Genomic DNA, 42,840 nt, shown 5'->3' with positions numbered 1-42,840 from the left:
AGCAGATCGCCATCGGCGAGAAGGTCCTCGCCGCCCAGGGCCCCGGCGCCTGGCCCGTCTGCTCCGTCAAGGCCGGCCTCACCAAGTAACACCCCAGCACCACCCGCCACACCCGCCCACCCGGGCACGACAACGCCGCTGCACCCGACCACCCGGTCCGGTCCAGCGGCGTCGTGGCACACCCGGACACCGAAGCGAACGGGCCGCTACCGTGCGAGCCGCCCCAGCAGCCCGGAGGCCACCGCGATGCCGAGCCCCGAGGCCAGCGTCAGCACCGCGAAGTCCAGCGGAAGGTGCGCGGGGGTGCCGATGAGGAGCCCCCGCAGCGCGTCGACCTGGTAGCTGAGCGGGTTGGCGCGGCTGACCGCCCGCAGCCAGCCGGGCATCAGGTCCACCGGGTAGAGCGCGTTCGAGGCGAAGAACAGCGGCATGGTGATCGCCTGGCCGATGCCCATCAGCCGGTCCCGGGTGAGCACGAGGCCGGCGATGGCCATCGACAGGCACGAGAAGAACGCCGACCCGAGTACCACCGCGACCACGACGCCGAGCAGCCGCAGCGGGTTCCAGGTCATCGCGACACCGAGCACCGCCGCGAGCAGCACCACCACGGCGGCCTGCAGCACCGCCTTGACCCCGGCGGCGAAGGCCTTCCCGGTGACCAACGCGGCCCGCGGGGTCGGGGTGACCAGCAGCTTGGTGAGCACGCCGGAGTCCCGCTCCCAGATGATCATGATGCCGTAGAAGATCGCGATGAACATCGCCGACTGGGCGATGATCCCGGGCGCCAGGAAGTCCAGGTACGGGATCCCGCCGGTCGGGATCGCCTTCAGCCGGGTGAAGGTCTCGCCGAAGATCAGCAGCCAGAGCGCCGGCTGGACCGCCCGGGTGTACAGCTCGGTGCGGTCGTGGCGCAGCTTCTGCAGTTCGACCACGCACATCGCGGCCACCCGGGCCGGCACCACCCGCCAGCCGGTGCGGGCCCGCGGCGGGACCAGCAGCAGAGCGAGGTCGGGCAGGTCGGCGGCCGGGGCGGGGCCGGCGGGTTCAGCCGACACGGCCGGCCGTGCGGCGGGTTCGGCGGACATCGCTGAAGTCTCCTTCCGTGGCCTCGCCACGGCCCAGGCCGCGGCCCGAGAAGTGGCGGAACACGTCGTCCAGACTGGGGTCGGACTGCCGCGGGTCCTGTTCCCGGACCCGGTCCTTGAGCTCTCCCGGGGTGCCGAGCGCGCGGATCCGGCCGCGGTCCATCAGCGCGATCCGGTCGCAGTGCCGGTCGGCCTCGTCCATGTAGTGGGTGGTCACCAGGACGGTCATCCCGGTGGCCCGGCGGATCGCGTCGACGCGCTCCCAGACGCCGGCCCGGGCGATCGGGTCCAGGCCGATCGTCGGCTCGTCCAGGACGAGCAGGCGCGGGGCGCTGACCAGGGCCTGGGCGAGTTCGAGCCGGCGCACCATGCCACCGGAGAAGGTGCCGGCCATCCGGTCGGCGGCCTCGGTGAGGTCGACGGCGGCCAGCGCCTGGGCGACCCGCTCGGACCGCTCGGACCTCGGCACGTCGAAGACCCGGGCGAACAGGGCGACGTTCTCACGACCGGTGAGCCCCGCGTCGGCGGAGAGCTGCTGCGGGACGTAGCCCAGCAGCCGGCGCACCTGCGTGCGCTGCCGGGCCGCGTCGTGGCCGAAGACCCGGACCATGCCGGCGGCTGTCGGGAGCAGGGTGGTGATCGCCCGGATCGTGGTGGTCTTGCCGGCGCCGTTGGGGCCGAGCAGGCCGAACACCTCGCCGGTGCGGACCGTCAGGTCGACCCCGTCGACCGCCTTGGTGGCACCGTCCTTCCCCCGGCCGCGGTGGAAGGAGTACTCCAGGCCGCGGCAGACCACCGCCTCGTCCTCGCCCGACGTCATCGCCGCACCACCTTCCCCTTCGTCCCCGGTTTCTCCGGCCTCGTCTCCGGCCTCGTCGGCTCCGGTCGGGCGCGCAGGCCCGCCGCGACGCCGCGCAGCGCGGGCAGCGCGGCGCCCAGCGCCGTCCGCTCCTCGGCGGACAGCCCCGCCACCACCTCGCCGACCAGCGCCGACCGGCGGGCCCGCCAGGCCGCGAGCCGTTCGACCGCCTCGTCGGTGACGTGGAGCAGGGCGGCCCGGCGGTCGGCCGGATCCACCGCGCGGCGCAGCAGGCCCAGCGCGACCAGTTGGTTGACCAGGGTGGAGACCGAGTTGCCGGCCAGGCAGAGCTCCGCGGCCGCGTCCGAGACCCGCAGGCCCGGCGAGTCGGCCACCAGGCGCAGCAGTTCGACCTGCGCGCCGCGCAGCCGGGGCTCGGTCAGGCCCTCCCGCAGCCGCCGTCGGACCAGGCGCTGGATCCCGACGAGGAGGGTCGAGAACTCCTCGCCCAGGGCGGTGTCGGAGGGGTCCGTGGCATCCGCGGTCATGCCTCCATTTTAGCTCTCAGTGAGAGCTATCCGTCCAGAGCGCGGGCGGTCGAACGCCACTCGGCCCGGACGTCCACGTCGGATTCACGCCAGCCCAACACCCCGCCGCACTGGTGGACTTCGACCTGAACCCACCCCGCACGGACAGGACCGCCGGCATGCCCGACACCGCTCTTCCAGACACCGCTCTCCCTGCCCCGCCCGCATCCGCCGGCGCCCCGCCCGGCCCCCGCGCCAGGACCGGCGGCTGGCCCGCCGTACTGGCCGTGACGGCCGGCGTCTTCTCCCTCGTCACCACCGAGATCCTGCCGATCGGCCTGCTCACCCCGATCGGCGCGTCCTTCCGGATCTCCGACGGCACGGCCGGGCTGATGATGACGCTGCCCGGCCTGGTCGCCGCGGTGGCCGCGCCGGTGGTCACCGTCACCACCCGGCGCGCCGACCGCCGCACCATGCTCTGCGGCCTGCTGGCGCTGCTGGCGCTCACCGACCTGCTCAACGCGCTCGCCCCCGCCTACTGGGCGGTGCTGGCGGCCCGGGTCGCGCTCGGCCTGGTGATCGGCGCGTTCTGGTCGATCGGGTCGGGGCTCGCCCCGCGCCTCGTCGCACCGGGGCGGCAGGCCCGGGCGAACACCGTGATCTTCACCGCCGTGCCGCTCGGCTCGGTCATCGGCGTGCCGGCCGGGGTCCTGCTCGGCTCACTGGCCGGCTGGCGCACCGCCTTCGCCGCGATGGCCGCGCTGACCGTGCTGGTGCTCCTCGCACTCCTGGTCTCGCTGCCGCCGCTCCCGCCGGGGGCCGGCACCGGTCTCGGCGTGCTGCGCGGGCTGCTCGCCGGGCGGGGCACCCGCACCGGCCTCGCGGTGACCTTCCTGATCGTGCTGGCCCACTTCGGCAGCTACACCTACGTCTCGCCGTTCCTGGCGGAGGTCACCCACGCGGGACCGGGGCTGGTCACCGGGCTCCTGCTCGGCTACGGCGCGGCCGGGCTGCTCGGCAACGTCCTCGCCGGTGACCTCGCGGCCCGCGCCCCCGGAGCGGCGCTGGCCGGCGCCGCCGCCCTGCTCGCCGGCGCGACCCTGCTGCTGCCGGTCCTGGGCGGCTCCGGTCCGGGCGCCGCCGTCGTCCTGATGTTCTGGGGGGTGGCGTACGGCGCCGTCCCGGTCTGCTCGCTGACCTGGTTCCTCGCTGCGGCGCCGCAGGCACCGGAGGCGGCCGGGGTGGTGTTCACCTCGTCGTTCCAGGCGACCCTGTCGATCGGCGCCCTGGCGGGCGGCACGGTGGTGGACCACGGGTCGACCACCGCCGTGATGCTGCTGGGCGGCGGCACCGCGCTCCTCGCGGCGGCCACCGCCTGGGCCTGCCGCGGCCGGATCCACCCCACCGCCTCGGGGGCTCCGACCGGCGCCGGAGCGGCCGCCGCCGTCCGGCACCGGCCGGGGCCCCCGGCCGACCGGTAGACCCCGGCCCGGCGCGCACCCGCCGGGCCGGGCCGCCGCTACGGGACCGGCTGCGGCTGGGTGACGCAGTGGATGCCGCCCCCGCCGAGGCCGATGTAGTCGATGTTCAGCTGCTCCACGACCCGGCCGGGGAAGAGCGACTGGAGCGTCGCCTTCGCCGCGGCGTCGGCCCGGGAGTCCCCGAACTGGGCGGCGATCACCGCGCCGTTGCAGACGTAGTAGTTGGCGTAGGAGCCGACGAACGCGGGGTCGCTCTGCCGGATCTTGTAGTAGTCGGGGCCGCCGAGCTTGGTGGCCTGGATCCGGACGCCGCGGGCGTCGGTCGCCGCGGACAGCACGTTGTACTGGTTGATCTCGTCCTTGGTCCAGACGTCCGACGGGTCGTCCGTGGCGTTCGGCTGCTGGACCAGGCCCTTGCCCGGGGCCAGGAAGCGCGAGGTGGCGTCGACGTGGTCGCCGGTGATGTCCTGCCCGGCGACCCCGGTGAACCAGATCACCCGGGAGGCTCCGTACGCGGCCTTCATCGCGGTCTCGGCCCCGGCCTGCGTCATGCCCGGGTTGCGGTTGGAGACGAGGATGCTGCTCCTGGTGGCCATCAGCGTGCCCGCGCCGTCGGTCTCGATGGCGCCGCCCTCGCCGACCAGGCCGGCCGCGGTGAACGGCACCCCGACGTGGGCGGCGACCCGCGCGGCGACCTTGCCGTCGTTGGTAGAGGTCTGGTTGCCGCCCCAGCCGTTGAAGTTGAGGCCGATCGCGTCCAGGCCGCCGAGCCCGTCGGTGCGGAAGACCGGGCCGGAGTCGCGCATCCAGCAGTCGTTGACCGGGATGGTGGTGAGGACGGTGACATTGGCGCCCGGGCAGGCCCGCCGGGCGGCCGCGGCCGAGGCCGGGTTGGCGCACAGGTGGACGGGCTCGTACCTGGCGATGGTGTTGACGACGAGCGCGATGTTGGCCTGGATCTGCGCGAGCGAGGGCGTGGTGCCGCCCCGGCGGCCGCCCCGGCGACCGGTCCAGATGGTGGCGTCGTCCGGCCAGGCCATCCAGGTCCGGGTGTGCGCCACCGTGTCGATCGGCACGGCGAAGGTGCCGGCGGCCGCGGCGGCGCCCGGTCCGGCCGGGGAGGCCGCGGCGGCACGGCCGTGGGCCGCCAGGGCGGTGCCCGCCGTGACCAGCCCGGCCGCCACCAGGAAGTTCCTTCGCCCCAGCGCGGACGGCACTCTGCCCGACGAGACGGGCGGTTCACTGTGACCGTTCATCTCTCGGCCTCCTGTTCTGACTGTCCGTGGCTCTTCCACGTGATGGCCATGACGGTAAAACTGACCAAGCGCTCGGTCAATACTTTTGGCAGAGCCGACCCGGGCGGCCCCGGTCCCCGCCGACGCTCCGTCACCACCGCGGGATCGCTAGAGTTTCCGGATGGCTACGCGCGCTGAAGATCCCCAGCCGGACGCCCCGGCGGCCCGGACGTCCGCGAACGGCACCGGGACGGGCAGCGGTACGGGTGCCGGTCCCGGCGGCGGTACGGGCGCCGGCGCGCGGCGGCCGCGCGCCTCGGCGAAGGGCGAACAGACCCGGGCGCGCCTGCTCGCCGCCGCCCGCGAACTGCTCGCCGGGGACGGCTCGGTGCCCTTCACCACCCGCAACGTGGCCGCCCTCGGCGGGGTCACCCACGGCATGTGCCACTACCACTTCCAGAACCGCACCGACCTGATCGTCGCGGTGGTCGAGAGCATCCGCCCGGAGTGGATCACCCCGCTGGAGGAGGCCGTCGCCGGCCCGGGGACGTTCACCGAACGGGCCGAACGGGTCGTCACGATGCTCGCGCAGCCCGAGGCAGGCGACCTGTCACGGCTGCACTCCGCGCTGCACTGGTTCGCGGTCGGCGACGAGCGGGTGCGGGAGGCCCTGGAGGCCGAGTACCGGCGCTGGCGGGCCTGCTTCGTCGCGCTGTTCCAGGTCCTGGCGGACGAGCGCGGCGACGGCTTCGACCCCCGGCCGCTGGGCGAGGCGGCGGCGGCCGGGACGGACGGGCTCGCCGCGATCCAGTCCCTCGGCGCGGAGGTCGACCCGGCGCCGGTGATGCGGGCGCTCGTCCTCGGGCTCGCCGCCGGAGCGGGCGCGCGCTGAGCACCGGCCGCCGCCGCGGCGCCCCCGGATCACGGGGACGACGGGGCGGCGGAGGCCCCGGCGGCCTCGGGCTGCTGCTGGGTGGAGCAGTGGATGCCCCCGCCCCCGGCGGCGATGGCGTTGATGCCCACCGGGACGATCTCGCGCCCGGGGTGCAGGTCGGCCAGGATGCCGGCCGCGCGGTCGTCGGAGGCCTTGTCGCCGAACCGCGGCATGATGACGGCCCCGTTGACCACGTAGTAGTTGAGGTAGGTGGCCAGGAAGTCCTTCCCCGGGTCCGGTGCCCCGCTGAGGTCGGGCTCGACGAGGTCCACGATCCGCAGCCGGCGGCCCATCGCGTCGGTGGTCGCGTGGAGCACCTCCAGCGCCTGGTCGGAGGCGCGCGACCAGATGTCCGGCGGGGTGTCCGGGCCGGGCCGGTGGATGACGACCACGCCGGGCTCGGCGAACCTGGCGAGGGCGTCGACGTGGCAGTCGGTGATGTCCTGCCCGGCCACGCCGGTGAGCCAGATGACCTTCCGGACCCCGAAGAGGTCCTTCATCGCGGCCTCGATCTGGTCCCGGCTCTTCCCGGGGTTGCGGTTCTCGTTGACCCAGGAGCTCTCGGTGGCCATCAGGGTGCCCTCGCCGTCGACCTCGATCCCGCCGCCCTCACCGGTGATCGGCGCCTGGACGCGCCGGATGCCGTAGTGGTCGAGGAGCCTGCGGGCGACCTGGCTGTCCTCGGTGTGGGTCTGCTTGTTCCCCCAGCCGTTGAAGTCGAGGTCGACGCCGGCCAGGCCGCCCGGCCCGGTGACGAAGGTCGGACCGGTGTCGCGGGCCCACAGGTCGTCCACCGCGAGGTCGATCACCTCCACGCTCGAACCGCACAGCTGCCGGGCCTGGGCGCTCTGGTCCGGCCGGGCCATCAGCACCACCGGCTCGAAGCGGGCCACGGCCTGCGCGATCTGCGCGATGTCCGCGCGGACGGCGGGCAGTTGGTCCCCCCACACCTCCTCCAGGGCCGGCCAGGCCATGAACGTCCTGGTGTGCGGCCGCGACTCGGCCGGCATGGCGTACGAGGAGGGCGCCGCCGTGGTCGGCCCGGCCCCCGGACTCGCGGCTCCGCTCGCGCCCGCCGACGACGGTTCGGCCCCGTCGGACGGCTCCGCGTCGGAGCCGCAGGCTCCCAGCAGGGCGAGCGCGGTGGCGGCCGCCCCCGAGCGCAGCACGGCCCGGCGGGACGGGAAGGGTTCTCTCACGGCTGGTCCCCTTGTTCACGCGAATACGCCCCGAAACGGGCGATATCCGACAGTAGAGGCGGCCGGGGGCGCGCCGGTGAACCCGCGCGCCGCCCGATCGGGCGATTCGGCGCGCGGGGAGGACGGCGCGCGCGTCGGAAGCGGGCCGGACCGCCGCCGTGGGGGCGTCGACGGTCCGGACCTGGGTAGCGGGGCCGCCGCAGGCGCTACAGCGCGCGGCGGGCGGCGGCGATGGACCGCGGGTCCCACCCCGGCCCGGGCACCGAGTCCAGCAGCAGCCGGGTGTAGGGGTGGGCGGGCCGGGCCAGGACCTCGGCGGTCCGGCCGGACTCGACGATCCGCCCGTGCCGCATCACGATGACGTCGTCGGTGACCGACCGGACGACGCCGAGGTCGTGGGTGATGAACAGGTAGCCGATGCCCGTCCCCTCCCGGATGTCGGCGAGCAGGTTGAGGATCTGCGCCTGGACGGAGACGTCGAGCGCGGCCACCGCCTCGTCCAGGACGAGCACCGCCGGCTCGACCGCCAGCGCCCGGGCGATCGCGACGCGCTGGCGCTGGCCGCCGGAGAGCTGCCGGGGCAGGGCCCCGGCCTCCCGTTCGCCGAGGCCGACCTGCTCCAGGAGTTCGGCGATCCGGCGGGGGTGGTCCCCGTCGGGGAAGTGCAGCCGGAGCGTCTCGCGCAGCACGCCGCCGACGGTGGTGCGCGGGTCCAGCGACAGGTACGGGTCCTGGAAGACCATCTGCACCTCGCGGGCCCGGGCGAGCCGGTGGGCCCGGCCGCGCCGGTGCTCGGTGCGGTCCCGGCGGTGGACCAGCACCCGGCCGGAGTCCGCCCGTTCCAGGCCGACCACGATCCGGGCGGTGGTCGTCTTGCCGGAGCCGGACTCGCCGACGATGCCCAGCGAGCCGCCCTCGGCCAGGGTGAAGGAGACGTTGTCGACGGCCCGCACGGCGCCGTAGGCGCGGTGCAGGCCGACCACCTCCAGGATCGTCTGCGGCATCGGCGGCACTCCCTTCGAGCGGGCCGCGACCCCCAGGTCCGGGCTACGCATCGGCGTTCCCCTCCCCCGTCCGGTCGCTGTGGTGGCAGGCGGTGCGGCGGCCCGGCTCGGGCCCGACCGGCAGCAGCTCGGGCACCTCCCGACGGCACAGGTCCGTCGCGAGCGGGCAGCGCGGCGCGAACGGGCAGCCCGTCAGCTCGTCCCGCAGGCTGGGCGGCCGGCCCTCGATGGCGGCGAGCCGGCCCCGGGGGGCGTCGAGCCGCGGGGTCGAGGCGAGCAGCGCGGTCGTGTAGGGGTGCCGGGGCCGCTCGAACAGGGTCTCGGCCGGGCCCGTCTCGACGATCCGCCCCGCGTACATCACGTAGACGCGGTCGCTGATGGCGGCGGCCAGGCCCAGGTCGTGGGTGACGAAGAGCAGGCCGGTGCCGAAGCGCTCCTGGAGGTCGGCCAGCAGCGCGACCACCTCGGCCTGGGAGGTGACGTCCAGGGCGGTGGTGGGCTCGTCGGCGAGGAGCAGCGCCGGGTCGCCCATCAGGGCGGCGGCGATCATGACCCGTTGGAGCATGCCGCCGGACACCTGGCCCGGGTAGCGGTCCAGGACGGCGGCGGGAAGGCCGACCGCGTCCAGCATCTCGACGGCCCGCGCGGTGGCGGCCTCGGCGGAGAGCCGGCCGCTGAGCCGCACGCTCTCGGTGAGGAAGTCGCCGAGGCGGCGCAGCGGATTGATGGCCGCCCGCGGGTCCTGGAAGATCATCGCGGCGGTGCCGGTCCGCAGCCGCCGCACCTGGTCGGGCGTCATGGCGAGGACGTCGTCGCCCCCCACCCGCACGGTGCCCTCGGTGGTGGCTCCGGCGGGGAGCAGGCCGAGGACGCTGCGGGAGGTGAGGCTCTTCCCGGAGCCGGACTCCCCCACCAGGGCGACCGTCTCGCCGGCGTCCACGGTGAGGTCGACGCCGGCGAGGACGGGCCGGGCGGTGCGGGGCAGGCGCAGGCGGTAGCCCCGGATGTCGAGGGTGGTCATCGGTCCCTCCTGGCGACCTGGTCGGCCCAGCGCTCACCGACGACGTTGAAGGCGACGACCGTCAGCACGATCGCGACGCACGGCAGGATCGCCGACAGCGGGTAGCCGTGCTGGACGGCGGACTGGCCGTCGAAGACCATCCGGCCCCAGTCCGGGGTCAGCGCGGGGACGCCGAGACCGAGGAAGGAGAGCCCGGCCAGGTCGATCAGGGCGTAGCCGAAGTTGATGGTGGACTGCGCCAGGACGACCGGGGCGATGCCGGGGATGACGTGGCGCAGGCAGATCTGCGGGCCGGAGTGGCCCTGGACCTGGTAGGCCTCCACATAGGGGCGGGCGCGTTCGGCGAGGACGAGCGAGCGGGTGAGCCGGCTGACGTAGGGCAGGTAGGCGATGGCGAGCGCGATGACCGGGGCGATCAGCCCTTCGCCGTAGACGGAGACGATCAGGATCGCCAGCAGCATCCCCGGGAAGGCGAAGACGAGTTCGGTGCTGCGGGAGAGCACCGAGTCCAGCCAGCCGCCGCGCCAGGCGGCGGCGGTGCCGACGGCCACGCCGGCGAGGGTGGAGAAGGCGACCACGCCGAGCGGTCCGAGCAGCGACGTCCGGGCGCCGGTGACCAGCCGGGAGAGGGTGTCCCGGCCGGAGGCGTCGACGCCGAGCAGGTGGTCGCCGGAGGGTCCGGCGAGGGCGTTGCCTAGGTCGACGGCGTTCGGGTCGGCGGGGGCGATCCACGGCGCGAGGACGGCGGCCAGCACGACCAGCGCGACGAAGCCGAGGCAGAGCAGCTGGAGCGGTGCGCGGGCGGTGCGCAGCCGGCCGAGGCCGGGCCGGCGCAGCAGGGTGTCGGTCATCCGGCGGCCTTCCTCGCTCCGAGGGTCACCCGGGGGTCGATCAGCGGGTGCAGCAGGTCGACCACCAGGTTCACCGCCATGAACAGCCCGACCATGATCAGGGAGATCGCCTGCACGGTGGGGAAGTCCTTGGTGGTGGTGGACAGTTCGAGGAGCTGGCCGATGCCGCCGACGCTGAACGCGGTCTCCACCAGGACGGTGCAGACCAGCAGCGTGGAGACGATCAGCCCGCCGGTGGTCAGCACCGTGCCGAGGGCGTTGCGGAAGACGTGCCGGCGGATCACCTGGTGCTCGGTGACGCCCCGGCTGCGGGCGACGGTCACGTGCTCCTGGCCGAGCACGTCGAGCATCGCGGCCCGGGTGACCCGGGCGAGCATGCCGATCAGGTAGCACGCGAGGGCGAGCGCGGGCAGGGCCAGGTGCCAGAGCATCGAGCCGAGGCCGTCGCCGGTCCCGCCGGTGGGGAACCAGCCCAGCTTCACCGCGAAGAGGCCCTGGAGCAGGACGGCCGCGACGAAGGACGGGGTGCCGACCGCGACGGTGGTGGTGACGAGGATGGCCGAGTCGGTGCGGCCGCCCCGGACGGCGCCGATCCAGCCGAGCAGCAGACCGATGAGGACGACCAGGACCAGCGCCATCAGGACCAGCAGCAGGGTGGCGGGCAGCCGGTCGGCGAGCAGCCGGGAGACGTCGGTGCGGTAGGTGATCGAGCGCCCGAAGTCGCCGTGCAGGATCTGCCCGGCCCAACGCAGGTACTGCAGCAGGAACGGGTCGTCCAGGTGGTACTGGGCGTTGACCGCGGCCAGCGCCTCCGGGGAGGCCGAGCGGCCGGCGAGCAGGAAGCTCGCCGGGCTGCCCGGCGCGAGGTACATCGCCCCGAAGATCACGAATGAGGCGGCGGCCAGGGTGGCGGCCATCTCGGCCAGCCGTCTGGCGGCGAATCTCAGGAAACTCACCGGGCCGCCCCCACAGCGGCCGCCCACGGGTGGTACAGGTACGAGATGGTGGTGGGCGCGCCGGTGATCCGCTTGTTCAGGAAGACCGCGGTGGGCCACTCCGCGACGGGTATCCAGAGCAGCTGCTCGGAGGCGGTCCTCTGGAGCTGGGCCGCCAGGGTGAACCGCTCGGTGGGGTCGGTGGCGGCGGTGGCCTTCTTGACCAGGTCGTCGTAGCCGGGGTCGCTGTAGGAGGCGAAGTTCTGGTAGGCGCCGGTCCGGAAGTTGGACAGCAGGTCCAGCGGGTCGGTGATGGAGTCGTAGTACGTCTCCGGGAAGAGGTCGATGCCCTCGCGTGCCTTGGGGTCGGTGAACAGCGCGGTGAAGGCGTTAGGCGCGATGGTCTTCAGCCGGATGTCGAGGCCGATCTTCGCGCCCGCCGCCTGGACGGCGGTGGCGAGCAGCGAGACGTCCTGGCCGATCGGGCTGGTGGCGACGGTGAGGGTCTTCCCGGTGGCGCCGGCCTCCTTGACCAGCGCCTTGGCCCGGGCGAGGTCGGGCGCGGTGGGGGTGAGCCCCTCGAACGCCTCGGTCCGCAGGTGCTCGGGGGCGGCCGCCCAGGCGGCCCGGGTGGTCAGCGAGCCGGTCACGCTGCCGGCCCCGCCGAGGCCGGTGCGGACGAAGCCGGCCCGGTCCAGGGCGAGCGAGAGCGCCTGGCGGACCCGGACGTCGCCGAGCACGCCCTGCATGTTGGTGACGTTGAGGTTGACGGTGCTGAGGCCCTCGCCGAAGTAGAGCGTGCCCGCGCCGCCGGTGCGCAGCCGCTCGTAGCTCTCGGTGGGGATCAGGTAGCCGCCGTCGGCCTCGCCGCTGAGCATGGCGTTGACGCGGGCCGAGGGGTCGGTGAGGAAGCGGAAGACCGCCTTGGCCGACTTGGCCTTGGTGCCCCAGTAGTCGTCGAAGCGCTGGAGCTCGATCGACTGGCCCTTGGTCCAGGTCCCGAGCTTGAACGGGCCGGTGCAGGCGAGGCTGCCGGTGGTGCCGTAGTCCTTGCCCGCCGCCTCGATCCCCGCCTGCGAGGCGACCACGCCGGCGGCGGTGGCCATGTACTGGTTGAACTGCGAGTCGGGCTGGGTGAGTTTGACGGTGACCTGGAGCGGACCGGTCTTGGTGACGGTGCTGACGTTCTGGAACTGCTGCGCCCAGGCGGCCGCGTTGTCGGGGTTCATCTGCCGGCCGAGGCTGTACACGACGTCGTCGGCGGTCATCACCGCGCCGTCGTGGAAGCGCACGTTCGGGCGCAGGTCGTAGACCCAGGTGGTCGGGTCGGGGCTGGTGGCCTTCTCCGCCAGGCCGGGCTCCAGGGTCAGCTGCGGGGTCCACCGCATCAGACTCTCGCAGACGTTGGACAGCACGGTGTTCTGCGGGTAGTCGAAGGCGGAGATGTAGTCCAGCGTGGGCGGTTCGGCGTAGACGGCCCAGGTGAAGGAGTCCAGGCCGCCCTGGGCGGGCGGGGTGCCGTCGGACAGCCGGTAGGCCGTGCCGCCGTCGGTGCCGCCGGTCTTCGGCGGGCCGGAGCAGGCGGTGGCGAGGGTGAAGGTGGCGAGCGTGGCCGCGGCCAGGGCGGCTGCCGGGAGGGTGCGGCGGCGGCGCGCGGATCTGCGGGGTACGGGCCGGTCCTGGGGGTCTGGCATGAGGGTGGCTCTCTTCCGTGCGGGACGGGGGTGGCGAGGGGTGCCGGACCGGCGGGCCTGGGTGCGGGTGGGGTGCGGGCCCGCGGTCCGGTCGGGAGGGGGTGGCGGGCCGGTCACCCGGCCGGGCGGGCCGCCGGCACCTGCTGGGTGATGCAGTGGACGCCGCCGCCGCCGAAGGCGATGACCCGGGAGCGCACCCCGACGACCTTGCGGCCGGGCAGGGCGGCGGCGATCACCGCGAGGGCCTCCTCGTCCTGCGGCACGCCCGCGGTCGGCACGACGACGCCGCCGTTGGCGATGTAGAAGTTGAGGTAGCCGACCTCGGTCTCCTTGCCGTCGACCTCGACGAAGGCGCTCTGCGGCAGGTCGACGATCTCCAGCTTGCGGCCCCTGGCGTCGACGGCCGCCTCCAGGACGGCCCGGTTGTCGCGCATCCGCCGGTAGTCGGGGTGCTCCGGGTCGTCGGGGAGCTGGACGACGACCCTGCCCGGGGCCACGAAGGCGCAGACGCCGTCGACGTGGCCGTCGGTCTCGGTGTCCAGCAGGCCGCCGTAGGGCAGCCAGATCACCGTGCTGACCCCGAGCTTGGCCATCAGCTCGGCCTCGATCTCGGCCTTGCTCAGGCCGGGGTTGCGGTTGGGGTGGAGCAGGCACTGCTCGGTGGTGATCAGGGTGCCCTCGCCGTCGACGGTGACGGCCCCGCCCTCCAGGATCATCCGGGAGTCGATCCGCTCGACGCCCAGCTTCTCCAGCAGGACGCCGGCGATCCGGTCGTCGGTGTCGTACGGGTGGTGCTTGCGGCCCCAGGCGTTGAAGCGGAAGTCCACACCGGCGCGCTCGCCGTCGGGGCCGAGCACGAAGATCGGGCCCGAGTCGCGGAACCACGAGTCGTCGAGGGGCAGTTCGACGACCTCGACACCCTCCCCGCACAGGGTGCGCGCCTCCTCGCCCTGCCCGGGGCAGGCGACCATCGTCACCGGCTCGAACTCGGCGATCGCCCGGGCCACCCCGGCGTACTCCCGCCTCGCCTCGTCCAGGGTCTCGCCCCAGAGCTCGGCCCTGGTGGGCCAGGCCATCAGACAGCCCTCGTGCTCGGTCCACTCGGCGGGCATCCGGAAACTCACGATGGAACTCTTCTCTGCTCGTACGTTCGGTCGGTGGGGAAGCCCCCGCCAGGGCACGGCTGGTGGCGCCGGGCGGGAGGAGCGGGGCCGCCTCAGAGGGTGTCGGGCACGGCCGGCTGGGACTGCGTGGAGCAGTGGATGCCGCCTCCGCCGCTCGCGACGGCGTCGATGTCGACCTGGACGATCCGGCGGTCGGGGTAGGCGGCCTGGAGGATCGCGTAGGCGACGCCGTCGGCGTAGCCCTCGCCGAACTGCGGGACGAGGACGGCGCCGTTGACGGTGTAGTAGTTGGTGTAGCTGGACAGGAAGTCCTTGCCGCGGCCGCGGATCAGGGTGCGGTCCGGGCCGGGGAGTTCGGTGATCCGCAGCCGCCGGCCGCGGGCGTCGGTGGCGTTCTGCAGCGCCCGCTTGGCCTCGTCGTAGACGGCGACCCAGCGGGCGTCCGTGCCCGGGCCGGGCTGGTCCAGCAGGACCTCGCCGGGGGCGGTGAAGCGGGCCAGGCAGTCGATGTGGCAGTCGGTGATGTCCTGCCCGGCCAGGCCCGGGACCCAGATGACCTTGTCCATGCCCAGCGTCGTCCGCAGCTCCTGCTCGACCTGGTCCTTGGACTTGCCCGGGTTGCGGTTCGGGTTGACCAGCGAGCTGACGGTGGCCAGCAGGGTGCCCTGGCCGTCGGTCTCCAGCGAGCCGCCCTCACCGGTGAACGGGGCCCGGATCCGGTCGATGCCGTAGGCGTCGAGGAGGGTCGCGGCGGCCGTGGCGTCCTTGTCGAACGGCTGGTAGTAGGGCGTGCCGGTCTTGCCCCAGCCGTTGAAGTTGGTGTCGACACCGGCGATCGCGCCGGGCGCGACGACGAAGGTCGGCCCGAAGTCGCGGATCCACAGGTCGTCGTTGGCGATCTCCTGGACCTCGATCGCGTAGTAGGCGCCGGAGCCGCAGTAGTAGCGGGCGTCGGCGGCCTGTCCGGGGCGGGCCAGGACCACCACGGGCTCGAAGCGGGAGATCTGGCGGGCCAGGTCCGCGATGTTGCGGCGAACGGCGGACAGCTGGTTCTGCCAGACCGAGAACAGTGCGGGCCAGGCCATGAAGGTCCGGGTGTGGCGGTCGGTCTCGGCCGGCATCCGCAGCACCGGCCCGGCCTGCGGGGCGGCGGCCGCGCGGGCGCTCATCGGGAGCGCCGCACCGAGGGCCGCCAGGGGGAGCGCCGCGGCGCCCGCCCTGAGCAGGCTGCGCCGGGTGGGGGAAAGCGTGCTCGGGGTGTTCGGGGTGTTCATGGGGCTCCCTGGAGGGATGGGGAGGTGAGGGTGACCACATCCTGGACCGAACTGAAAGTTCAGTCAATATTTTGGCGCAAAGGACTTCGCCAGGTTCGACCGCGGCCCGAAATGTCGGCTCCGTGCGAGGACGCACCGCTGCGCAGTGCCGCCCGGCAGCCCCTTTGAGGCCGTCGAACGCCGACCGGGCCCGCGTCCTGAAATTGTGATCAGGAAGTGGGCCCGAAAGTGGAACCGTACGAGTAGAGTGATGATCCGTGTCAGACCGTCGAACAGAGATCGTCAGAGCCGCCACCCGCGTGATCGCGCGACGCGGCGTACGCGGGCTGCGGGTGGGGGAACTGGCGTCCGAGGCCGGCGTGTCCACCGCGCTGATCTACTACCACTTCACCGACCGGGCCGGGATCCTCCGCGAGACCCTGGCGTTCATCGGCGAACGGGCCGACCGCTACACCGCGGAGCCCGACCCGGAGAACGCCGCCCGGGGCCATCGGGCACAGCAGAGCCCCCGGTCGGAGCTGGAGCAGGCCCTGCTGCTGGAGCTCCAGAACTCCGCCGAGGTGCGCGAGAACAGCACCGCCTGGGGCGAGTTGAGGGCCAGTGCGGTGTTCGAGTCCAGCCTGCGCGACGACCTCGCCCGGGCCACCCACACCTGGGTGCACGAGATCGCCGAACTGCTCGGCCGCGCCCACCCCGCCGGCACCGCGCCCGCCCACGCCGCCTCCGCGGAACGGCTCACCGCCCTGCTGGAGGGGCTCAGCGTCCGCTGGCTGAGCGGCTCGCTGCCGCTCGACCACGCCCGCACGCTGCTCGGCGAGGCGGTCGACGCGGAGATGGCGGGTTGCCGACCGGTCGGCAGCCGACCCTGACCGGATGATCGGTCAGGGTCGGCGAGACGGGTCGGGGCCGGTGAAGAGCGAGGACCGGCCGGCTCAGTCGGTCGGCTTGCCGGGCTGGTCGTGGGTGGAGCAGTGGATCCCGCCGCCGCCGGAGGCGATGTTGTCGATCTTCACCGGGACGATGTCGCGGCCGGGGAAGTGGTCGCGCAGGATCTGCTGGGCCCGGTCGTCGGCCTTGGCATCACCGAAGCGCGGCAGGAACAGCGACTTGTTGGCCACGTAGAAGTTGATGTACGAGGAGACGAACGCGTCACCGCGCCCGGTGATCCGGTCCGGGTCGGGCTGCGGCAGGTCGATCACCTTCAGCGGCTTGCCGTGGGCGTCGGTGGCGCCCTTGAGCACCTCGCGCGCCTGGGCGGCGGAGCGCGACCAGACGTCGGCGGGCGCGCCGGGGAACGGCTGGTCCAGCAGGACGACCCCGGGCGCCGCGAACCGCACCAGGCAGTCCACGTGCGCATCGGTGATGTCCTGGTCGCGCACGCCGGCGAACCAGATCACCTTGGTCACCCCGAGGGCCTTCTTGAGCTCGGCCTCGATCTCGTCCCGGCTCCTGCCCGGGTTGCGGCGCTGGTTGACCACCGAGCTCTCGGTGACCATCAGGGTGCCCTGGCCGTCGGTCTCGAAGGAGCCGCCCTCCGCGACCACCGGCGTACGGACCCGTTCGATCCCGTACTTGCCGAGGACGGCGGCGGCCAGCGCCGTGTCGTTGCCGTGCTCCTTCTGCTTGTTGCCCCAGCCGCTGAAGTTGAAGTCGACGCCCTTCGGCGTGCCGCCGTCCTCGACGAAGACCGGCACGGTGTCCCGCGCCCACAGGTCGTCCACCGGCAGCGGGACGACCTCGACGTCCTTGCCGCAGGCGTTCTGCGCCGCGTCCACCTGGGCGGGGCGGGCGAACATCACCACCGGCTCGTAGCCGCCGACGGCCCGGGCCAGCCGCGCGATGTCGGCCCGGACGTCGGGGAGCTGGTCCCCCCAGATCCCGGTCGACGCCGGCCAGGCCATGAACGTGCGGGCGTGGCTCTCCCACTCCGCGCCGAACCTGCGTCCGGCCGGCGCCGGCGACCCGCCCGGCGCGGGCGGCGCGGACGCCTCCGGGGCCGGCGGCTCGGCGGAGCCGGAGGGCGTCGGCCGCTCCGGTTCGTCCGACGGGGCGGCGCAGGCCGCGGCGCCGAGGGTCAGCAGACCGGCGCCCGCCGCGGCACGCAGCATCGTGCGGCGGGACGGGACGGCGCGGGAGGTACGGGAGGGGGGCGGCTTGGGCACGGGGAACTCCGGCTGGACGAGGGTGGAGGACTGCGGGACGTGGGGCCGGGGCCGCTGCTAGGGGAGCGGTTCCTGCATCGTGGAGCAGTGGATGCCGCCGCCCCCGGCCATCAGGCGGTCGACGTCGAGCTGGACGACCTCGCGCCCGGGGAACGCCTCGGCGAGGGTGCGGCGGGCGGCCTCGTCCTTGGACACGTCGCCGAACTGGGCCGCGATCACCGCGCCGTTGACGACGTGGAAGTTGAGGTAGGAGTCGACGAACTTCGGGTCGCGCGAGCGGACGGTGTCGGGGCCGTCGACCCGGATCACCTGGAGCCGGCGGCCCCGGGCGTCGGTGGCCCGGGAGAGGATGTCGAACTGCTCGCGGGCGTCCCGGGCCCAGACGTCACTGCGGTCCGCCGGGGGCAGCTGCACCAGGACGACGCCGGGCCGGACGAACCGGGAGGTGACGTCGATGTGGTCGTCGGTGATGTCCTTGCCCTTGATCCCGGGGACCCAGATCATCCGGTCCGCGCCGTACACCTCCAGCACGGCCTCCTCGATCTCGTCCCGGCTCATGCCCCGGTTGCGGTTCTTGTTGACCAGGCTGCTCTCGGTGGCCAGCAGGGTGCCGTCGCCGTCCGTCTCGACCGACCCGCCCTCACCGACGAACTCCGCGTAGGAGAAGGGGAGTCGGAGCATCTCGGCGATGCCGCGGGCGACCTCGGCGTCGTCCCGGTGGGTCTGCTTGTTCCCCCAGCCGTTGAAGTTGAGGCCGACGGCGTCGAGCCGCCCGCGACCGTCGCGGCGGAACACCGGGGCGGTGTCCCGCATCCAGAGGTCGTCGGTGGGGACGGCGTCGGTCACCGTGACGGCGGGGCCGCAGGCGGACCGGGCCTCCTGGACGCTGTAGCCGTCCGGGGCGCACATGACCACCGGCTCGAAGCGCGCGATCGTCCGCGCGATCAGCGCGATGTCCTGCTGGACGCCCGCCAGCTGCCGGCCCCAGACGGACTTGCGGGACGGCCAGGACATCCAGGTGCGGGCGTGCGGGACGTCGTCGCGGTCCACCCACCACTGCGGGAGCCCCGCCTCGGCGTGGTCGGTCCGCCCTGCCTCCGGGACCGGACCGCGCGGGGGCTCCGCTCCGAAGAGTCGGCCGAACAGGGAACGGCCGTCGCCCTGGTTGTCGCTCATGCGGATCTCCAGAATCAAGTATTGCCCACCGGGTGACCGGTGGCCTTGCCGTGGGCGGTCGGGCCGTCGTACCCGGCGCCACGGCCCCACTCTCGCACTGACTGAAAATTCAGTCAAGAACACGGACATGGGTGTGCCCCGCCGAGTCGGACCGCTCCCCCCGGGCGCGAACAGGTCCGGACCGGGCCGGTCGGGGCCGGTCCGGACCTCGGCGTCTAGCGGCGCAGCCGCTCCAGCTCGATGTCGATCGCGCCGCTCATCAGCTCGCGCGCGTGCTCCCCCGGCAGGCTGCCGCTGAGCCACCGGACGCTGAGCCCCTCCATGAGCGCGGTCAGCCGCTCGGCGGAACTCGCCAGCGCGGCGGCTCCGTTCATCGGCCGCACCTTGCCCAGCAGGTCGGCGACCTCCTGCACCCAGACCAGCGTCGCGCGGGCCAGGTCCTCCCGCAGGTCCGGGTCGAACACCGCGCTCGCCCGCAGCTCGCCCCAGGCCGTGCTGTTCTCCCGCACTTCGGGGGTGTCCTGGAGTTCCAGCAGCAGGGTCTGCTCCAGCTCGCCCCGGGCGTCCAGCGGCGGGGCGTCCGGGGCGCGCTCGGTCGTGTAGCGACCGGCCCGGTCGTTGATGAACTCCAACGTCGCCCGGAGGATCCCCGCGCGGTCCTTGAAGTGGTAGTAGATCAGCGCGGTGGACACGCCGGCTTCGGACGCCAGCTCCTCCACCCGCAGCCCGCGGACACCGCGCCGGGCGATGACCCGCGCGGCCGCTTCCATGATCAAGGTTCGACGGTCAGCCACGAGGGATCATCCTACCGGGAGGTCCGCCCGGCGGATGCCTCCCGACCCGAACCTGACTGAAACTACAGTCGGGGTTATGATCCGGTGCGATCCCGGACACCGGCGAAGCGGTGGGCCCTCCCACCGGGCCGGCGCCGCCACCCTCACTCGATCCGCCTCACTCGATCCGCTGGGAGCCAGCATGACCGCAGAGCCCTTCGGCGCCCCGTCGCCCACGGCGTTCCAGGCGCTGTCCCCGGACGACCCGCGCGAGGTCGGCGGCTACCGCCTCTGCGCACGGCTGGGCGCGGGCGGCATGGGCCGCGTCTACCTCGCCTACACGCCCGGCGGGCGCCCGGTGGCGCTCAAGGTCGTCCGGCCCGAACTCGCCGAGGACCCGGAGTTCCGGCACCGCTTCACCCAGGAGGTGGCCAGCGCCCGGCGCATCCACGGCCTCTACACGGCCCAGGTGGTCGACGCCGGCACCGACGCCGCCGCGCCCTGGCTGGCCACCGCCTTCGTCCCCGGCCCCTCGCTCCAGCAGGTCGTCCAGCAGCACGGCCCGCTGCCCGAGCGGACCGTCGTCCTGCTCCTGGCCGGGATCGCCGAGGCCCTCCAGGTGATCCACGCCGCCGGAGTCGTCCACCGCGACCTCAAGCCCGCCAACGTGCTGATCGCCGCCGACGGCCCCCGCGTCATCGACTTCGGCATCGCCCGCGCCGCCGACGCCAGCCCGCTCACCGGCACCGGCCTGCGGATCGGCTCCCCCGGCTTCATGGCCCCCGAGCAGGTCCTCGGGCTGGCCGCCACCCCGGCCACCGACGTCTTCGCGCTCGGCGCCCTGATCGCCTTCGTCGGCTCCGGCACCCCGCCCTTCGGCGACGGCCCCGAGCCGGCCTCGCTCTACCGGGCGGTGCACGAGGAGCCGGACCTCTCCCGGCTGCCGGAGGGGCTGCACGACCTGGTCCGGGGCTGCCTCGCCAAGGACCCGGAGCACCGGCCGGACACCACCCGGCTGATCGAGGCCGCCCGCGACCACCCGGCCACCGGCGGCGAGCTGCGCCTCTCCGACGACTGGCTGCCCCAGCGGGTCAGCACCGCGCTGCACCGCCACACCGACCTGCCGACCACGCCCCACCGGGCCGCGCCCGGTCCGGACCTCGCGGCGGCTGCGGCACCGACCGCCGTGGTCCGGCCGGACGCGCCGCAGACCCGGCTGCAGCCGGCCCCCACCGGACGCCGGGCGGTGCGCGGCGCACGCCGCGGCGCCCGTACCGCGCTGCTGACCACCGCGGCCCTGCTGGTCGGCGCCGCCGGGGCGTTCCTGCTGCTCGACCCCGGGTACCTCGACGACCTGGACGACCAGAACGTCGCCGCCACCGGCAGCGCGCCGCCGTCGGCAACGGCCGCCGCGGCGCCGACCACTCCCCCGCCGACCCCCTCGGCCGCCCCCTCGGCCGCTCCGGAGCCGACCACGCTCCCCGGCTTCACCGCCGTCTACACCGGCCTGGAACTCACCTCCCCCGACCACTCCTACGAGTTCGACCTCAGGACCGGGAAGGTCGCCGCCCAGGACACCTCCACCTGGTACCTGGGCCGCCACGCCGGCGAGTTCTACGTCCCGGAGGACAGCGACGCCTACGTCGCCCCGACCGATCGGCTGACCCTGCCCGACTGCGTCAAGGGCATCGAGACCCAGCCCGCCGCCACGTTGTCCTTCAGCGCCGTGCGCACCGACCGCGCGTTCTGCGTCCGCGCCCGGGGCGGCCGGGACATCGCCCTCGTCCGGGCGCTCGCCACCGGTCCGGACGACGCGCCGGTCAGGGTCTCCGTCACCTACTACCGCCGCGCCGCCTGACCCGCGGGGCCGGGCCCGGCGGCCCTGCGCGTCACCCGGCCGTTCCCGTCACCCGGCCGACCGCGTCCCCTGGCCCTTCGCGTCACCCGGCCGACCCGAGCACGACCGGGTCCCGGGCGAGGTCGGCCAGCAGGGCGTCCAGCTTCGCCCGGTCGACCGAGGGCATCACGAAGACGTGCACGTAGCTGCGGCGGGTGGTCTCGTCGCCCGGGACCATCAGCACGTCCTGGGAGGACAGCGACCACTTCGCCACCAGCTCGGGGCTCGGCTTGCGGAACCGCACGGTGACCGCGCCCGGGGTGCGGGCCGGCCAGAGTTCGACGCCCGTCTCCCGCTCGATCCCCCGCAGCCGCCGCTCCAGGTACCCGGCCAGCTCCTGGGCCCGGCGTATCCGGTCCACCTGGTCCTGGTAGGAGTGCCGGGACAGGTGGTCCCAGATGACCAGCGGGGAGAAGCCGTTGCGGGAGCCCGCGAAGGTGGTGTCCGGCGCGCCGATGTACTCCGGCTGGGACGGCGGCGAGATCTGGTACTTGACCTTCGTCATGTAGATGCCGCAGGGCCAGGGCGCGCCGGGCCACTTGTGGCCGCTCATCGCGATCGAGGAGACCATGTCCAGCTCGCCGTGCTCCCGGGTGGGCAGCCTCAGGCCGAAGTCGTACTCGGGCAGTTCGACGTCGGGGGTCCAGCCGTACGCCGGGTCCTGGTTGGCCAGCCGCAGGAACGGCGCGTAGCCGGCGCCGAGCGCGCCGTCCACGTGGATCCAGAAGCCCCGGCGCAGGTCGACCAGCGGCTCCCCGGTCCGCGGGTCCGTGCCGTAGACCACCTGGCGCTCGACCAGGCCGTACCGCTCGAAGATCGGCAGCAGCCGCTCGCAGACCTGCCGGACGTCGTCGTGGGCGCCCTTGAAGGTGCTGCCGAGGTTGAGGTTCACGAAGACCGGGTGCCCGTTCGCGGCGAAGAACTCGACCAGCACCGCGAGGGCGTCGACGTCGATCTCGCCCGGGCCGTCCCAGGAGAGGCCCGAGGGGCCGGGGCGGGAGGGCACCTCGGTGGGCCACTCGCGGCGCCCCGTGGCGGGGTCGACCAGCGGACACCGGTCCGCGTACTTCTCCAGGCCCACGGCGTGGAAGGTCTCGACACCCAGCACCCGCACCGCCTTGGCGAAGGAGTAGTGGGTGTCCTCGGAGTAGAAGGCCACCGGCCGGTGCGCGTTCGGGTTGTCCCGGTCGGGCGCGGCCTGCACGTACCGCAGGGCGTCGAACGGGGCCGTCGGCGGCTGGATCAGCGCCTTGCCGCTCAGGTAGTCCCGGGCGTTCCAGAGCGCGTACATGTTGCCCTCGGTCGAGCCCATCGAGAGCATGTAGCCCCAGTAGGACTCGGGGTCGGCGGGGTCGTGCGGCCGCTCGGCGTTCCACAGGGCCGCGTAGTAGTCGAGCACCGCGCGCTCGACCACCTTGGTGTTCGGCTTGTAGCCGCCGCTCTGGAAGGGGTCGCCGAGGTTGTTGATGTTGTTCGGCATGAACCGGGCCAGGTCCAGTGCGCAGCCCTGCATGTCCTGGGTGGCCTGGTAGCCCACCAGGTGGCGGCGCTTGCGGGTCAGGTACTCGTCCACGGTGTCCAGGGCGTGCAGGCGCCGGTCGTCGTCCAGCCCGCCGGTGGGGAGCACGAAGTCGCGGCCGTCCAGCTCCGCCCCCGGGTCGACGGCGGTCGCGGCGGCGAAGGTGGCGGTCGGGCTCATGGGCGCGGCACTCCAGGGTGTTGGGGTGGGGGGCGACGTGGGGGTCGCGGTGGGGGCCGCACGGGGTCGCCGCGGGCCGTCCACCGGCGGGGAACGCCGCGGGGGCGTTCGACGCTCGCGGTCAGGATGGAACTTCCCGACGCCGGGGGGAAGTTCCTCCGCACAAGATTCGGTGGCACGGCCCGAGATCTTGCGGATCAGCGGAAACAGCTGGAATCCTGCCCGGCATGCCGAACATTCCACCGACCCGCAGAGCGCCCGTCGACGACGTGGACCGGGCCATCCTGCGCGTCCTCTCCGACCACGCCCGGCTGCCCAACAACGCGCTCGCCGAGGCGGTGGGCATCGCCCCCTCCACCTGTCTGGCCAGGGTCCGCGCCCTCCAGGAGCGCGGGATCATCCGGGGCTTCCGGGCCGACGTCGACCCCGCCGCGATCGGCCTGCCGCTGCAGGCGATGATCTCCGTCCGGCTGCGCGCCCACACCCGGGAGCAGAACGAGAGCTTCCGCGGCACCGCCCCCGACCTGCCCGGCGTCCTGGCGGTGTTCCACATGGCGGGGTCCGACGACTACCTGCTGCACGTCGGCGTCGCCGGACCCGAGGGCCTGCGCGACTTCGTGGTGGACCACCTCACCACCCACCCGGCGGTGGCGCAGACCCGGACCAACCTGATCTTCGAGCAGATAGCCGGCCGCCGCTACCTCGGCGACCCGCTCCCGGCGACCGGCTGAGCGGCCGGGCCCCCGGCGAGCGGCGGACCGGCCGGTCCGCCGGAGCGGCGGGGTACCGGGGTACTCGGGCCCGCCGGTGCGGCACGTCCGGCCGAATCGGAGGAGCATCGAGTGCGGGGGCGACCGCGGCGGCCGCGACCGCCGGAGCGGCGGCACTCGGTGCGGTCGGCCGGGCACGAGGAGGAAGGCCATGATCGTCGACTGCGCGCACTACCGCGACGGACGCCGCCAGCACGAGGGCCCCATGCCGCTGGAGGAGGCGGCCGCGCGCTGCGCGCAGGGCGGGTTCGTCTGGCTGGGCCTGTTCGAACCGGCCCCCGAGGAGCTGGCCACCGTGCGCGAGGGCTTCGGACTGCACGAACTCGCCGTCGAGGACGCCCAGGCCCACCACCTGCGGCCGAAGGCCGAGCGGTACGAGGACGGCACCGAGCTGATCATCCTGCGCACCGCGCGCTACGACGACGAGCGCGAGGAGGTCGACTCCGGCGAGATCAGCCTCTTCCTCGCCGAGCACTTCGTGATCACCGTCCGCCAGGGCATCGCCAGCGAGCTGGCCGGCGCCCGCAACCGGCTCGAACGCAGCCCCGAACTGCTGCGGACCGGCAGCGCCTCGACCCTGTGGGCGATCCTCGACCAGGTGGTCGACAGCTACGCGCCCGTCGTCACCGAACTCGAACGCGACATCGAGGAGATCGAGGCCACGGTGTTCTCCGGCACGGTCGCCCCGACCGAACGGATCTACTTCCTGCGCCGCGAGGCCACCGACTTCTACCGGGTCGTCCACCCCCTGCTCGCCGTGCTCGCCCGGCGGCTCCAGCCCGGCCGGTCGGCGCCCGAACTGCTGCCGTACTTCCGGGACGTGCACGACCACCTGCTGCTGGTCAACGAGGAGGTCGCCGCCCAGCGCGACCTGCTGGCCACCGTCCTGGAGGCGAACATCGCGGTGATCTCCGTCGAGCAGAACCGGATCAACCTCCGGCAGACCGCCACCATGGAGCGGCTCACCATCGTCGCGACCGTCTTCCTCCCGCTGTCCTTCGTGGTCGGCTTCTTCGGCCAGAACTTCGGCTGGCTGGTCGACCACATCGGCAGCCTCACCGCGTTCGTCGCCCTCAACGTCGGCGGCCTGCTGCTGCCGTGCCTGCTGCTGTACATCTGGCTGCGCCGGCGGCGCGCCCGCCCGGCGCCGCCGGTCCCGGGGGCGAACAGCGCCGTCCGGCACACCCCGAGGGCCCCGATGGGGTAGGGCGGGCCACCGCCCGCGGCGGATACCGGCCACCTGACGCGCGGCCTGTTCCCCACCCGCCCGCCGGGGCGTAGCGTGACCGCGTGAACGCGGACCCGCTCTCCCGGCACGACGTCGTGATCGTCGGCGGCGGCCACAACGCCCTGGTGGCGGCGGCCTACCTGGCCCGGGCCGGCCTCCGGGTGCTGGTGCTCGAACGGCTGCCGCAGGTGGGCGGGGCGGCGGTGTCGGCCCGGGCGTTCGCGGGCGTGGACGCCCGGCTGTCGCGCTACTCGTACCTGGTGAGCCTGCTGCCGCGCCGGGTCGTCCGGGACCTCGGGCTCCGGCTGGACCTGCGGCGGCGCCGGATCTCCTCCTACACGCCCACCGTCCGGGACGGCCGGCCGACCGGTCTGCTGGTGGACGCCGCCGACCCCGCCCGGACCGCGGCGTCCTTCCGGGCGCTGACCGGTGACCCGCGCGAGTGGGAGGCCTGGCAGAGCTTCTACGCGGCGACCGGGAAGCTCGCCGAGCGGGTGTTCCCGACGCTCACCGAGCCGCTGCCCGCCCGGGCCGGTCTGCGCCGGCTGATCGCGGACGACGCCGTCTGGGAGTCGTTCTTCGAACGCCCGCTGGGCGAGACGATCGAGCGGACCTTCACCGACGACCTGGTCCGCGGCGTGGTGCTGACGGACGCGCTGATCGGCACCTTCACCCACGCCCACGACCCCTCGCTGCTGCAGAACCGCTGCTTCCTGTACCACGTGATCGGCAACGGGACGGGCGACTGGGACGTCCCGGTCGGCGGGATGGGCGCGGTGACGGGCGCGCTGGCCGAGGCGGCGCTGGCGGCCGGCGCGGAGATCCGGACCGGCTGCGAGGTCACCGCCGTCGCCACCGACGGCACCGGAGAGGCCGAGGTGTCCTACCGCCACCGGGGCGGCGAGGCCACCGCGGTGGGCCGCCGGGTCCTGGCGAACGCCGCCCCGGCCGTCCTGGCCCGGCTGCTGGGCGAGGACCCCGGGCCCGCCCCGGAGGGCGCCCAGCTGAAGGTCAACATGGTGCTGCGCCGGCTGCCACGGCTCCGGGACCCGGCCGCGGATCCCCGCGACGCCTTCGCGGGGACCTTCCACATCGCCGAGGGGTACCGGCAGTTGGAGACGGCCCACGCCGAGGCGTCGGCCGGCCGGATGCCCTCGATGCCGCCGTCGGAGATCTACTGCCACACCCTCACCGACCCGTCGATCCTCGGGCCCGAGGCGCTCCGGCAGGGGCTCCAAACGCTCACCCTGTTCGGACTGCACATGCCCGCGCGGCTGTTCACCGACCCGGCCGCCAAGGAGCTCGCGCTCGCGGCGAGCCTGGCCCGGCTCGACGAGGTGCTGGCCGAGCCGCTCGCCGACTGCCTGGCCACCGACGCCGCCGGGCGGCCGTGCGTGGAGGTCAGGACCCCGCTGGACCTGGAGCGGGAGATCGGCCTGCCGGGCGGTCACATCTTCCACCGGGACCTCGCGTTCCCGTACGCGACCGAGGAGCCGGACGGCGCCGCCGCCCGCTGGGGCGTGGCGACGGCGCACCCGAACGTGCTGCTGTGCGGCGCGGGGGCGGTCCGCGGCGGCGGCGTCAGCGGCATCCCCGGCCACAACGCGGCACAGGCCGTCCTGGAGGACCTCGGGCCGTAGCCGCCGAACGGCCACCGGCTCAGCGCACCGGCAGGTCCAGCACCGCCGGGTCGGCCGGCGTGGAGCCGAAGGTCACGGTGGAGCCGGACGGCGTGCGACCGCCGTAGAGGGCGTCCCGGGTGCCGAGCACCAGCGCGAGCCGGTGACCGGCGGGCAGGTCGTAGGCGGTGGCGAAGAGCGTGACGTCCAGCGGGAACGGCTGCCCCGGCGTCCGGTCGGACCAGCTCTGCGGGCCGTGCGAGATCAGCCGGCCCACGCCCAGCGCGTCCACGTCGTAGAGGTAGGCGACTGCCGTGCCCTGCGGGGCGGAGGCGGTCACCGTGGTGTGCACCCGGGCCGCGCCGCGCACCGCCAGGCCCCGCGGCCGGGGCGGCGACTGCCGGACGACGGCGGCGGAGCGGTCCAGCAGCGGGACGACCGCGGTCGGCGCCCGGTGGAGCACCTGGTCCGCCAGCCCGGACAGCAGGGCGACGCCGCCGCTCGCCCCGGAGGCGGCGTTGCCGCGCAGCGTCGACCGCCAGTCCCCGGCGGCCGGTCCGCCGAGGTCCTCGGCACCCAGCGCCAGCGTCTCGGTACGGGAGCTGACGGCCTGCCAGTCGGGGTGGGCCTCGTGCGCGCCGGTGGGGCGGACCGCCAGGTCGACCGGCGGCCGCGAGTCGCCGGGGGCACCCTTGAGGTACTGGTCGAGCCAGGAACGAGCGCTGCTCCAGGCGGCGTTGGAGAGGCCGAGCAGGCCGGTGAACTCCTGGCCGGCATGGTCGCCCGGGCGCAGTTCGAGGCGCTTGGGCCCGGTGAGGCGCTGGTAGAAGGCCGTCACCTGGCCGGGGTTGAAGAAGCTGTCGCCCCAGGCGTTCGCCAGCAGGACGGCGGTGCCGTTGGCGTTGATCCGGTCCAGGTAGCGGGCCGGTGAGCGGGTGTCCGCCCACCGGACGACCTCGGGCAGGTCGCGGTCGGCGAAGAGGTCGTCCAGCACCCGGCTGAACTCGGAACTCCGGCGGCCGGTCGGCGCCTGGATCCCGGCGAGCACCGCGGCCGCCTGGACGTGCCGGGTCTGCCCGCTGTACAGCGAGTCGGTCAGGTCGGCCCAGCCGCTCAGCGAGGCGACGGCCTTGATCCGGGGGTCGAAGGCGGCGCCGAGCAGGGTGAGGCCGCCGCCCAGCGAGAGCCCCACCATGCCGATCCGCTCCGGGTCCGCCGGGGTTCGCGCCAGCGCCCAGTCGATCACCGTGGAGATGTCGGCGACGTCCTTCGGCCCGGCGACGTCGACCTCGCCGCCGGAGCCCCAGAAGCCGCGCACCGTGTAGGTGACGACCACGTAGCCCGCGGCGGCGAGCGCGTGGCCCTGGGCGACGTACTCCAGGTCGTTCTGCCCCCAGCTGGCCGGCTGCACCACCAGCGGGTACCGCCCCCGCGGGTCGGCCCCCGGACTGCCGGGGGCCGGGGTGAACACGTCCGCCTTGAGCACCACGCCGTCGTTCGCCGGGATGTCGGCCAGCCGGAACGACCCGACGGCGCCGGCGGCGGGGCCGGCTGCCGGGCCGCTCGCGGGGGTCGCCGTCGGGGTCGCCGCGGAGGCGGGCCGGGCGACGGCGGCCCCCCCGAGCGCGAGCGCCGCCACCAGGACGGCACTGGCCGCCCGGCGGCCGGGACGGGGGTGGGATCGTTCCATCACTGCTCCCTCTGCATTCGAACCACTGGAATCACGCGAATCCTCGGAGCACGCTCGGAGCGGCTCGGATCGCTCGGATCGCTCGGATTACGGAGGCCACTCGGACCGTGCGGACAACACGGACCGCACGGACCTCGCGACTCCGCCCGGCCGTCGAGCCTAGCGAGCTGATGACCCATCAGAGGAGGTGATGATCAGCCACATTACTCGCCAGTAGCCGTCGATGGATCACCCCACACCCCGCCCCACCCCCGCCGATCGGCAGGGTCGCCGACCCGCCGAACGTCCGCAATGCGGCGTCCGGTGCCCGGTCATCGGGCATGATCACTTACGCTACTGAGCAGTCATCAGTTCGACGGATGACCGAACAGCACATGAACCATCGAACAACCAGGGGGAAACCATGCTCCGTCGCATGTCCGCACTGACCGTCTCGGCCGTTCTCGCCGGTGGCCTGCTCCTCGCCGCCGCGCCCGCCCAGGCCGCGCCCACCCAGGCCCGCGCCTCCGTCTCGGTCAACATCGGTGAGCTGCAGGTCCAGGCCGCCAAGCTGCGCCAGCAGGCCCAGCGCCTGCGCAGCCAGGGCCACTTCCAGGAGGCCAACGTCACGGACGCCCGCGCGGCCGCCATCGAGGCGCAGATCCGCCGCTACGAGGAGTGCGAGCGCAGCGTCCACTGCTGACCGGTCCACCCGGGAGACCCCCGCGACGCGGCGCCCCGGCGCTGCGACGCGGGGGTCTCCCCGCGTTCCCCGCTACGGCCGGCCCGGGGTGGCGGCGCCGCCCGGCCGGCGGGTGTGGGCGAGGAGCGCCGGGACGACGACGTCCCACGTCCCCTCGGGAAAGACCTCGTGCCCGGTGCGTTCGAGGGCGATGAAGCGGGCGCCGGGAATCTCCGCCGCCAGGGCGCGCCCGTGCTCGACCGGGAACAGCGGGTCCTCGTCGCCGTGGAGCACCAGGGTGGGCGCGGTGATCCCGCCGAGCCGGTGGCGCCAGGGGCGGCCGGCATCGAGGAGGTAGGGGTTGGTCGACTGGGCGGCGATGTCGGCGGCGTGGTCCACGACCCGGGCGGCCAGCCGGCGCACGGCGTCCTCGTCGAACGGCCGCGAGACGGCGGCGAAGGGGCGCTCGCCCTCGACGATCGAGGCGATGACGGCGTCCCGGTCGGACCAGTCGACCCCGCCACCGCCGTCCGCTCCGGCCTCGCCGTCACCGTCCTCCACTCCGGCCCCGGGCCCGGCCTCGGACTGGGCCTCGGACTGGGCCTCGGACTGGGCGAAGAAGGCGGCGAGCCGGTCCGACATCGGCGGGAGGTCCGCCTGCTCCTGTCCGGGGATGCCGGGCGTGGACGACGCGCAGGTGAGCGTGGCCACCCGGTCCGGGTGGTCGAGGGCCAGCAGCTGGCCGACCGCGGCGCCCTGCGACATGCCGACGACGTGGGCCGCGCCCAGGCCGAGGGCGCCGATCAGGGCGGCGGCATCGTCGGCCAGGTCCGGCAGCCCGTACGGCGGAGCGCCCACCGGGTAGGTCGTCGATCCCCCCGCGTCGCGGCTGTCGTACCGGACGACGAACCTGCCCCCGTCGGCCAGCCGCCGGACGAAGCCGTCGCTCCAGTTGAGCGCGCAGTGGCCCGCGCCGTGGATCAGCAGGACGGCGGGATCGGCGGGATCGCCGAGGAGGTCGGCGCTCAGCTCCGCGCCGTTGACCTTGAGGATGCGCCGGCCGGTCGTCATCGGGCCGCTCCTTCGAGGATTTCCGTCACGTGTCACGACGACCCTACGGCCAGGCGGGTCGTTCCCCGGCGAACGTCCGCACCCGATCGGTGGGTGGTGCGCTTCGGTCCCGTCGCCCGTGGGCAGCCTTCCCGGGCGGGGGCACGGATGCGAGGAGGACGGCATGCGTCAGGACGAGGCCAGGCACTTCGACGAGCGGACGGCGGCGGGTGACACCGCCGCCGAGCCCGGCGGCGCGGCCGATCCCGAGGCCCGCTACCGCCGTTCCTCGGCCTTCCTCATCGACGAGGCCCTCGGCTTCCTCTTCCCCGCCGCCCTCCGCGCCGCCGCCGACGTCGGCGTGGCCGACCACCTCGCGGACGGCCCCCGCACGCCCGCCGAACTCGCCACCACGACCGGCCTGGACGCCCGCAGCCTGCACCGGGTGCTGCGCCTGCTCGCCACCCGGGGCGTGGTGGCGGAGGACGACGCGGGCCGGTTCACGCTGACCGACGCCGGGCAGGCGCTGCGCAGCGACGTCCCCTGCTCGGCCCGGACGGCCGTCCAGATGCTCACCGACCGCACCATGTGGCAGCCGGCCGGCGAGCTGACGAGCTGCCTGACCGAGGGCACCGCGTCGTTCGAGGCCATCTTCGGCATGCCGTTCTTCGACTGGTTCGCCCAGGACGCGCGGACCGCCGCCGTCTTCCACGGCGGCATGGCAGCGATGTCCGACGCCGAGAACGCGGTCCTCGCGGCGGCCTACGACTTCCCGGAGACCGGCACGGTCGTGGACGTCGGCGGCGGCCACGGCGGCCTGCTGCTGGAGGTCCTGCGCCGCAACCCGGGCGTGGCGGGCGTCCTCTACGACCGCGCCCACGTCCTGGCCGACCACCGCCTCGACACCGACAAGGAGATCGCGGGCCGCTGGACCCTCGCGGAGGGCGACTTCTTCGCGTCCGCACCGCCCGGCGACATCCACCTGCTCAAGCGCATCACGCACGACTGGGACGACGAGACCTGCGTGACCCTGCTGACCAGCTGCCGCCGCTCGCTCCACCCGGGCGGCCGCGTCCTGGTCCTGGACGCGGTGGTCCCCCGGGGCAACGCCCCGCACCAGTCCAAGACCCTGGACCTGATGATGATGGCCTCCCTCACCGGCCGCGAACGCACCGAGGCGGACTTCGCCGCCCTCTTCGACCGCGCCGGCCTCCGCCTCTCCCGCGTCCTCCCCACCCCCACCGTCCTGTCCGTGGTCGAGGCCGTTCCGGCCTGACATGTCATCAGGTACTGCTCGAAGGCGGTGGTCCCGGCTCCCGGGTCGAGTCGGCGGGGAGGAGTTCGGCGGTGCGGTGGGCGACCTCGTGGTGGAGGGCGTCGCGGACCACCCGGACGGCGGGGTGGGTCACCGCCTCGCGCCGTACGGCCAGCGTGATCGGCAGCCGGATGTCGACCTCGTCCGGCAACAGCCTTCGCAGCAGGGCCCGTTCGGCGAGGAAGGCCGGCAACACGCCGATCCCGGCGCCGAGTCGGGTGGCTTCGACCTGGGCGAAGACGTTGGTGGAGGAGAACGCGGGTGTGATGCCCGGCAGATGGCGTTCGATGTCGAGGTCGCCGACCTGGAGCATCGAGTCGATGTAGAAGATCAGCGGATGCTCCCGCAGCTCGGCGACCGAGCCGGGCGGGCCGCACCGCGCGAGGTACTCGTCGGCGGCGTACAGGCCCAACGCGTAGTCGGTCAGGTGCTCGGTCACCAGGCGGCTGCGCGGTGGCCGGCCGATCGCCAGGGCGAGGTCGAAGCCGGCCGGGCGCAGATTCAACTGCCGGGTGGCCGTGATGAGTTCGACGCGCAGTCGGGGGTGGCGCCGGCGCACCAGGGCCAGTGCCGGGGTGACGAAGACGGTGCCGAAGCCGTCCGGGGCGCTCACCCGGACGGTGCCGTGCAGGGACGGCGCGTCCTGACCGGAGACCGCGTCGACGACCCGGACGAGGGCGTCCTCGATCGCGCGGGCGCTGTCCGCGACGGACCGGCCGGCGTCGGTCAGGCCCCAGCCCTCCGTGCCGCGTTCGATCAGCCGTACCCCGAGGCTCCTCTCCAGCGCGGTGATCCGGCGGGACACCGTGGTGTGGTCCACGCCGAGCGCGTCGGCCGCGCTGACCAGCCGGCCCGTGCGGGCGACGGCGAGCAGGTACCGCAGGTCGTCCGCGCGGAGTGCGCGCGGGTCGGGGCCGCCGTGCTCCGGCCGCGGCGGCGGCTCCGGGTCGTCGCCGACCGGGCGGGTACGGGAGGGCACCGGGGCAGCGTATCTGCATTCGCGCACACCCCGTCTGCACGATTGGTGCTTGAGCGCACGACTCGGGGGCGGCAGAGTCGGGGCACCGTCGGCCGGCGCACCCGGCCGCCGTTCCTCCCAGCGTCGAGAGGGTCCCCCATGGTCGCCGGCCTGTCCCTGCCCCGGATCGTGCGCGTCGGCCGCGGCGCCGTCGAGGAACTGGGCGACGTCGTCGCCGGACTGGGGCTGAGCCGGCCCCTGCTCGTCACCGACGCGTTCCTGGTGGGGACGGGCGCGGCGGAGCGGGTGACCGCGACGCTGGTCCGGGCCGGGCTGAGCCCTCGCCTGTTCGCCGGCACCGTGCCCGACCCGACCACCGACTCGCTGACCGCGGGCCTGGAGGCGCTGCACGAGCACCGGGCGGACTCCGTCATCGGGTTCGGCGGCGGCAGCCCGATGGACAGCGCCAAGGCGCTCGCCCTGCTAGGCGTCCAGGGCGGTCGGATGCGCGACTACAAGGCGCCGCGCGTCAACCACGGGCCGGCGCTCCCGGTGATCGCCGTCCCCACCACCGCCGGCAGCGGCTCGGAGGCGACCCAGGTCACCGTCATCACCGACAGCGGCACGGACGAGAAGATGCTCTGCCTGGGCCCGGCGTTCCAGCCGGTCGCCGCCGTCGTCGACGCGGACCTGACCCTGTCGATGCCGCCCCGGCTGACCGCCGACACCGGCGTCGACGCCCTCACCCACGCCGTCGAGGCGTACGTCAGCCGCAAGGCCAACGCCTTCTCCGACGGTCTGGCCCTCACCGCGATCGCCACCATCGGCCGCCATCTGCGCCGCGTCTACGCGGACGGTTCGGATGCCGTGGCCCGCGAGGCCATGATGCTCGCCGCGACCCAGGCCGGGATGGCCTTCTCGAACTCCAGCGTCGCCCTCGTGCACGGCATGAGCCGTCCGATCGGCGCCCACTTCCACGTCGCCCACGGCCTGTCGAACGCGATGCTGTTCCCCGCGGTGACCGCCTTCTCGGTGGCCGCCGCCCCCGGCCGGTACGCCGACTGCGCCCGCGCCCTGGGCGCCGCGAGCGTGACGGACGCCGAGGGCGCCGCCGCCGCCAAACTCGTCGACGCCCTCCACGAGCTCTGCCACGACCTGGCCGTCCCCACGCCCCGCGCCCACGGCATCGACCCGGCCGCGTGGGCCCGGCTGACGCCCCTGATGGCCGAGCAGGCCCTGGGGTCGGGCTCCCCCGCCCACAACCCCGTCGTGCCCACCGCCGAGCAGATCCAGGAGCTCTACGCCCGGATCTACGCCTGATCACCGCCGACGCCCGCCGGGCTCACCCGCCGCAGGGCCAGCCGCGCGTAGGCCCGCACGTCCGCGTCGGAGTCGGCGAGCCGTTCCCGCAGGCCCGCGGCGACCGCCGGGTCACCGGTGGACCGGGTCAGGGCCCGTACGGCGGCCTTGCGGACGTCCGGGTTGTCGTCGTCGAGCAGGGCGACCAGCGGGGGCAGCAGCCCGGCGGCGCCGAGCGCGCCGGCCGCCGCCTTGCGGACCTGCCAGGCCGTGTCCGGCACGGCGGCCGGCGCGGCCAGTTCGGGCGGGCAGCCGATGCCCGCCGCGCCGTCGAAGGCGGCGGCCCGTACCAGCGGGTCGGCGTCACCGGCCAGCCGGAGCAGCGCCGGCGCGGCGGCGCGGTCGCCGATGGTGCCGAGCCCCTCCCCCACCGCGACCCGCACCTCCCGGGCGGAGTCCCCCGCCGCGGCCGCCAGGGCGGTGGCGGCGTCGAGCGAGACCAGCCCGCGCACCGCCTGCAGCCGGACCGGGACCTCGGCGTCGGCCAGAGCGGCCGTGAACAGCTCCGCCGAACCGGTCCGCAGCACCCGGGACAGCTCCAGCACGCCCGCCCGGACCACCGGATCGGGCGACCCGGCGGCCCGCTCCACGGCCGCGCCGAGCGAGCCGTCCAGGACGTCGGCCAGCTCACGGAGCCCGGCGACCGCCGCCGCCCGGACCGGCCCGTCGGGGTCGCCCAGGGCCTCGGCGAGCGCCGCGCCGGTACCGGCCGGCGCCGCCTCCGTCAGCACCGCCACCGCCGTCCGCCGGACCTCGGGGGCCGGGTCGGCGAGGTACGGCGCCAACCGGTCGAGGGCGGGCTGCTGTTCGGCGAGCCGCAGCAGTTCGAGCAGCCGGGGCGAGGCGGGCACGGTCGGCGCCGCCTCCGTCCGGGCGGCGGCCACGGCCGTGCCGGTGCGCCCGACCGGCAGCGGGTGGACCTCGCCGAGCACGGTCACCGGGAGCTCGGGCGGCTCCAGGCCGTCCACCGGCACCAGGTAGGGCGCGACCGGCCGGGTGAGGAACTCCATCGCGCCGGCGGCGTTCTTGCGCAGGTTGAGGTGGCTGAACCACTGCTGGTCGTCGCGCTCCGGGTGGTCGACGCGCTCGTGGTACAGGCCCCAGCGGCTCTCGGTCCGGGCCAGCGAGGAACGGGCGGCCATCTCGGCGCAGTCCCGGATGAAGTCGACCTCGACCGCCCGCATCAGCTCGTGCGGGGTCCGGGCGCCCATCGCCGCGAGCTCGCCGCGCATCCGCTCGAAGTGTTCGAGTGCCACCGACAGCCGCGCTCCGGTCTTCGGCGGTGCGACGTAGTCGTTGACGAAGCGCCGCAGCTTGTACTCGACCTGCGGCTGCGGCGGTCCGTCGGGGTTGCGCAGCGGGCGGTAGACCAGCTCGTGGGCGGCCGCGAGCTGGTCCCGCGGCAGCTCGGCGCGGGCCGGGGGAAGGTTTCCGGCCGCGTGGGTGCCGGCCAGGTCGCCGAAGACGAACGCGCCGATCATGTAGTTGTGCGGGACGCACGCCAGGTCGCCCGCCGCGTAGAGGCCGGGCACGGTGGTGGCGGCGTCCTCGTCGACCCAGACGCCGCTCGCCGAGTGCCCGCCGCACAGGCCGATCTCGGAGATGTGCATCTCCACGTCGTGGGTGCGGTAGTCGTGGCCGCGACCGGCGTGGAAGGTGCCCCGGCTGGGCCGTTCGGTGGTGTGCAGGATGGACTCGAGGGCCCGCACCGTCTCCTCCGGCAGGTGCGTGGTCCGCAGGTACACCGGGCCTCGCTCCGAGCCGAGTTCGGCGGCGAACTCGGCCATCATCTGCCCCGACCAGTAGTCCGAGTCGACGAACCGCTCGCCGTGCCGGTTGACCTGGTACCCGCCGAACGGGTTCGCCACGTACGCGCACGCGGGCCCGTTGTAGTCCTTGATCAGCGGGTTGATCTGGAAGCACTCGATGCCGCTCAGTTCCGCGCCCGCGTGGTACGCCATCGCGTAGCCGTCCCCGGCGTTGGTCGGGTTCTCGTACGTCCCGTACAGGTACCCGCTGGCGGGCAGGCCGAGCCGGCCGCACGGGCCGGTGGCCAGCACCACCGCGCCGGCTTCGACGGTGACGAACTCCCCGCTGCGGGTGTCGAATCCGGCCGCGCCGACCGCCCGGCCGCCGGAGGTGAGCACGCGCACCGGCATCACCCGGTTCTCGATGGTGATCCGCTCGCGCATGTGGCGCTGCCGCAGGACCCGGTAGAGCACCTTCTTGACGTCCTTGCCCTCCGGCATCGGCAGCACGTAGCTGCCCGATCGGTGCACCTGCCGGACCAGGTACTCGCCGTACTCGTCCTTCTCGAACTTCACCCCGTACCGCTCCAGCCGCTGGACCATCGCGAAGCCGCGGGTGGCGGTCCGGCGCACCGTGCGCTGGTCGACGATGCCGTCGTTGGCGCGGGTGATCTCGGCGACGTAGTCGTCCGGGTCCGCCCGGCCGGGGATGACGGCGTTGTTGACACCGTCCATGCCCATCGCCAGCGCACCCGAGTGCCGCACGTGCGCCTTCTCCAGCAGCAGCACGCTCGCCCCGGCCTCCGCCGCGCTGATCGCGGCCATCGAACCGGCGGTACCGCCGCCGACCACCAGCACGTCACAGCTCAGGCGCCGGGCGTCGGCGAGGTCGGGGATCTCCATGGTGCACCTCTCACTAGGGCTTGTCTGTACGTGCGCCGCTCCGGGCGCTCACGGCCGCGACCGCGCCGGCACGCGCTCCCGCAGCGCCGGCACGGCGGGCTCGCGCCTACGACCGCACCTGCTCCAGCACGCGTTCCTGCACCTGCGCCGGCACGGCGGCTTCGCGCCTACGACCGCACCTGATCCAGCACGCGCTCCCGCAGCGCCAGCACGGCGGGCTCGCGGCGCGCGGCCGCGTCCCGCGCGTGCGGGACGGCGTGCACGGCCGCCACCGTCCCGCCGCCGAGCACCGCGACGCGGTCCCCGAGCAGCAGCGCCTCGTCCACGTCGTGCGTCACGAACACCACGGTGCAGCGCTCCTTCTCCCACACCGTCAGCAGCAGTCGCTGCATCGCGGCCCTGGTCTGCGGATCGAGCGCGCCGAACGGCTCGTCCATCAGTACCGCCCGCGGCGCCCCCACCAGCGCCCGCGCGAGCTGGACGCGCTGGCGCTGGCCGCCGGACAGCTCCCGCGGCAGCCGCCGCTCCAGCCCGGCCAGCCCCACCCGGGCGATCCAGCCGTCCACCGGCGCCCGCCGGTCGACCCGCGGCACCCGCCGTACCGCGAGCGGGAGTTCGACGTTCCTCCGCACGCTCCGCCAGGGCAGCAGGGCGTCCTCCTGGAACACCAGCGCCCGCTCCGCGTCGGGCCCGCGCACCGGCCGGCCGTCGGCCAGCAGCTCGCCGCCGGCGGGCGGCAGCAGGCCGGCGAACACCCGGAGCAGGGTGGACTTGCCGCCACCGGAGGCGCCGACCACCGTCAGCACCTCGCCCGCTCCGACCTCCAGGTCGACACCGCTCAGTACCGCCCGCCCGGCATGTCCGACGCTCAGCCCCCGGGCCGTCAACCGCACGCTCATACGCCCACCTCCACCCGTTCCGGCCGCTCGACGCGCGCCTGCGCCGCCACCGCACCGCTCCCCTGCGGACCGGCCGGCGGCAGCCAGGCCGTCAGCCGCCGCCCGACCAGCTCGACCGCGCCGGACGTGGCCCAGCCGAGCAGGCCGATCGTCACCATCCCGGTGAACACGCCCGGGTAGTCCAGCACCGTGTACGCCGACCAGGTCCGGTAGCCGACGCCGAACTGTCCGGAGACCATCTCGGCGGAGATCACGCAGATCCAGGCCACGCCGATGCCCACCGAGAGCCCACCGACCACCCCGGGCAGGGCGCCCGGCAGCACCACGCTCCACAGCACCCGCCCGCGCCCGCCGCCCAGCGTCCGCACGGACTCCTCCCAGACCGGGGGCACCGCGCGCACCGCGTGCCGGGTGGCGACGGTCACCGGGAAGAAGGCCGCGACGAAGGTGATGAACACGATGCCCTGCTCGTTCTCCGGGAAGAGCATGATCGCCACCGGTACCAGGGCGATCGCCGGGATCGGCCGGACCACCTCCAGCACCGGGCCGAGCAGATCGGCCGCCCACCGCGAGCGCGCGGTCAGTACCCCGACCGCCACGCCCAGGACCGCCGCCAGCAGGAACCCGCTGCCGATCCGCCGCAGGCTGTCCGCCAGGTCCTGCCAGTACTGCCCCGTCCCGAGCTGCCGCCAGAGCGCCTCGCCGACCTGGCCCGCCGTCGGCAGGTGGTCGAACCTCACCCAGAGCCGCACCCGCCGTGCGGTGAGCAGCTGCCACAGCCCGACGAACGCGACGAGCGCTCCCGCCCGCACCAGCCTGCGCCGCGCGGTCACGACGCCGCCAGCGCTTCCCGGTACGTCAGCGGCCGGGCGCCCGGGTGGGCGGCCAGGTAGGCCTTCGCGCCGTCCTCCGTGGTGAACGGCAGCAGCGAGCCGCCGTCCTGCACCCACTGGTCCTTGTCCGCGAACCAGCGGGTGCCGGTCGCCGCGTCCGGTACGTACGCCGCCCGGACCTTCGCCCCGGCGGCCTTGAGCGCCCGCAGCAGGCAGCCCGGGTCGGCGGCCGGGTGGGTGGCGTCCTCGCCGTCGTACCAGACCTCGCCGGCCAGGGCGGGATCGGTCACCGGACGGCCGCAGACCGGGTCGGTGCCGGTGATCCGGGCGGGTGCGACGGCCGGCAGCGCGGCCTTCTCCTGGTACGAGGGGTCGATGAACCGCTCCACGTCGAGCGCCTTCAGCACGCCCACGGACTTGAGGAACGGCACGTCCTGGCGCAGCGCGTCGAGCAGTCCGGCGTCCAGCGGGGTGGCGAAGGTGGCGATGCCGCCGGGGCCGTTGTAGAGGTGGACGACCTCGGCGGCCAGGCCGGTGGCCTCGGCGACCTCGCGGCTGGCGTCCAGCGGGTGCTCGTTGAGGAACCGGGTGGCGTCCGACTGGGCCCGCAGGAACGCCTCGACGACCCCGGGGTGTGCGGTGCCGTACTCCTGCCGGATCACCACCCCGTGCAGGGTGGGCCGGCCCAGGGCGGCGCCGTCGTAGAGCAGCCGGCCGTCACCGGCGAACACCACCGCGCCCGGCCAGGCGACGAACTGGGCGAGTGCGTCCACGCTCCCGGCCTTCAGCGCCGAGGCGCCGACCGCGGGCTGCTGGTTCTGCTTCTGGATGTCGCTCTCCGCCACTCCGGCCCGGGCCAGCGCCTGGACGAGCGTGCCGTCGGCGGCCGAGCCGACCGAGGTGGAGACCTTCCGGCCCTTGAGGTCCGCCAGGGTGTGCGCCGGCGAGGAGTTCGGCACCACGACGCCGTTGAGCGCGCCGAGCAGGTTGTAGCCGGTCACCGAGATCAGCCTGGTGCCCGGTCCGCCGGCCTCCTGGGCCCGGGAGCCGTTGATCAGCAGCGGATAGTCGCCCATCGACCCGATGTCGATCTTCTCGGCGAGCATCTGGGCGGTGATCGGGGCGCCGGAGTCGTAGTCCTGCCAGGTGACCCGGTAGTGCCGGCCGTCCTTCGTGCCCTGCTCCGCGAGGCGCTGCTCGAAGTAGCCCCGGGCCCGCAGCAGGGTGCCGGCGGTGACGGTGTTGATGGTCTTGGACTGGTAGCCGACGACCACCTCGACGGTGTCGCCGGAGGCGCTCGCGGAGGAGCAGGCGGTGGCGGCGGCCAGCACGGCGGCGGCCGTCATCGTTCTCAGCGCGCTTGCGGTGCGAATCATCTGATGGTCCCTCAGCGAAGCAGATAGGGCATGTTGACGGTGACCGCCCCGGTGGGGCAGCGGGCGGCGCACGGGCCGCAGTACCAGCACTCGTCGACGTGCATGTAGGCCTTGCCGCTGTCCTGGTGGATGGCCAGCGAGTCCAGTGGGCACATCTCCACGCAGAGCGTGCAGCCGGCGATACAGAGCGAGGCGTCGATGGTCACGGGCACGTCGGAGCGGTGGTCGGCGAGCGTCATGGGGCGGGTCTCCCTCAGGTCAGGTCGCGCAGCAGCCGGCCCTGCATGGTGATCCGGTCGCCGCGGAAGCGGATGTACTCCAGGTCGACGGGCCGGCCGTCGGCCAGGGTGGTGAGCCGTTCCAGCATCAACAGGGCCGATCCGCGCGGGACTTCCAGCACGGTGGCGGAGTGCGCGTCGGCGTTGACCGCCTCCAGGGTGATGTCGGCCCGGCCGAGCGGCTGGCCGGCGATCTCCTCGATCAGCCGGAAGATGTCGCGGTGCGCCAGATCGGTGGCGTCCAGCCCGGCGCCGATGTCGGGCGCCAGGTAGGTGAGGTCGAGCGAGAGCGGCAGCCCGTTCAGCCGCCGCAGCCGCTCCACGTACACCACGTCCGCGCCCTCCGGCAGGCCGAACCGGCGGGCCACCGGGCCCGGTGCGCGGACCGGGCCGAACGAGCGGACCTCGTTGACCACCTCGCCGTGCTCGTGGAGCGTCTCCGCCAGGCCCTGCAACCGGTTCAGCCCGTGCGGCACCTTGCCGGCCACGACCAGCGTCCCCGACCCCGGCACGCGGCGGACGAGGCCCTCACCGCGCAGCAGGTCCAGCGCCTCCCGGACGGTGTTGCGGGACTCGCCGAACTCCTCCGCCAGCTGGTCCTCGTGGGGCAGCGGGCCGTCCTTGAACACCTCGCTCAGCACCTGTTGCCGCAGGACGTCCGCGACCTGCCTGGCCCGGTCGGCCCGTGGGCGCCGGACGCCGGGGCGGACGGTGTTCTCGCTGGTCATCGGGGCTGCTCCGGACATCGGCGGGTGGTTCGGCCAGAACCCTAGAGCCGAACCCGCCGGTTCTTCGTTGCCGCCGCGTTACGCCATCTGACCAGCCATCACGACCACCTCCGACCTGCGGGAACACCGCCCGGCGCGACCGAACTGCCACCCGGCGCCACCGCGCCGGCCACCCCCGTCCGCACGGTGCGGTGGCGCCGGGTCGGCCCCGCCCAGGCGGCCGGTCGAGGCGGCGCGGCCGCGCGGCGCCGGCCCCCGGCTCAGTTCGGCGCCGCGGCCACGGCCACCGGCGACGAGCCGCCGGGAACCAGCAGCCGCGGCGCCCCGCCGCCGTCCGCCGGCACGCTCCAGACGTCGGTGCCCTTGCCGCCCTGGCCGGGCAGCGCGTATCCGAGCGTCTCCCCGTCGAGCCAGACCGCCTGGTCGTCCACGCTGCGCGACTCGGCCAGCGGGTGCTCGCCCATCCCCGCCAGCTCCAGCACGTGGAGCCGCCAGGGCGCCGCCGGGTCGGCCGAGACCTTCTTCTTGAAGGCGATCCGGGTGCCGTCCGGCGAGAGCGAGGGGCACTCCACGTTCTCCCGCAGGGTGCGGGCCGACCAGGCCCGGAGGTCCCCCTCGACCAGGTGGGTCCGGCCGCCGGTCGAGACGGTGGCGTAGAAGCGGTTGTCGTCGGCGGCGAAGCTGACGCCCCAGTAGTTGACGTCGGCGGCGTGGTAGCGGGCGCCGTCGACGGTCAGCGGGATGGACTCGATGGACTTGACCAGGTAGCCGGTACGCAGGTCCAGGACCGACGTCCGGGTGGAGAAGGTGCCCGCCGCGTAGGAGTCCCCCACCGCGAACGCGGTCCAGGCGAGCAGGTGCCCGGAGGCCGACACCCGGGCCCGGTTCGGGATCCCGGGCACCGTCACCGACTGGAGCTCGGTGAACTTCCGGTCGTACACCACCGCCTGGGTCCGGGCCGGGGTGCCGGGCAGGGCGCGCAGGCACAGCGCCCGGTCCCCCGCGGCGTGGAAGCGGACGCAGGACGGCCCGTCCGCCACCCCCGGACTGCGGGCGACCCGCCCGGTGGCGGAATCCCGGTAGTAGAGCCCGGGCTCGTCCAGGGTGAACGAGCTCGCGGCGGCGACCAGCCGCTGCCCGCCGCCGCGTTCCCTGGCGTGCAGGACGTACCCCAGCGAACCGCCCAGCAGCACCAGGGCCGCGGTGATCAGCACCAGCGAACGCGCTTTCACGAGACCTCCCTCTCCGGCCGCTCCGGCAAGATCCGCCGTGCCGCGACGAGTGCGGCGGCCAGCGCGAGCGCGGCCGCCGCAAGGGCCGGACGCGGCCCCCACCACGTCCAGGCCGCACCGAAGCCCGCCGCGCCGACCAGCCGGGCCAGCGCCTGACCGGTCTGCAGCACCGCGAGCCCGCTCGCCCGGCCGTCGAGCGGCAGGACCGGCCCGGCGAGTGCCATCAGCACACCGTCCGTGGCGGCGTAGAAGACGCCCAGGAGGACCAGGACGAGTACGGTGGCCGGCCAGCCCGGCGGGGCCATCACCACGAGGTAGGCCGCGAGCAGCGCACCGTGCCCCCAGAGGAACGGGGTGCGCCGCCCGGACCGGTCCGCGATCCGGCCCGCCGGTACGGCCAGCAGCAGGTAGCACGCCGCGGCGCCGAGCGGCAGCAGCGGGAAGAGCAGGGCCGGCAGGTCCAGGCCGCGCTGGAGCAGCAGGTAGAGGAAGGAGTCACCGATCGTCGCGGCGCCCAGCAGCACGGCGGCCGTGACGACCCGCCGGAACACCGGGTCGCCGAGTGCTCTGGGCTTCTTCCCCGTCCTGCCGCGCTCGCCTTTCCTCCCACGCTCGCCGACTGCCGGCTTCACATCGGCCACCGGCTTCACGCCGGCCGCCGGCCTCGCCCCGGCCGGGACGAAGAGCACCAGCACCAGCACGCCGAACAGCCCGGTGGCGAAGCTGACCACGAAGACCGCGTCGTACGCGTCCGCCGTCGCCCACAGCACCACGAACGCGACCAGGGGGCCGAGCAGCGCCCCCGTGGTGTCCATCGCCCGGTGCACCCCGAACGCCCGGCCGAGCTCCTCCGGCGGCGCGCTGAGCGAGATCATCGCGTCCCGCGGCGCGGTCCGCACGCCCTTGCCGAGCCGGTCGGCGGCCAGCGCGGCGGCGATCCCGGCGGCCGCGCCGCCGGCCAGCAGCAGCCCGAGCCGGGAGAGCGCCGACAGCAGGTAGCCGAACCCGGCGACCGTCCGGTGCCGGCCGCCGCCGCGGTCGGCGAGCTTGCCGCCGAGCAGCCGGACCAGCGCCGTCGCCCCGTTGAACAGCCCGTCGAGGAAACCGAATTGAAGCGGCGAGAGGCCGAGCCCCAGCACCAGGTAGAGCGGCAGCACGGCGGTGACCATCTCCGAGGAGAGATCGGTGACCAGGCTGACCGCGCCGAGCGCGACGACCGTGCCCGGGACGCGGGGGGGGGGGGGGGGGGGGGGGGGGGGGGGGGGGGGGGGGGGGGGGGGGGGGGGGGGGGGGGGGGGGGGGGGGGGGGGGGGGGGGGGGGGG

The 42,840-nt window shown here is 74.5% G+C and carries 37 protein-coding genes and 1 pseudogene; 11 read left to right on the top strand and 27 right to left on the bottom strand.

Annotated features, from left to right (window positions below; genetic code table 11):
• A pseudogene (locus tag ACZ4UX_RS36310) lies at positions 1 to 86 on the top strand (transglycosylase family protein); the annotation flags it as partial.
• Between the two features lie 120 nt (positions 87 to 206).
• Here ACZ4UX_RS36310 and ACZ4UX_RS36305 read toward each other — a convergent pair.
• Genes ACZ4UX_RS36305 through ACZ4UX_RS36295 form a run of 3 tightly spaced genes read right to left on the bottom strand, consistent with a single transcriptional unit; the run spans position 207 to position 2,432 of the window.
• Positions 207 to 1,085 carry an ABC transporter permease gene (locus tag ACZ4UX_RS36305; protein WP_465709775.1) on the bottom strand — a complete coding sequence of 293 codons (879 nt, stop codon included), beginning with the start codon at positions 1,083 to 1,085 and terminating at the stop codon, positions 207 to 209.
• Entirely contained in the window at positions 1,045 to 1,905 is an 861-nt protein-coding gene (locus tag ACZ4UX_RS36300; protein ID WP_465709774.1) for an ATP-binding cassette domain-containing protein, read from the bottom strand. The genes ACZ4UX_RS36305 and ACZ4UX_RS36300 overlap by 41 nt, the downstream gene beginning before the upstream one ends.
• Positions 1,902 to 2,432 (bottom strand): MarR family winged helix-turn-helix transcriptional regulator, encoded by a 531-nt coding sequence (locus ACZ4UX_RS36295; RefSeq protein ID WP_465709773.1) that lies wholly within the window; start codon positions 2,430 to 2,432, stop codon positions 1,902 to 1,904. The genes ACZ4UX_RS36300 and ACZ4UX_RS36295 overlap by 4 nt, the downstream gene beginning before the upstream one ends.
• Before the next feature lie 158 nt (positions 2,433 to 2,590).
• Between ACZ4UX_RS36295 and ACZ4UX_RS36290 the strand changes: the two genes are divergently transcribed.
• A complete protein-coding gene (locus ACZ4UX_RS36290; protein WP_465709772.1) occupies positions 2,591 to 3,892 on the top strand; it encodes an MFS transporter in 1,302 nt (433 codons plus the stop codon).
• 38 nt (positions 3,893 to 3,930) lie between these two features.
• Here ACZ4UX_RS36290 and ACZ4UX_RS36285 read toward each other — a convergent pair whose 3' ends face one another.
• Positions 3,931 to 5,148, bottom strand: a complete 1,218-nt coding sequence (locus ACZ4UX_RS36285; protein WP_465709771.1) for an agmatine deiminase family protein — start codon at positions 5,146 to 5,148, stop codon at positions 3,931 to 3,933.
• A 160-nt stretch (positions 5,149 to 5,308) separates the two neighbouring features.
• Between ACZ4UX_RS36285 and ACZ4UX_RS36280 the strand changes: the two genes are divergently transcribed.
• On the top strand, positions 5,309 to 6,019 hold the full coding sequence (locus ACZ4UX_RS36280) for a TetR/AcrR family transcriptional regulator (RefSeq protein WP_359837920.1): 711 nt from the start codon (positions 5,309 to 5,311) through the stop codon (positions 6,017 to 6,019).
• Positions 6,020 to 6,048: 29 nt separating this feature from the next.
• Here the strand turns inward: ACZ4UX_RS36280 and ACZ4UX_RS36275 are convergent, their stop codons facing one another.
• The 8 genes from ACZ4UX_RS36275 to ACZ4UX_RS36240 all read right to left on the bottom strand — a co-directional run bounded on the left by ACZ4UX_RS36275 (position 6,049) and on the right by ACZ4UX_RS36240 (position 15,163).
• Positions 6,049 to 7,260, bottom strand: a complete 1,212-nt coding sequence (locus ACZ4UX_RS36275; protein WP_465709770.1) for an agmatine deiminase family protein — start codon at positions 7,258 to 7,260, stop codon at positions 6,049 to 6,051.
• A gap of 206 nt (positions 7,261 to 7,466) precedes the next feature.
• Positions 7,467 to 8,264 carry an ABC transporter ATP-binding protein gene (locus ACZ4UX_RS36270; RefSeq protein ID WP_465709769.1) on the bottom strand — a complete coding sequence of 266 codons (798 nt, stop codon included), beginning with the start codon at positions 8,262 to 8,264 and terminating at the stop codon, positions 7,467 to 7,469.
• Between the two features lie 43 nt (positions 8,265 to 8,307).
• Positions 8,308 to 9,285, bottom strand: coding sequence for an ABC transporter ATP-binding protein (locus ACZ4UX_RS36265; protein ID WP_465709768.1), 978 nt, complete (start codon positions 9,283 to 9,285; stop codon positions 8,308 to 8,310).
• Complete coding sequence (locus tag ACZ4UX_RS36260; RefSeq protein WP_465709767.1) at positions 9,282 to 10,136, bottom strand: ABC transporter permease; 855 nt, start codon at positions 10,134 to 10,136, stop codon at positions 9,282 to 9,284. The genes ACZ4UX_RS36265 and ACZ4UX_RS36260 overlap by 4 nt, the downstream gene beginning before the upstream one ends.
• Complete coding sequence (locus ACZ4UX_RS36255; protein WP_465709766.1) at positions 10,133 to 11,092, bottom strand: ABC transporter permease; 960 nt, start codon at positions 11,090 to 11,092, stop codon at positions 10,133 to 10,135. The genes ACZ4UX_RS36260 and ACZ4UX_RS36255 overlap by 4 nt, the downstream gene beginning before the upstream one ends.
• Positions 11,089 to 12,765 (bottom strand): ABC transporter substrate-binding protein, encoded by a 1,677-nt coding sequence (locus tag ACZ4UX_RS36250; protein ID WP_465709765.1) that lies wholly within the window; start codon positions 12,763 to 12,765, stop codon positions 11,089 to 11,091. The genes ACZ4UX_RS36255 and ACZ4UX_RS36250 overlap by 4 nt, the downstream gene beginning before the upstream one ends.
• Positions 12,766 to 12,878: 113 nt before the next feature.
• Complete coding sequence (locus ACZ4UX_RS36245; RefSeq protein ID WP_465709764.1) at positions 12,879 to 13,889, bottom strand: agmatine deiminase family protein; 1,011 nt, start codon at positions 13,887 to 13,889, stop codon at positions 12,879 to 12,881.
• Positions 13,890 to 13,981: 92 nt separating this feature from the next.
• On the bottom strand, positions 13,982 to 15,163 hold the full coding sequence (locus tag ACZ4UX_RS36240) for an agmatine deiminase family protein (RefSeq protein ID WP_465709763.1): 1,182 nt from the start codon (positions 15,161 to 15,163) through the stop codon (positions 13,982 to 13,984).
• A gap of 257 nt (positions 15,164 to 15,420) precedes the next feature.
• Between ACZ4UX_RS36240 and ACZ4UX_RS36235 the strand changes: the two genes are divergently transcribed.
• Positions 15,421 to 16,032: a TetR/AcrR family transcriptional regulator gene (locus ACZ4UX_RS36235; RefSeq protein WP_465709762.1), complete on the top strand. Its 612-nt coding sequence runs from the start codon at positions 15,421 to 15,423 to the stop codon at positions 16,030 to 16,032.
• A 63-nt stretch (positions 16,033 to 16,095) separates the two neighbouring features.
• Here the strand turns inward: ACZ4UX_RS36235 and ACZ4UX_RS36230 are convergent, their stop codons facing one another.
• The 3 genes from ACZ4UX_RS36230 to ACZ4UX_RS36220 form a co-directional block, all read right to left on the bottom strand.
• Positions 16,096 to 17,271 (bottom strand): agmatine deiminase family protein, encoded by a 1,176-nt coding sequence (locus tag ACZ4UX_RS36230; RefSeq protein WP_465709776.1) that lies wholly within the window; start codon positions 17,269 to 17,271, stop codon positions 16,096 to 16,098.
• 111 nt (positions 17,272 to 17,382) lie between these two features.
• Positions 17,383 to 18,501: an agmatine deiminase family protein gene (locus ACZ4UX_RS36225; protein ID WP_465709761.1), complete on the bottom strand. Its 1,119-nt coding sequence runs from the start codon at positions 18,499 to 18,501 to the stop codon at positions 17,383 to 17,385.
• A gap of 215 nt (positions 18,502 to 18,716) precedes the next feature.
• Entirely contained in the window at positions 18,717 to 19,271 is a 555-nt protein-coding gene (locus ACZ4UX_RS36220; protein ID WP_380390854.1) for a TetR/AcrR family transcriptional regulator, read from the bottom strand.
• A 205-nt stretch (positions 19,272 to 19,476) separates the two neighbouring features.
• Here ACZ4UX_RS36220 and ACZ4UX_RS36215 point away from each other — a divergent pair, with 205 nt between their 5' ends.
• Positions 19,477 to 21,132, top strand: a complete 1,656-nt coding sequence (locus tag ACZ4UX_RS36215) for a serine/threonine-protein kinase (protein WP_465709760.1) — start codon at positions 19,477 to 19,479, stop codon at positions 21,130 to 21,132.
• Positions 21,133 to 21,214: 82 nt separating this feature from the next.
• Here the strand turns inward: ACZ4UX_RS36215 and ACZ4UX_RS36210 are convergent, their stop codons facing one another.
• Positions 21,215 to 22,870: a PLP-dependent aminotransferase family protein gene (locus ACZ4UX_RS36210; protein ID WP_465709759.1), complete on the bottom strand. Its 1,656-nt coding sequence runs from the start codon at positions 22,868 to 22,870 to the stop codon at positions 21,215 to 21,217.
• Between the two features lie 227 nt (positions 22,871 to 23,097).
• Here ACZ4UX_RS36210 and ACZ4UX_RS36205 point away from each other — a divergent pair, with 227 nt between their 5' ends.
• The 3 genes from ACZ4UX_RS36205 to ACZ4UX_RS36195 all read left to right on the top strand — a co-directional run bounded on the left by ACZ4UX_RS36205 (position 23,098) and on the right by ACZ4UX_RS36195 (position 26,508).
• Positions 23,098 to 23,601 carry an Lrp/AsnC family transcriptional regulator gene (locus tag ACZ4UX_RS36205; protein WP_380390848.1) on the top strand — a complete coding sequence of 168 codons (504 nt, stop codon included), beginning with the start codon at positions 23,098 to 23,100 and terminating at the stop codon, positions 23,599 to 23,601.
• A 190-nt stretch (positions 23,602 to 23,791) separates the two neighbouring features.
• Positions 23,792 to 24,847, top strand: coding sequence for a magnesium and cobalt transport protein CorA (locus tag ACZ4UX_RS36200; RefSeq protein WP_465709758.1), 1,056 nt, complete (start codon positions 23,792 to 23,794; stop codon positions 24,845 to 24,847).
• Positions 24,848 to 24,930: 83 nt separating this feature from the next.
• A complete protein-coding gene (locus tag ACZ4UX_RS36195) occupies positions 24,931 to 26,508 on the top strand; it encodes a phytoene desaturase family protein (protein WP_465709757.1) in 1,578 nt (525 codons plus the stop codon).
• A gap of 19 nt (positions 26,509 to 26,527) precedes the next feature.
• On the opposite strand, the gene ACZ4UX_RS36190 is transcribed toward ACZ4UX_RS36195, so the two are convergent.
• Positions 26,528 to 28,177: a CocE/NonD family hydrolase gene (locus tag ACZ4UX_RS36190; protein ID WP_465709756.1), complete on the bottom strand. Its 1,650-nt coding sequence runs from the start codon at positions 28,175 to 28,177 to the stop codon at positions 26,528 to 26,530.
• Between the two features lie 415 nt (positions 28,178 to 28,592).
• Between ACZ4UX_RS36190 and ACZ4UX_RS36185 the strand changes: the two genes are divergently transcribed.
• On the top strand, positions 28,593 to 28,859 hold the full coding sequence (locus ACZ4UX_RS36185) for a hypothetical protein (protein ID WP_465709755.1): 267 nt from the start codon (positions 28,593 to 28,595) through the stop codon (positions 28,857 to 28,859).
• A gap of 72 nt (positions 28,860 to 28,931) precedes the next feature.
• Here ACZ4UX_RS36185 and ACZ4UX_RS36180 read toward each other — a convergent pair whose 3' ends face one another.
• Positions 28,932 to 29,909 carry an alpha/beta fold hydrolase gene (locus ACZ4UX_RS36180; protein ID WP_465709754.1) on the bottom strand — a complete coding sequence of 326 codons (978 nt, stop codon included), beginning with the start codon at positions 29,907 to 29,909 and terminating at the stop codon, positions 28,932 to 28,934.
• Positions 29,910 to 30,072: 163 nt separating this feature from the next.
• Here ACZ4UX_RS36180 and ACZ4UX_RS36175 point away from each other — a divergent pair, with 163 nt between their 5' ends.
• On the top strand, positions 30,073 to 31,164 hold the full coding sequence (locus tag ACZ4UX_RS36175; RefSeq protein WP_465709753.1) for a methyltransferase: 1,092 nt from the start codon (positions 30,073 to 30,075) through the stop codon (positions 31,162 to 31,164).
• A 7-nt stretch (positions 31,165 to 31,171) separates the two neighbouring features.
• Here ACZ4UX_RS36175 and ACZ4UX_RS36170 read toward each other — a convergent pair whose 3' ends face one another.
• The gene (locus ACZ4UX_RS36170) at positions 31,172 to 32,182 is read right to left on the bottom strand and encodes a LysR family transcriptional regulator (RefSeq protein WP_465709752.1); all 1,011 of its coding nucleotides are present in this window, start codon (positions 32,180 to 32,182) and stop codon (positions 31,172 to 31,174) included.
• A 138-nt stretch (positions 32,183 to 32,320) separates the two neighbouring features.
• On the opposite strand from ACZ4UX_RS36170, the gene ACZ4UX_RS36165 reads away from it, so the two are divergent.
• Positions 32,321 to 33,481, top strand: a complete 1,161-nt coding sequence (locus ACZ4UX_RS36165) for an iron-containing alcohol dehydrogenase (RefSeq protein ID WP_465709751.1) — start codon at positions 32,321 to 32,323, stop codon at positions 33,479 to 33,481.
• On the opposite strand, the gene ACZ4UX_RS36160 is transcribed toward ACZ4UX_RS36165, so the two are convergent.
• The 8 genes from ACZ4UX_RS36160 to ACZ4UX_RS36125 form a co-directional block, all read right to left on the bottom strand.
• Complete coding sequence (locus ACZ4UX_RS36160) at positions 33,472 to 36,171, bottom strand: fumarate reductase/succinate dehydrogenase flavoprotein subunit (RefSeq protein ID WP_465709750.1); 2,700 nt, start codon at positions 36,169 to 36,171, stop codon at positions 33,472 to 33,474. The genes ACZ4UX_RS36165 and ACZ4UX_RS36160 overlap by 10 nt on opposite strands.
• A 167-nt stretch (positions 36,172 to 36,338) precedes the next feature.
• Positions 36,339 to 37,070 carry an ABC transporter ATP-binding protein gene (locus tag ACZ4UX_RS36155; protein ID WP_465709749.1) on the bottom strand — a complete coding sequence of 244 codons (732 nt, stop codon included), beginning with the start codon at positions 37,068 to 37,070 and terminating at the stop codon, positions 36,339 to 36,341.
• Entirely contained in the window at positions 37,067 to 37,903 is an 837-nt protein-coding gene (locus ACZ4UX_RS36150; RefSeq protein ID WP_465709748.1) for an ABC transporter permease, read from the bottom strand. Before ACZ4UX_RS36150 ends, ACZ4UX_RS36155 begins: the two co-directional genes overlap by 4 nt.
• Positions 37,900 to 39,279 carry an ABC transporter substrate-binding protein gene (locus ACZ4UX_RS36145; RefSeq protein ID WP_465709747.1) on the bottom strand — a complete coding sequence of 460 codons (1,380 nt, stop codon included), beginning with the start codon at positions 39,277 to 39,279 and terminating at the stop codon, positions 37,900 to 37,902. The genes ACZ4UX_RS36150 and ACZ4UX_RS36145 overlap by 4 nt, the downstream gene beginning before the upstream one ends.
• A gap of 11 nt (positions 39,280 to 39,290) precedes the next feature.
• A complete protein-coding gene (locus tag ACZ4UX_RS36140; RefSeq protein WP_380390824.1) occupies positions 39,291 to 39,518 on the bottom strand; it encodes a 4Fe-4S dicluster domain-containing protein in 228 nt (75 codons plus the stop codon).
• Positions 39,519 to 39,532: 14 nt separating this feature from the next.
• Complete coding sequence (locus ACZ4UX_RS36135; protein WP_465709746.1) at positions 39,533 to 40,285, bottom strand: GntR family transcriptional regulator; 753 nt, start codon at positions 40,283 to 40,285, stop codon at positions 39,533 to 39,535.
• Positions 40,286 to 40,545: 260 nt separating this feature from the next.
• Positions 40,546 to 41,517 (bottom strand): TolB family protein, encoded by a 972-nt coding sequence (locus tag ACZ4UX_RS36130; protein WP_465709745.1) that lies wholly within the window; start codon positions 41,515 to 41,517, stop codon positions 40,546 to 40,548.
• A partial coding sequence (locus ACZ4UX_RS36125) for an MFS transporter (protein WP_465709744.1) occupies positions 41,514 to 42,840 on the bottom strand: 1,327 nt, incomplete at its 5' end. The genes ACZ4UX_RS36130 and ACZ4UX_RS36125, both read right to left, overlap by 4 nt.

It is taken from the genome of Kitasatospora sp. NPDC028961 (assembly GCF_055564815.1).
Note: the sequence above shows the minus strand (reverse complement) of the source record. Positions and strands in the feature narration are given on the sequence as shown.

Coding starts and splice junctions, on each gene's coding strand:
- ACZ4UX_RS36160 (WP_465709750.1), bottom strand. CDS start 36,171: ATGGAGATCCCCGACCTCGCCGACGCCCGGCGCCTGAGCTGTGACGTG.
- ACZ4UX_RS36200 (WP_465709758.1), top strand. CDS start 23,792: ATGATCGTCGACTGCGCGCACTACCGCGACGGACGCCGCCAGCACGAG.
- ACZ4UX_RS36215 (WP_465709760.1), top strand. CDS start 19,477: ATGACCGCAGAGCCCTTCGGCGCCCCGTCGCCCACGGCGTTCCAGGCG.
- ACZ4UX_RS36285 (WP_465709771.1), bottom strand. CDS start 5,148: ATGAACGGTCACAGTGAACCGCCCGTCTCGTCGGGCAGAGTGCCGTCC.
- ACZ4UX_RS36210 (WP_465709759.1), bottom strand. CDS start 22,870: ATGAGCCCGACCGCCACCTTCGCCGCCGCGACCGCCGTCGACCCGGGG.
- ACZ4UX_RS36155 (WP_465709749.1), bottom strand. CDS start 37,070: ATGAGCGTGCGGTTGACGGCCCGGGGGCTGAGCGTCGGACATGCCGGG.
- ACZ4UX_RS36175 (WP_465709753.1), top strand. CDS start 30,073: ATGCGTCAGGACGAGGCCAGGCACTTCGACGAGCGGACGGCGGCGGGT.
- ACZ4UX_RS36260 (WP_465709767.1), bottom strand. CDS start 10,136: ATGACCGACACCCTGCTGCGCCGGCCCGGCCTCGGCCGGCTGCGCACC.
- ACZ4UX_RS36295 (WP_465709773.1), bottom strand. CDS start 2,432: ATGACCGCGGATGCCACGGACCCCTCCGACACCGCCCTGGGCGAGGAG.
- ACZ4UX_RS36185 (WP_465709755.1), top strand. CDS start 28,593: ATGTCCGCACTGACCGTCTCGGCCGTTCTCGCCGGTGGCCTGCTCCTC.
- ACZ4UX_RS36145 (WP_465709747.1), bottom strand. CDS start 39,279: ATGATTCGCACCGCAAGCGCGCTGAGAACGATGACGGCCGCCGCCGTG.
- ACZ4UX_RS36165 (WP_465709751.1), top strand. CDS start 32,321: ATGGTCGCCGGCCTGTCCCTGCCCCGGATCGTGCGCGTCGGCCGCGGC.
- ACZ4UX_RS36250 (WP_465709765.1), bottom strand. CDS start 12,765: ATGCCAGACCCCCAGGACCGGCCCGTACCCCGCAGATCCGCGCGCCGC.
- ACZ4UX_RS36140 (WP_380390824.1), bottom strand. CDS start 39,518: ATGACGCTCGCCGACCACCGCTCCGACGTGCCCGTGACCATCGACGCC.
- ACZ4UX_RS36180 (WP_465709754.1), bottom strand. CDS start 29,909: ATGACGACCGGCCGGCGCATCCTCAAGGTCAACGGCGCGGAGCTGAGC.
- ACZ4UX_RS36225 (WP_465709761.1), bottom strand. CDS start 18,501: ATGAGCGACAACCAGGGCGACGGCCGTTCCCTGTTCGGCCGACTCTTC.
- ACZ4UX_RS36240 (WP_465709763.1), bottom strand. CDS start 15,163: ATGAACACCCCGAACACCCCGAGCACGCTTTCCCCCACCCGGCGCAGC.
- ACZ4UX_RS36205 (WP_380390848.1), top strand. CDS start 23,098: ATGCCGAACATTCCACCGACCCGCAGAGCGCCCGTCGACGACGTGGAC.
- ACZ4UX_RS36190 (WP_465709756.1), bottom strand. CDS start 28,177: ATGGAACGATCCCACCCCCGTCCCGGCCGCCGGGCGGCCAGTGCCGTC.
- ACZ4UX_RS36280 (WP_359837920.1), top strand. CDS start 5,309: ATGGCTACGCGCGCTGAAGATCCCCAGCCGGACGCCCCGGCGGCCCGG.
- ACZ4UX_RS36220 (WP_380390854.1), bottom strand. CDS start 19,271: ATGGAAGCGGCCGCGCGGGTCATCGCCCGGCGCGGTGTCCGCGGGCTG.
- ACZ4UX_RS36265 (WP_465709768.1), bottom strand. CDS start 9,285: ATGACCACCCTCGACATCCGGGGCTACCGCCTGCGCCTGCCCCGCACC.
- ACZ4UX_RS36290 (WP_465709772.1), top strand. CDS start 2,591: ATGCCCGACACCGCTCTTCCAGACACCGCTCTCCCTGCCCCGCCCGCA.
- ACZ4UX_RS36300 (WP_465709774.1), bottom strand. CDS start 1,905: ATGACGTCGGGCGAGGACGAGGCGGTGGTCTGCCGCGGCCTGGAGTAC.
- ACZ4UX_RS36305 (WP_465709775.1), bottom strand. CDS start 1,085: ATGTCCGCCGAACCCGCCGCACGGCCGGCCGTGTCGGCTGAACCCGCC.
- ACZ4UX_RS36270 (WP_465709769.1), bottom strand. CDS start 8,264: ATGCCGCAGACGATCCTGGAGGTGGTCGGCCTGCACCGCGCCTACGGC.
- ACZ4UX_RS36135 (WP_465709746.1), bottom strand. CDS start 40,285: ATGACCAGCGAGAACACCGTCCGCCCCGGCGTCCGGCGCCCACGGGCC.
- ACZ4UX_RS36230 (WP_465709776.1), bottom strand. CDS start 17,271: ATGCTGCGTGCCGCGGCGGGCGCCGGTCTGCTGACCCTCGGCGCCGCG.